Below are 56,768 nucleotides of genomic sequence, written 5' to 3' on the forward strand. Positions count from 1 at the left end.
CATGCGGGCAAGCGCCAGCATGTTGGACATGGCGTCCTGCATCGATTCATCGGGTGAAAAGCGCTCCATATTGATCGAGAGAGCGAATTTCATGGCTTGCCTCCGTGCAAACGTGCGGGACAGCGCATCAGCGCAGGCGGATGACGAACGGGTCCTGCATGGCACCCGAGTAGTCGATGACGACGTTCTTCAGGCGCGAGAACTCGCGCATGACCTCGAAGCCGCCGCGGCGGCCATAGCCGCTCTTCTTCGTGCCTCCGTTCGCAGACATGAAGGCGGCCGAGCGGTAGGTGTTGATCCAGACGGTGCCAGCCTCGACATTGCGGGCGAAGCGCATGGCTCGGTCGATATCGCGGGTCCAGATACCGGAAGCGAGCCCGTATTCGCTGTCGTTGGCGAGCGCGATCATTTCCTCCTCGCTCGAAAAGGGCACGACACCGACGACGGGGCCGAAGATCTCGTTGCGCATGAAACTCATGTCGTTGCGCGCTTCGGTCAGCACCGTCGGCTCGTAGTACCAGCCGCGCGCCAGCGCCTCGTTCTGCGGCTTGCGGCCGCCGACGGCGATCCTGGCGCCCTCGCGCACGCCGGAGCCGACGAAATGCTCGACCTTGTCGAGTTGCGCCGCGAGCGCGAGCGGCCCGATATCGGTGTCCTCGGCCATGGGATGGCCGACCTTGACGCGCCTGGTGCGCTCGACCAGCGCCTCGACGAAGCGGTCATAGACCGGCGCCTCGACGAAGCAGCGGGAACCGGCGACGCAGGTCTGGCCGGCCGCAGCGAAGATGCCGGAGACGACGCCGTTGACCGCGCGCTCGATGTCGACATCCGAGAACACGACATGAGGCGACTTGCCGCCGAGTTCCATTTGGCAGGGCACGAGATTGCCCGCTGCGTTTCCGGCGATCTTGCGGCCGGTGTCGGTCGAGCCGGTGAAGACGTATTTCGCGATGCCGGGATGGCGGGTCAGCGCATCACCGGTGGTCATGCCGTCGCCGGTGACGACATTGACGACGCCAGGCGGAATGCCGGCCTCGATCACCAGTTCCGCCAGCGCCAGCGCCGAGGCCGTGGCATGCTCGGAGGGCTTGACCACGATCGTGTTGCCGATGGCGAGGCAGGGCGCCAGCGTGCCCGTCAGCATCATCAGCGGCGAATTCCAGGGGATGATCATCGCGACGACGCCGATCGGCTCGCGCAGGTTGAAGTTCAGCGTGTCGAGCTTGTTGACCGGGATCGTGTCGCCCTGGAGCTTGTCGGCCATCCCCGCGAAGTAGCCGTAGGAGTCCGGGATCGCCCGCATCTGGGCGCGCATCTCCTTGATCAGCTTGCCGTTGTCGCGGCATTCGAGCTGGGCCAATTCCTCGGCATGGGCCAGAACGAGCTCACCGAGCCGGCGTACCAGCTTGCCGCGATCGGTCTGCGTCATGCGCCGCCAGGCCGGGTTGATCAGCGCGGCGCGGGCCGAGCGGACGGCGGCGTCGACATCGCCGGCATCGCCCAGGGCGAACTCGTACCATGGCTCGGCCGTGGTCGGATCATAGCTCGGCGCGTAGACGCCACCTTGCGGCGCGACGAAGGAGCCGTCGATGAAATGCCCGATGCGCGAGCCCTGAAGGGTTTCGACCGTCGTCTTCATGATGCGCCGCCGCGCTCCCAGAGTTGCGGAATGCCGGCCCAGGGCCGGGTGTCCTCGACCATCGCGAAGCGTCCGCCGTCATGGGAATCGATGTAGATGCCAAAGCGGCGGCCGTTGCTCTCGCTGACATAGCGGCGAAGAACGCTGCGGGTTTCCCGTGTCAGGATCTGCTCGTAGGGCAACTCGTCGAAGCCGAAGAAGCGCACGCCCTCGGGCAGGCAAATGTCGCCGGCATCACCTGCGAGTCGCGCCCGGTAGACAAGATGACCTGGATCGCCATCGGCGACGTCGAACACCGAATAGAGGAAGGTGTCCTCCGGCAGCAGCGGCAGGCTCTCGCCATTGGCGAGCGGCAGCCTTCCGTCGAGAATGCGGCGTGTCGCTCGCGGCAGGGCCCAGCCGCCATCGCCCTCGCGGCAGAGCAGGAGCCTGCCGTCGGACTCGACGAGGTAGTTGACGATCATGCTGCTCGACGCGAGCCAGCCCGGCGGCAGCGGGTCCTTCACCGCCGCATAGCGGCCGCGGCAGAAGGCCAGCGGCGCGGAGGGGCTGGTGCCGAATGCCTGCACCTGGCCGATCAGCACGATGTGGTCGCCGGCATCGACGCGCTGGTGCAGGCTGCAGTCGAACCAGGTCAGGCAATCGCCGAGTACGGGCGCGCCGGTATGGACGCTGTCATAAGCGACGTTGGCGAATTTATCCGGAGATTTGGAGGCGAAGAGGTTCGAGAGATCCTTCTGCTCCTCCTGCAGCAGGTTGACCGCGAAGCAATCCGCCGTTTCGAAGGCGGGAAAGCTCGACGCCCCCTTGCCGACGCAAACCAGCAACAAGGGCGGATCCAGCGAGACGGAGGTGAAGGAATTCGCGGTCATGCCGCGCGGACGACCCTCGGTGTCGTGCGTCGTGACGATCGTGACGCCAGTCAGGAAGGTCCCAAAAGCCCGCCGCAAGGCGACGGGGTCGATCGTGGTGGAATGTTGGGGCGCCGTCGCCAGCATGGCGATCCTCTTCGGTGCTCGTCACCAATGAGGATGAGGCTAGGCAGCCGCCCGCAGCCTTTCTTCCTCCGAAACGGAGGACACGCAGGCAAAAGGATTCGCCGCTTCAGGGGTAAGCGGCGGTTCGGCCTTCAATGACGTCGTGCATCTTCAACGCCAGTTCGAGGGTAAAGCGCCTTTCCGGCGTGTCCGGATTGATCTGGAACAGTTCCTCGATCCGGGCGAGCCGATAGCGCAGCGTCGTGACGTGCAGCCCCATCGCATCGGCGCAGGGTTGGCTGCGGCAGCCGGCGCGCAGATAGGCCGTCAGCGTTTCCAGATAGGGCGTGCCATGCTCGCGATCATGCGATGCTACCCGGCCGATGCTGCCCTCGACGAAGGCCCGCACCTCGGCCGAATCGGCGGCGCCAATCAGCATCGGCAAAGGGCCGAAATCGAGCGCCGAAAGCACGCCGCTGCGCCGGAAGCTGCGCGCGATCCGCAGCATTCGCCAGGCCCGCTCCCATTCTCCGGAATAGGCGTCGAGCCCGTCACAGACGCCGCCGATGACGGCGATGGGCTCGCCACGCGGGCCATGGCGCAGCGTTTCGACCAGGCGCTGCGCGAAACGGTCGAGCCGCTCTCGCTCCTCGCCCGCCTGCGCTGGGAGCAGGCAGACCAAGCCGGTTCCGATCGTGATGACATGGCAGCTCAGGCCATGTTGCCGCGCGAGCCGCTGGACGCTTTGATGGGCTTCCAGCGGCTCGCGCTCGCCGCCTGCGGCACCGGGAAGATCCACGACCAGCATCCGCAGCGCGCGCGACAGTGGCAGGCCGAGATGGCGCGCGCGGCGCGCGATGTCCTCCGGATCGCGCCAGCGCCGTTCGACGATCTCGAAGAATAACTCGGTCAGCGTGCGTGTCTCGAAGCGGAACTGGATCACGCTGCGCATCATCTGGACGCTCAGCGCGAATTTGGCGCTGTCCAGCATGAGCCGCCGCAGATCGTCGCCCGGCTCGGCGTCGAACAGGACGAGGGCACCGACGATATCCGCATCGACGCTCAAGGGCTCGATCAAGGCAGGCAAGACCAGCTTTCCGCCGCTGGCTTCGATGGAGATGCTGCCAATTTTTGCCTCGCCGTCGGCCACCGCGGCCTTGACCGTGGCGATGACGGGATCGGCCTGCCCCGTCGCCAACAAGGTGCGCCACGCAGCTTCGTCATAGGAGACGGGGGCTGGCGAACCTGCGGCGACGAGTCCGTTTTCGGCGAAATCCACCACAAGCACCGCGCATCGCAGCAACTCGTCGAGCCGAGCCGCCAGGGCATCCGCCGATCCGCCCGACAGGACTTCCTGCAGCAAGGCTCCCTGGGCATGCAGCGCGCGACGCTGCTCCTCTGCTGCGCGCCGCTCTGCCCATAAACGATGCTCGCGCTCGACTGCGATCGCGCCGAGATGGGCGATCATGCCCATGAAGGCGAGGTCGTCGGAGGGCAGTGGCTTGATGTCGCGCGAGATGAGGCTCAGCACCATCGAGCGCCCTTCGGCATCGACGCTGGTCAGCGGCATCACCAGAACCGAACGGTAGTCGCGCTCGAAGGCCTCGCGCCGGTAGCCCGGGAATTCCTCCGAGGCCCGTGCGTCGGGGATGTAGACCGGCTCTCCCGTCCGCAACGCCAAGAGCGCCGGGCTCGTCGCCAGTTCCCAGCGATCCTCGAGCTGGCGTCGCAGCAGCGTCGGGTCATGACGCACGGAGACATGGGCGTAGCCATGCCCTACGTCGATCGACATGATCGAGCCCATGCTCCAGCCGCCATGGTCACAGGCCGCCTTGACCAGGTCGAACAGGATGCCGGGGAGATCGACGCCGGAGTTGATCCGGCTCGCCACCTCCCTGAGCGAATGCATTTGCGAAACAGGCGTAAGCACTTCGTCCCCTTCCTATCTTGCGTAGCCTCGCAGCATTCCAACGACCAAGCTTCCTCGCAATCATAGGAAGACATCCGGCTGACGAACACTAGCCTCGGCCGTCATCGCCACTGAGCTGTCGGGAGAGGGCCATGGATATCGGGGTGCGCAAGATCGCGACCTTCGTCGAGGAGACGATAATCGAGGGGGGCAAGGCGGCGCCGCGTCCGATCACCATGACGGTTGTCGCGGCAGTGGTGAAGAACCCTTGGGCCGGCCAGGGCTTCGTCGAGAACCTTCGTCCCGAGATCATGCGCATCGCGCGCCCGCTCGGCCTGGAGATGACGCGCCGGCTGATCGCCGTGCTGCCGGGGGAGCGGGTCGAAGCCTATGGCAAGGCCGCGATCGTCGGCGTAAATGGCGAGATCGAGCACGCTTCGGCGCTCATCCATACGCTGCGCTTCGGCAACACCTTCCGCGAGGCGGTCTCGGGAACCGCCTTCCTGAGCTTCACCAACACGCGCACCGCGCCGGGCGCGCTGATTTCGCTGCCGATGATCCACAAGAGCGAGACCGGCAAGCGTTCGCATTTCATCACGGCAACCTTCCAGATCGCCGATGCGCCCGGCCCCGACGAGATCGTCGTCGCGATCGGCGCCTCCGATGGCGGCCGCGCCCATCCGCGCATCGCCGACCGCTTCGAGGATATGAAGGAGATGGAGGCGGAGCTAACAGCACCTGAGCTCGTCAGCATCTGATCGAATCCGATGGTGGCAGACGCCATCGGCCTCATCTGTGCGAATGCGGTCCATGCCGGCGCCGATGCACAGCGCGGTGGGCCATCAAGATAATCCTGGCACACAGGGGCGTGGCGCCTTCGCAATGGTCCCGACCTGAGGCATCGGTGCGCTCGTGGGCGCCTGGTTTGATCGGCATCTATATGAGGCGACTGGCGTCGAGCTATCTTGAGGCTACATAAACTTGCATGTTTCCGATGGGAGGCGGCATCCCTCGCCAGCACATCGCGCTGCGCGCTTCCATCTTGCGCCGTATGTAAACATTGGCACGATGCCCGGAAGCAGACATTCGTTCAGGCACACCCTGGTGTCGGTGTCGGATTTAGACGGATATTTCTCACTCGCAGGCGAGCGACGAAGGCGTCCGCCTCAACACTCAATCCCGCGGCAGGCTGCGGGCGCTGAAGTCACAGGATTGCTGAGCGATTGCCGCAATGCGCGCGGCGAGCGGCGAGATGTCGCCCTTGCGGTGCACCGCATGGTAACGGAGCGGTGGAATCGGCGGCTCGGTCCGGATGACGCGCAGCCGGCCGTTGGCGATCTCTGGGCCGAAATAGCTGGCCGTCAGGAAGGTGACGCCCAATCCGGCGGCGGCAAGGGCTGCCAGCACGTTCAGGCTGTTGCATTGAACGATGTGGTTGATCGCGAGTCCATTGGCCACCGCCCAGTCGAGCACCAGCTTCTGCAGGCCGGAGCCCTGGGTCTGCGTCAGGATCGGATAACGCGCCATCTCGCCGAGCGGGATCAGGTGCTCCGCCGGGCCGAAGCCCGGCGCCGACACCCATTCGAGTTGGACCGTATCGAGCGGCAATGCCGTGAATTCCGGCGTTTGCGGGGGATCCAGCGCGATGACGAGGTCGAGCTCGGTGGCCGCCAGCTTGCCGAACAGGTCGACGCTGGCCGCGACTTCGGGAACGGGCACGACATTGGGGTAGTCGTGCTTCATCGCGACGATCAGCTTTGGCAACCAGGTCAGGGCGACGAGCTCGGTCGTGCCGAAGCGGAACGGCCCCGAGAAGGTCGCGGCCCCGCCGGCCGCCTCACGGAAGCGCGGTTCCAGCGCGAGCATCTCTGTGGCGATCGGCAGGCTCGCCTCGCCGGCCCGGGTCAGGCGCAAGGCATGGCTCGTGCGGTCGAAGAGGGGTCCGCCGATCACGGCCTCGAGTTCGATGATCCGCTTCGACACCGTCGATTGCGCCAGATTGAGATGCCGCGACGCCTCGGTGAAGCCGCCAAGTCTGGCGGTCCAGTAGAAGGCCTCGATCTGCCTCAGACTCGCCGGCATCGCTTTCCCCCATCGCTCGGCGCCACTTCATGATGAAGAAAAGCGATAGCTTGTGAGAAATATATTCGCTTTCTGTCATTCTCGCCATGTCACATGATTCCCGAAACCAAGCTCTTGGGGACGGAATCTTCCATGTCGTTGATCGGCCACCGTACCAATCCGAACAGCCCTGCGGTGCCGGAGGCGATCCTCGACGGCTTCCGGACCGCTCCCGTCTCGATCATCTCCGACGTGATGAACCGCCTGCATGGGACCAGGGCGCTGCGGCCCTATCATCGCTCCGGCCGGCTTCTCGGCACGGCCGTGACGGTGAAGACGAGGCCGGGCGACAACCAGACCCTGCACCGCGCCTATGAGCTGCTGCGCCCGGGCGATATCCTCGTCGTCGATGGTGGTGGCGACCTGACCCAGGCGCTCGTCGGCGAGATCATGATGAGCCGGGCGCGGGCGATGGGTGTCGCCGGCTTCGTCATCGACGGGGCGATCCGCGACGTCGATGCGTTCCAGCAGGCAGATTTTCCCTGTTACGCCCGCGGCGTGACCCATCGCGGCCCCTATAAGAGCGGGCCGGGCGAGATCAACGTCCCGGTCTCGATCGACGGCATGGTGGTGATGCCGGGTGACGTCGTGGTCGGCGATGCGGACGGCATCGTCGCCTTCGACCGGGCCGACGCGACCGAACTCCTCGATCTCGTCCGCCAGCAGGAAGAGCGCGAGGCGAACGCGCTCGCCGCGATCGCGGAAGGGCGCGTCGACAGCTTCTACATGAAGACCGGAAAGGCTGCGTCGTGACGGTATCGGCCATCCCGCTTTCCGCGCGCGTCAGCCGGATCAAGCCCTCGCCCAGCATGGTGGCGCGACTGCGCGCTCAGGAGCTGAAGGCACAAGGGCGCGACATCATCGACCTCACCACCGGAGAGCCCGATTTCGACACGCCTGCCCATATCCGGGAGGCGACGACCACCGCCATGGCGGCCGGCGAGACCCGCTATGCGCCGGTCAACGGCACGCTCCGCCTGCGCAAGGCGATCATCGCCAAGTTCGCGCGGGAGAACGGCGTGACCTACGCCGCCGACGAGATCGTGGTCGGCAGCGGCGCCAAGCAGGTGATCTTCAACGCCCTGGCGGCGACCATCGGCGAGGGCGACGAGGTCATCGTGCCCGCGCCCTATTGGGTATCCTATCCCGACATGGTGCTCGCCTGCGACGGCACGCCCGTCATCGTCGCCTGTGGCGAGAATGCCGGCTTCAAGCTCACCGCCGAGACGCTCGAAGCCGCGATCACGCCGCGCACGCGCTGGCTGCTCCTGAACACGCCGTCGAACCCGACCGGCGCCTTCTACTCCGCCGACGAGATGACGGCGCTGACCGAGGTGCTGAAGCGCCATCCTCACGTCGCGCTGATGACGGACGACATCTACGAGCATATCCGCTTCGACGGCGGCGAGCCGGTCTGCCCGGTCGCGATTGCGCCCGAACTGCGCGAGCGCACTTTGCTCGTCAACGGCGTCTCCAAGACCTATGCCATGACCGGCTTCCGCATCGGCTACGGCGCCGGACCGAAGGCGCTGGTCAACGCGATCAACATCATCCAGTCGCAGACGACCTCAGGCGCCGCCTCGATGTGCATGGCGGCGGCTGCCGCTGCGCTCGAAGGCGATCAGAGCTTTGTCGGCGAGGCGCGCTCGGCCTATCGACAGCGGCGCGACCGCGCGGTCGAGTTGCTCGACGCGATCGACGGGATGAGCTGCCGCAAGCCCGACGGCGCCTTCTACGTCTATCCGAGCTGCACTGGGTTGATCGGCCGGCGCCGGCCGGACGGGCGGGTGCTGCAGAGCGACCTCGATGTCGCGCTTTACTTGCTCGAAGACGCCGGCGTCGCCGTCCTCGACGGCTCGGCCTATGGGCTCTCGCCCTATCTGCGCCTGTCGATCGCGACTTCGCTCGGCGCGATCGAGGAGGCTTGCGCCCGCATCAAGACGGCCTGCGACGCATTGCAACGATCATAACAACAGGGGATGACGATGAAGCTCTTCTCGGTTCTCGGCCTTGCGGCCGCCCTCGCTACCGGCCTCTCCGGAGCCGCCCAGGCCGACCAGCTCGCCGACATCAAGGCGCGCGGCAAGCTGATCTGCGGCACGCTCGGCACCTCCGAGCCGTTCTCCTTCCAGCACCCGCAGACCCGCGAGATCGTCGGCTACGATGTCGACATCTGCAAGAAGGTCGCGGATGCGGTCGGCGTTCCGCTCGAGCTGAAGAGCATCGCCGTCGAGGCGCGTATTCCCGAATTGCTGCAGGGCCGGGTCGACATCCTCGCCGCCAATCTCGGCTATACGCCCGAACGCGCCCAGCAGATCGACTTCTCCCATTCCTATTTCGTCAGCCAGCAGAAGCTGCTGACCACCAAGGAAACCGGCATCACCACGCTGGAGGGGCTGGCCGGCAAGAAGATCACGGCGATCAAGGGCTCGTCTTCCGAACAGGGCGTGCGCCGGCTGATCCCGACTGCCGAGACCGTGACCTTCCAGGACACCTCCTCCGCCTTCCTGGCGCTGGCGCAGGACAAGGTCGATGCCTTCTGCGGCTCGGAGCTCATCCTGGTGAAGCTCGCCAAGCAGTCGAAGGTGCCGATGGTCGTGATCGAGAAGTCGCTTTTCGTCGAACCCTGGGGGCTCGGCCTGCGCAAGGGCGAAACGGCCTTCAAGACGCTGGTCAACGAAACCCTCGCCAAGGCCGCAGACTCCGGCGAGATCGACAAGATCTTCTCGAAGTGGTTCGGCCCGGGCACGGCCTTCGACATCAAGCGCGACTACAAGATCGAAGAGATCAGGGGCTGATCTGACGCAGGGCATCGGAGGGGAGCCGATCGATGGGCTATGTCTTCGATATCGGCAGCGTGCTGACCGGGAAATATCTCGACTGGTTCCTGATCGGCATCGCCACCACGCTGGCGCTGACGGCGGTCGCCTGGTGCCTCGCCATGGCGATGGGGATCGTCCTGACGCTTGTCCGGATGATTCCGTTCCCGCCGCTCGGCTGGTTCGTGGCTCTGTATGTCGAGTACCACCGCAACGTGCCGCTGCTGGTCCAGATCTTCGTCTGGTATTTCGGCGTGCCCTCGCTGCTGCCGCGCCCTGCCCGGCAGTGGATCAACGCCCATCACGGCGAGTTCCTGCTGGCGGCGATCGCGCTCGGCCTCGCTGCGGCGGCCTATGTCGCCGAGGATATCCGCAGCGGTATTCGCTCGATCCCGAAGGCACAGTACGAGTCGGCCCGCTCGATCGGCTTCGGCTATCTCGGCGCCATGGGCTATGTCGTGCTGCCGCAGGCGCTGCGCATCGCCGTGCCGCCGCTGATCAACCAGACCCTGCTGCTGTTCAAGAACACCAGCCTCGCCATGGCGATCGGCGTCGGCGAGCTGACCTACCGGACGCGCGAGGTCGAGAGCTACACCTTCAAGACCTTCGAGGCCTTCGCGGTCGCGACCGCGATCTATCTCGCCATCTCCTTCGGCATCATGGCGCTGGGCAGCTGGTCCGGCCATCGCCTCAGGCTCGAGACGCGCTGATGCTCGAGATCCTGCAGAACAACTGGCTGCTCTTCCTTGTTGGGCAGTATCCGCACGGGCCGATCGGCGGCCTCGTCATGACGCTGTTCATGGCCGCACTCTCGCTGGCGCTGTGCTTTCCCTTCGCGATCGGCCTGGCGCTGGCGCGTCTCAGCCCCTATCGCTGGCTGCGCCTGCCGGCGACCGCGATCGTGCACACGGTGCGCGGCCTGCCGCTGATCATGTTCATCTTCTGGACCTATTTCTTCTCGCCGCTGATCATCGGCCGGGCGGTCGGCGGGGTCGAGACGCTGGTGATCGCGCTCGTCGTCTACGAAGCCGCCTATCTCTCCGAGATCATCCGCGCCGGCATCGAGGGGCTGCCCAAGGGCCAGACCGAGGCCGCGACCTCGCTCGGCCTGCGCTACTGGCCGACGACGATCAAGGTCGTGCTGCCGCAGGCATTGCACAACATGCTGCCGAGCATGGTCAGCCAGTTCGTCTCGACCATCAAGGAAACCTCGCTGGGCTATGTCATCAGCGCCCATGAGCTCACCTTCGCGGCGGCGCAGGTCAACAACGTCCTGCTGACCCAGCCCTTCGAGGTCTACGGCATCCTGGCGCTGACCTATTTCGCGCTCTGCTTCGCGCTGACCTCGCTGGCGCGCCTGATCGAGCGGCGCATCTCGGCCGGCCGTGGTGGCGCGCCCGGCATCGTCGTCGCGGCGTGAGGAAGCCATGATCCGCTTTGAAAACGTCGACAAATGGTTCGGGACGCTTCAGGTGCTCGCCGGAATCTCCGGCGAGGTCCGGCGCGGCGAGGTCAAGGTCCTGGTCGGCCCGTCCGGCTCGGGCAAGTCGACCCTGATCCGCACCGTGACCCGTCTGGAGACCATCCAAGGCGGGCGCGTGCTTGTGGACGACGCCGACATCGCCGCCCGGAGCGTCGACATCAACCGATTGCGCCAGCGCGTCGGCTTCGTCTTCCAGGCCTATAACCTGTTCCCGCATCTCAGCGCGCTCGGCAACATCACGCTCGGCCTGACCAAATTGCGCGGCCTGTCGAAGGCGGCGGCATGCGAGCGCGCCATGGAGGAACTTGCCCGAGTCGGGCTGACCGAGAAGGCAAACGAGATGCCCGGCCTGCTCTCGGGCGGGCAAAGGCAGCGCGTCGCCATCGCCCGCTCGCTGGCGATGGACCCGGAAGTCATGCTGTTCGACGAGCCGACCTCCGCGCTCGATCCCGAAATGGTCGGCGAGGTACTGGCCGCAATGAAGCGGCTCGCAGCCGCGGGTATGACCATGATCTGCGTCACCCACGAGATCGGCTTCGCCCGCGAGGTCGCGGACGAGATTTGGTTCATGGAAACCGGCAGGGTGATCGAGCGTGGTAAACCGGCGGAACTCGCGGGTCGCGCAGCGCAGTCACGACTGGGAGCATTCCTCCAGAAAGTCGGCGCGACCTGAGTGTCTGGCGAAGATAGGGACCTCGATGGCAGCCATCAGGGAGCGTAACCCACGGCAACAGAACGATTTCCCGGGAACCGAGCACCACAACCAGACATTGGGGCACTGCCCGGAAGCGGACACCGACGAGGGAGCGAGCGGTGATTGCGATGACGCACCTCAAACTGCAACCTGCCCCGCCGATGCGTGCCGGGACAAGCCCACCGATTGACAGTCGCCTAACGTAATCGCGCCTTATGGACGGAATGGCGAGAGCTGTTCGCCATCAGGATCGCAATCCCTATGACTTTTTGACGGGAAACCAGGCGGTTGCATGGCTATCGGAGCATCCGGTGATTCCTAAATTGGTGGGTTCGACCACGCTGCGCTACTTCTCCGAGGTGGCCGAGCGTGGCTCCTTTCGCGCTGCGGCGGAATCCCTGCGCATCGCGGCGTCGGCGATCAACCGGCAGGTCAGCAATCTCGAGACCGATCTCGGCGTCAAATTGTTCGAAAGGGCGCGCGGTCGAGCCGGGCTGCAACTGACGGAAGCGGGACGCATCCTGCAGTCCCGCCTGCGTTCGGCGATCAACGAACTGCGCATGGCAAACGATGAAATTATTGCGCTGCAGGGTCTCGGGCGCGGGCACGTGACGGTCGGATTCAACGATGTGATCGTAAACACCATATTGCCGGAGGCAATCAAAGATTTTCATCAGGCCCATCCAAATATAACCTTCGACGTCAAGGTCGACAGCACGCGGGAGCTCGTTTCGCGGCTGAAGGATGGCGATATAGATTTCGCAGTTGCTTATAATTTCTCCCCGGAAGCAGAGCTTTCATACATGGAGAGTATCCCTCTCAAGATGTATATGATCGCCTCGCCTGATCATCCTCTCGCGGCGCGTCCGTCCGTCACGCTTTCAGACCTCGGCGGACACAATCTCATCTTGCCCGATGGCTCGGGGTTTATACGGCAGATATTCAATATCGCATTCGGCGGCTCCAAGGCACGGGTCAACCAGATCGTGCAGACGAACTCCTTCGAGCTGATCCATTCGCTTGTGGAATGCGGGGTCGGGGTCAGCGTCGTGACCGGGCGAGAGCAAAAGGAGGATCGGGGGCGACTGAGCCATGTCGAAATCGACGACGCTCTTCTTTCGCGGAATGTGCTCGCCTGCTGCAAATTGCCCGACCGCGACCTGTCGCCGGCCGCCGCGGCGTTCGCTGCAGCCGTGTGCGATGCCTTGAGAGCGTTCGAGCAACGCGAATCCCGCTCGGGCCAAGACGGGGAAGGCGGGGAAGGCGAAAGACCCTGACCGTCGGGTGATTCCGCGGCGCATCAGGAAAGGTCGAGCCACTGAGGCCTAAATGGCGAGGCATGCGCAGGCGCGCACCCCGCCGTCGATGAGAAGCAATTCATGCGCATAAAGCATGGCAATCAGGCACAAGGCGCATGCAAAGCGCCTCGCGGCTAACGTTTGCCGCTTTTCATGAGCCGTAACCTATGCTGCGGCGCAATGCGCTAATTTCGTGTCTTCAAAGAGGCAAAATTGGCGCTTTACGCAGACGCGCAGTCATGAGTAGCAACAGATGTCCAAATGGTCATCTGCATGGCGGTCGACTTGGCATATGAGCGAAATAACTTCAGAATTTGAATTAATTTGCTCGAAATCCGATATGGCTTGGACCGCTTTACAGCGGCAATACGCTGATCGGCTGGCAGCCCCGGAGATTGATTTCCTCTTCGCACGGCTTGTCCTTGGCCTGACCGCCCCATTCTACGCCGAGCGGGAGCCGGCTCTCCATTTCACGGCCTGCAATGCCCTCGTCGGGCGGAAGCTGCCGCCCGAGCGCGCTCACGCGGCCTTGCGCACCGTGCCGAAAGCCGGCGAGCCATGGATCGAACGAGCCTTCGATCTGGCGGAAGAGCACGGAACAAAAATTGCCGCGACGCTGAAGGAACAGCGCGACCAAACCGATCAGATCAACGCCAAAGCCGATGCGGCACATCGAGAGCTTTCGAGCGGGGCCAAGGAGCACGTGGGCTGATGACCGACTGCACGAATAGACGCGCGCCAGCTGGATTGCGCGGCGGCTTCGCCGGCAACTGGATTTCAGGCGGCGACGGCCGCGCTCTGCGACGCCGGCTGATGGCGGTGCTGCGCATGGCCCATCGCGTACTCGGCCTCAGCCGCAAGGGGCTGGGGCTTGGGACATTGGGGATTGGCGGAGGGTTACGTTCGGCCGGTGCGATCAGCGGCCTGGCCGCGCTCGCCGTGCTGACCTTCTCGGCGCCGGCGCAGGCGCAAAATGCACAATGGGGCGGTTCGGCGACAGGCGGCAACGCCGTCGCCATCGGCAACGCTGCCACGGCGAATGGCAATAACAGCGTGGCATTGGGCACCTCCAACAACGCAACAGGCGACGCTACGATCGCCATCGGCTATTCGATGGCTGTCAGTGGCCTCAACGCCATAGGCATGGGTGTCTTCGCGCGCGCGAACGGCGTCAATGCCCTCGCCATAGGCGGGAGGGCCCAGGCGCTCGCGGACGGAGCGTCGGCCTTCGGTGTCAATTCCACCGCCAACGGGGCGAACGGGACTGCCATCGGCTCCACGGCCATTGCCGGCGCTGCCGCTACGGCTGTTGGCGTATCGAGCGAGGCGACCTCCGCCAATGCTGTCGCGATCGGCAGCCTCAGCGAAGCCTCCAATAGCGCCGCCACCGCCGTCGGCAACGGCGCCCGGGCTACGGGGAACAGTTCGCTCGCACTGGGTGCGCAGGCTCTCGCGATCGGGAGCAGCACGGTTGCGGTCGGGCAGGGCGCCGGCGCCGGTTCGACCACCGGCAATTCCAGCTCGGTCGCGATGGGCGTCGCGGCCGGCACGCTGGTGAGCGGCGCACAGAACACCGCTATCGGCAGCGGCATTCCCAGCGTCATGAGAGGCGCCGGCTCGGGCGTTACCGGCGCACGCAACCTCGCTATGGGAACTGGCGACGGCACCGCCACTTACGACGGTACGCTTTCAGCTTCGGCAGGCAACCTCGTCACGGGCAACGACAATATTGCGATCGGCACCAACGCCGGCATCGGCGTCGCCGCCAATGCAACGACATCGATCGGCTTCCATGCCATGGCAACCGCCGCCAATACTGTTGCGGTTGGTCCCCAGGCCAATGCCAGCGGGACCAACTCGGCAGCACTTGGCAACGTCGCCGTCGCTTCGGGCAACTTCGCGCTGGCCCTGGGCAATTCGGCTGTGTCGAGTGGAATAGGCGCCGTCGCGGCGGGATCGGGAGCCCAAGCCACAGCCGTCTCAACCACGGCGCTCGGCAACAACGCCGCCGCCACAGCCACGAACGCAGCCGCGCTGGGACTGGGCGCAACCGCTAGCGGAATCAACAGTACCGCTCTCGGCGTTTCGGCAAGCGCGTCCGGGTTGAACTCCGTCTATCTCGGCTCGCGCACCGTTGGAGCAGGCGCCAGCGCACAGAGCGCCATCGGCATCGGCACGGACGTGACGGCATCCGCGAACGACGCCCTTGCGATTGGACGTGCAAGCGGGGCGACCGCGGCCAACGCCGTTGCAGTCGGTCTCCAGTCCTCTGCGAGCTCTGCCGATGCCGTCGCCATTGGCACCAGAGCGAATGCGAGCGGAGGCAAGGCCGTCGCCATCGGCGCCGGTAACGTCGCATATGGCGACGGCGCGGTCGCCATTGGCGATCCCAGCTACGCCAGCGGCACCGGTGCCTTCACCGGTGGCGCGAACAACATCGCCAACAGTGACGGCACGGCGACCGCCACGGCGGCCAACCAAGCCGCCGGCGCGGTCGCGATCGGCAACAACAACAAAGCGATCGGGCAAGGCTCAGTGGCGCTGGGCAATGGCTCCACCGCCGGTGCGGCCGGTTTCATCGGCAACATCGCGCTGGGCAACGGCGCGACGGCGGCAGCCAGCTCCGGCGATGTCGCCTTGGGTTCCGGCGCAGTCACGGCCGTTGCGGTCCCGACGGCGAACGTCGTGATCAACGGCACGACCTATGGCTTCGCCGGCACCACTCCGCTGTCGACCGTGAGCGTGGGCGCGGTGGGGGCCGAGCGCACCATCACGAATGTCGCGGCGGGCCGGATCAATGGCGGCTCGACCGACGCGATCAACGGCTCGCAGCTCTTCGCCACCAACCAGGCGGTCGATGGTCTCGCCGGCACCGTCAACAACATCACCACCGGCGGCGGCATCAAGTATTTCCACGCCAATTCGGCCCTGCCGGATTCGGTGGCTGCCGGGACGGATTCCGTCGCCATCGGCCCGAATGCGAGGTCCGTCAACACCGGCGACGTCGCCATCGGCCTCAACTCGGTGTCGGGCACGACGACGGCGGTGGCGGGCGCGACGATCGGCGGCACCGCCTACAGCTTCGCAGGTGCGAACCCGGCGGGCGGCGCCTTTTCGGTCGGCTCGGCCGGCGCCGAGCGCCAGATCCAGAACGTCGCGGCCGGGCAGCTCACCTCTGCCTCGACCGACGCGGTCAACGGCTCGCAGCTCTTCGCGACCAATCAGCAGGTGACGACGAACACGACCAACATCGCCACGCTCGGCTCGACGATCAACAACATCGCCGGCAATGTCTCGACCGTCTACACGGACGCCAACGGCGAGGGCATCCGGTACGTTCGCACCAACGACAGGACGCTTGCGGTCGCCGACTCCTCCGCTCAGGGGATAGGCTCCACCGCAGTCGGCTACCAGGCGACCGCCTTCGCCGACGGGTCGCTCGCGCTCGGCCGCAACAGCCAGGCCACCATCCTCGGCGGCATCGCGCTCGGCGCCGATTCCCTCTCGGATCGCGCCATCGCGCCGACGTCGGGATCCGTGATCGCCGGCACCGGCATCGTTCTCTACAACACCACGGACAAGACGCTGCTCGGCGCGCTTTCGGTGGGCACCGCCTCCTCCTATCGCCAGATCATCAATGTCGCCGACGGCACTGAGGATCAGGACGCGGTCACGCTACGTCAGCTGAAGAACTCGCTGGCCTCCTTCGCGGTGACGGGAACGATGTATTTCCACGCCAATTCGACCGCGACCGACTCGGCGGCCGTCGGCCTCGATTCGGTCGCGGTCGGTCCGCGTACCACCGTCAACGGCGACAACGGCATCGGCATGGGCAATGGCGCCATCGTGCAGATGACGGCACCGGGCGGCATCGCCATCGGCCAGAACGCGACGGTCAATCTTGCCGACGGCGTTGCCCTCGGCACGAACTCGACAGCAAACGGCATCCAATCTCTCGCCCTCGGCGCCGGCGCAATCAGCAACAACGCCAACAGCGTCGCGCTGGGCGCGGGCTCCGCGACGGATGCGGCCGTCGGCACCGCCAGCACCACCATCCGGGGCACGACCTATAATTTCGCGGGCGCGGCACCGGTCGGCACCGTGAGCATCGGTTCCGTGGGCGCGGAGAGAACGCTGACCAACGTCGCGGCCGGCCGGATCTCGGCGACCAGCACCGACGCGATCAACGGCTCGCAGCTCTACGCCAGCAACCTGGCGATCGAGAGCCTCCAGAGCGGCATCGGCAACATCACCAACAGCGCCGTCTTTTATGACACCAATATCGACGGCAGTAAGAAAAACAGCATCACGCTGCAGGGCGGCGATCCCAACGCACCGGTCGTCATCTCCAAAGTTGCCGAGGGCGTGGCAGGGACCGACGCGGTCAATGTCAACCAGTTGAACAAGGGCGTTGCCGAGGCCAAATCCTATACGGACAGCCAGCTCGCCAATGTGACCGAGGCCGGCAAAGCCTACACCGATCAGAAGTTCGGGCAGCTCAACCAGGGCATTCGTGCGGCTCGCCAGGAGGCGAGGCAGGCCGCAGCGGTCGGGCTTGCCGCGGCGTCGCTGCGCTTCGACGATCGTCCCGGCAAGCTCAGCGTGGCAGCGGGCGGCGGCGCCTGGCGCGGTGAGGGCGCACTCGCCTTCGGCGCCGGCTACACCAGCGAGAACGGCCGCGTCCGCGCCAACCTGACCGGCGCGACCAGCGGGGGTGAATGGGGCGTGGGCGCCGGCGTCAGCCTCACTCTGAACTGAGCGGCGGCATGGTCGGCAAGCGAGCCCTCTCCCTCTGGCTCATGGCCATGGCTTGCCTGTTCCTGTCCGGCCAATACTCGGCTGGACAGGCGCCGGCCGGCGCCAACTACAGGGTCAAGCCTTCCGACGTGGCGGTGCCGCCGGATGTGAAGCTGGGAGCCTACCGGCGCATCATCCAACCCTTCGAGAACTGGACGCTGATCTGTGACGAAAACCTGCAGACCCGTCGGAAGGTTTGCAACGTCACGCAGACCATCGAGGATTCGGCCGGCCATCTGGCCTTTAGCTGGTCGCTTGCGGCCACGCAGGACGGCAAGCCCTACATGATTCTGCGCACTGCGCCGGATGCGACGAATCCCGGCCCGATATCGCTGAAATTCCAGGGCCAGGCCAATCCGCTCAAGGTGCAGCTCGATGGCTGCAATGCGACGGTCTGCGTCGGGATGCTGCCGGTCGGGCCGGTCGTGCGAGAGCAAATCTCGAAGGGTACGCTGCCGCAGATTTCCTACGAGACGCCCCGCGGAACAACCACGATCTCGGCGGCTACCCTCAGAGGACTCTCGAAGGCAGTCGAGGCGATCAGATGAACAGGCAGTCCCGATGAACCAGCAATCCATCCACGACCGGATCATGTCGCGCCAGCAGGACCGGTCAGGCCAGGTCGACGACCGCCTCGCGCCCAAACCCAAATGGACCCGGATCGCGATCTATTCGGCGATCGGCGTCGTCATCCTGGGTGGGCTCGCCTACGGCTCGATGAATTACAGCGCAATCCGAAACCTCGTCTCGCAATCGGCGATCGCGGAAACGAACAAGGCCGATCAGGCTCGCCCCGAAACGCCCTTCCTGCAACATGCAAGGCAGGCGGGCTTGAAGAGTTGCTCCACGGTGTTTCCGGTTCTCGGAGAGCTGCTGACGAGCGGCGCGAAATACGACGTCCAGTCGACCTGGAGCAACGAAGCTGCGGATCGTCACGCCGTGCAAGCCCTGGTCGGCATGAGCTACACCACCCAAAACTATAACGGACCGGCCGCCGGCATTATCTTCGCCGCGCCGACGCAGTCGGCTTGCGAAGGCACCATGGTTCGGGTGGCGCCCTTCTCCGCCTCATGCGCCGAGCTTCCCTCCGTTCTCCCGCAAGGCAGCCGGCTCGCCAGCAACCTTGGGCAAGTCGCCGTCTACGCTCTCGCCAATAATGGCGGAAACGCGATGCTCCTCCCGACGGCGAGTGGCTGCGTCGTCGTTTCCGTAGCCTCGGCCGCCCGAAAATAAGGAGCCAAGATGAAACTCGGTTCTGCCATTGCAGCAATCGGCGTGCTTCTCGCCTGCTCGGGTCAGCTCGGCGCAGCCGATTTTCAGACCAGACCGGTCAAGGGGCCGCCCGCATCAAAGGAAAGCGGCATCTGGGCGGCGATCGCCTATTCGAGTGCCGACCAGAAGCACGGCTTCTTCTGGGGCGCCGACAAGCGGCAGGAGGCGGCGGACCTGGCTCTCGCGCATTGCCGGCGGGCTGGAGGCGACGAATGCGTCGTCGTGAGCGTCTTTCGCAATCATCGCCATTGGGACGACGATGATCACACCGGCTTCCCCTACCATCACTGCGGCGCGCTCGCCGTGGCCGAGGGCAAGGGCGAGCGCATCACGCCGTGGAGCGCAAAGGCCGCGCCGACGCGCCAGCAGGCCGAGGATCGAGCTGTGCAGGCTTGCGAGCGGATAGGCACGCGGTGTGTCGTGCGCGAATGGGTGTGCACCTGACGCGATGCTCGAAGAAACGGGTTGGGTCGCCTGCGATAAAACCATTTCGACCCTGCCACGCTCGACGCAGTCGGTCGCATGGACGGACAGGGCTACGCGACGACTTGCGACGCTGCGCGGCGAACTCGGCACGATCCTCGCTTAGACCGGGCGGCAAACCCTTGGCGGGGTTACAAAAACGAACACTCCCGAAGCGGGCTCGCGGGAGTGTCTGCATCGGTGGTTGCGAGGGCCTGAAACCACCGATAGTGGGCGACTCGTTTCTTATCCGAGATGCGCCAACAACCGACATTGGCTCCTTGACGGAAAGCAGACCTTCGGAGGCGGGAACGCTGGCGGCGCGGATGAAGGGGCGCCTCCAGGGGTAATCTCCTGTGACAGCCCATTGGCGCAGCGCTTATCGGCAGAGGATACGAGCCAAGCAACAAGCCCCTAATTGACGATCCAAAACGTTTCGGATTAGCGTTTGGAGATGTCGCTCTCAAAGCTCGCAACCTCGTTGGGCCTCTCCGTCACAACCGTCTCGCGGGCGCTCGGCGGCTATAGCGACGTCGCCGAGACGACGCGCAGGCGGGTGATCGAAGAGGCCGAGCGGATCGGCTATCGTCCGAATGCGGTGGCGCGGCGGTTGCGCGGCGGCCGCAGCGATGCGGTCGGCATCGTCCTGCCCACCGGCCCCGGCCAGCTGGGCGAGCCCTTCTTCCTGAGGCTGATCGCCGCGATCGGTCCGCAGCTGGCGCAGGCCGGGCTCGATCTCATCGTGTCCAGCGCCCGCGGCGGGCCGGAGGAGCTGGTGCTCTACAGGCAATTCGTCGAGAACCGGCGAGTCGATGCGATGATCGTGGCGCGCACGCGGCTCGACGACGAGCGTGTAAACTATCTCAAGGCGTCGGGCCTGCCCTTCGTCACCCATGGCCGCACGCGTGCGGGCGGGCATGCCAGCGTCGATATCGACGGCGCCAAGGCCTTCGAGGAGGCGACGCAGCGCCTCCTAACCTTCGGGCATCGCCGGATTGGCTTCATCGGAGCGCCGCTCGAATACGGCTTCGGCTTCTTCCGTGAGGCCGGCTGGCGCGAAGCCCTGGCGCGCGCCGGCGCGGCGCCCGGCCCCTCCCGCTTCGCCGAGCCGAGCGAGGAAAACGGCCACCGGCTGGCACATGATCTGCTGGCAGCCGCCGAGCGGCCGACCGCCCTGCTCTGCGCCACCGACCGCCTCGCGATCGGCGCCTTGCATGCGCTCGGCGACCTCGGCCTGCGCGCTGGCCATGACATCTCGATCATCGGCTACGACAACTCGCCGATCGCGGACTACGTGGCGACGCCGCTGACCAGCTTCGACCCCGATATCGAAGGCGCCGCCGCGCGCATGCTCGACATGCTGCTGGCCCAGCTCGCCGGCCGCGACGGCGCGGCAATGACCGAGCTGCGCAGCGCCACCCTCGTTCCCCGCCGGTCCGATGGACCGGTTCCCACCGATAGCGGCCGCCTCAAGAGCCGCAGCATCTCCAGGGAGGAGACATCCGATGACGCAAGGCCCTACGACCTGGCTTAGGCGGACCGCTGCCATCGCCGCCCTGACCTTCGCCTGTCTTGCCAAACCCGCGGCCGCAGAGGTCGTCTTCCTCTCGACGCAGCTGAGGCCGATCGAGGCCGCCCAGAAGATGCGCTCCGAGATCCTCAAGGACTTTCCCGGCGGCGCCGATTTCGTCACCGAACAGCCACCGCAACTCGGCGTCCATATCCGGGCCGAGCAGCAGGCCGGCAAGCCGGTTTCCAGCCTGATCGGTGCGCTCCACGGCGAGCTGCAGCCGCTGGCGGCAGATTCGCTCGTGCCGCTCGACGACGTGCTCGCCAAGCTGAAGGATCGTGGGCTCAACCCCGGCATGGTCGAGGCCGGCAAGCTCGGCACCGGCAAGCAGATGTTCATCCCGTGGATGCAGGCGACCTACATCATGGTCGCCAACAAGCAGGCTTTGCCTTTCCTGCCCGAAGGCGCGGACATCAATGCGCTGACCTATGACCAGCTCGCTCAGTGGGGCGCGAATATCCAAGCGAAGACCGGCAAGCGCATGCTGGGCTTCCCGGCCGGGCCGACCGGGCTGATGCACCGCTTCTTCGAGGGCTATCTCTACCCGTCCTATACCGGCGGGGTGGTGACGACCTTCAAGTCGCCGGAGGCGGTGGCGATGTGGACGAAATTCCGAGAGCTGTGGAAGACCGTCAATCCGAACTCGACCAATTACGGCTTCATGCAGGAGCCGCTTCTGTCCGGCGACGTCTGGGTCGCCTTCGACCATGTCGCAAGGCTGATCGACGCGCTCTCGCGCAAGCCCGACGACTTCGTCGCCTTCCCGGCCCCGTCCGGGCCGAAGGGGCTGGGCTATATGCCTGTCGTCGCCGGCCTCGCCATCGCCAAGGGCGCACCGCAAGCCGAGCAGGCCAAGCAATTGATCGAATACCTCACTCGTCCCGACATCCAGGTGAAGACCGCGAAGGCAGTGGCCTTCTTTCCCGTCGCCAAGGTCGATCTGCCGACCGATGTCGATCCTGGCCTGAAGCTCGAGATCGATGCGGTGCAGAAGATGACGAGCGCACCGAACGCCGTGGTCAGCCTGCTGCCGGTCGGGCTCGACCAGCGCGGCGGCGAGTTCGACAAGGTCTATCTCGACACCTTCCAGCGCATCGTCCTGCGCGGCGAAGATCCGAAGGCTGCGCTCGAACGGCAGGGTGAGGCGCTGAAGCGCATCATCACCGAGACGAAGGCCGCCTGCTGGCTGCCCGACAAGCCGAGCGACGGCCCCTGCCCGATCCAGTGAGCCGGTCGGCGACGATGCGCGAGCCCAAGCTCCTGCCCTATCTGCTGATCGCGCCCTCGGCGCTCTTCCTCACGGGGCTGTTCCTGATCCCGCTGGTACAGACCGCCGTGCTGGCCTTCCAGGACGGCGGAGCGTGGAGCTTCGGCAATATCTCGCGCATGGCCAGCGACCTCAATTTCGAGGATGCGCTGGGAAACACCTTCAAGGTTGTGCTGCTCGCCGTGCCGCTCCAATTGGCGCTCGCGCTCGGCATGACGATGATGCTGCGCAAGATCCGGCGCGGGCGCGACCTCCTCGTCTGGGTCTGGTCGATCCCTCTCGGTATCTCCGATCTTGCGGCCGGCCTCGTCTGGCTCGCCATCCTGAACGACCAGGGCTGGTTCAATTCGGTGCTCTTCAAGCTCGGGCTGATCGCTCAGCCGCAAGCCTGGCTGACCTATGAGACGCCCGCCGCGCTGCTGGCTGCGATCGTCGTCGCCGAGATCTGGCGGGCGACGGCGATCGTCTTCGTCATCCTGCTCGCCGGCGTGCAGCTCCTGCCCAAGGAATACGAGGAAGCGGCCGAGGTCTTCGGCGCGACGCCCTGGCAGCGCTTCGTCCGCATCACCCTGCCGCTGCTCAAGCCCTCCATCCAGACGGCGCTGATCCTGCGCACCGTGCTCGCCTTCGAGATGTTCGCGATGGCGCTGGCTCTTGGAGGTCGCAACTTCCCCGTCCTCGTCAGCGAGGCCTTCAACGCCCAATATTTCAGCCAGGATTACGGCGTGGCGGCAGCCTATGCCGTGCTGGTCATGGCGATCTCGATTGCGGCGACGCTGCTCTACCTCGTTGCCCTGCGCACGCCCACGGAGCAGCGGGCATGACCGGCGCCACTCGCTCCGACCGCGCCATGCTCTGGGCCGGCGTCGCCGTGCTCTGCGTCTGGACGCTCCTGCCGATCTATCTGCTCGCGCTAGGCGCGTTGGGCGGCCGCGAGATCGTCTCGCAATGGCCCAAGCCGTTCACGCCCTTCGGCGCCTCCTTCGAGGCGCTCAGGAGCTTCCTTGCCATCGAGGGCGTCTGGCGGGCGACCTGGGTCAGCATCAAGGCGGCCGCCATGACCATGGTGATGGCGCTCGCGCTCGGCGTGCCCGCCGGCTACGCGCTGGCGCGATTCCGCTTCCGGGGCGCGGGTGCCTATCGCGTGCTGATTCTGATGACGCGCGCCTTCCCGGTCGCGATCCTGGCGCTGCCGCTCACCGTCTCCTTCATCAGGCTCGGCGTCTATGACACGCCCTTCGGCGTCGCGCTGGTCCATGCCGTGCTGGCGACGCCGTTCGCCACGCTGGTCTGCGCCAGCCTGTTCATGGGCATCCCCAAGGAGCTCGAGGAGGCTGCCTGGGTGTTCGGCTGCTCGCGGTTCACCGGCTTCGTCCGCGTGGTGCTGCCGCTGGCTCTGCCGGGGATCGCGGCCGCCTCGATCTTCGCCTTCGTGCTGTCCTGGAACGAGGTCTTCGCGGCCTCGGTGCTGACGGTGAGGCAGCGCACGCTCACCGCCTATCTCCTGTCGGTGCTGTCTGAATCGCCGCTGCATCTGCAATTCGCCGGAGGGCTCGTGCTGATCGTGCCCTCCGTTCTCTTCATCTTCCTCGTCCGGCGTCGCCTCTTCGCGATGTGGGGCATCAGCAACCGGTAGGCGCCATGGCGACCATCACCATCGAACGAGTCGCCAAGCGGTTCGGCGAGGTCACGGCTCTCGCGGAACTCGACCTCTCGGTCGCCGATGGGGAATGCCTCGCGCTGCTCGGCCCCTCGGGCTGCGGCAAGACGACCTTGCTGCGGATCATCGCCGGGCTCGAAAGCCAGACGAGCGGGCGCGTCCTGATCGGCGGGCGGGACGTCTCCGCTCTGCCGCCGCGCAAGCGCGGCCTCGCCATGGTCTTCCAGAATTACGCCGTCTTCCCGCATCTGACCGTCTACGAGAACGTCGCCTTCGGGCTGCGCATGGCCAAGGCCGACAAGACCCGCATCGCGCGCCAGGTTGAGAAGACTGCGGCGCTGCTTCATATCGAGCCGCTGCTGCAGCGTCATCCGGCGCAGCTCTCCGGCGGCCAGCGCCAGCGGGTCGCGGTGGCGCGCGCACTGGCTGTCGAGCCGGCGGTGCTGCTCATGGACGAGCCGCTCTCCAATCTCGACGCGCTGCTCAGGCTCGAGATGCGGGCCGAACTCAAGGCCGTCCTGAGCGGAGCGGGCACCACCACCATCTACGTCACCCATGACCAGACCGAGGCGATGGGGCTGGCGGACCGCATCGCGGTGGTGCATGGCGGGCGCATCGAACAGATCGGCACGCCATCCGCCATCTACGACCACCCTGCCACGCGCTTCGTCGGCGGCTTCGTCGGCAGCCCGCCGATGAACTTTCTGGAACTGCCGGTGCGAGACGGCCATGCCGATCTCGGCGGGCTCGCCCTGCCAGTGCCGCAGGGTGCCGGTGACAGGGTCCTGCTCGGACTGCGCGCGGAGGATGTCGCGCTCGCCGCAGCCGATGAGGATGCTTTCCCGTTCATCCTCAAGGTCGCGGAACTGCTCGGCCCTCAGATCCTCCTGACGGGGATGGCGGCCGGCGGCCAGCCGATGCGCGTCGTGCTGTCGGCCGCCGGCCCGCTGCCGCCCCTGGTCCCCGGCAGCGAAATCGCGCTCAAGCCCGATCGCACCCGGCTGAGCTGGATGAACGCAGCTGGGCATGCATTGGAGATCCGCTCATGAGCCGCATCGAGGCCGCCCGCGCCATCCTCGCCGCCAATGATCGCGGCGGCTATACGGTCCCGACGAACCGTCTCTATCCCTTCCAGTGGAACTGGGATTCCGCCTTCGTCGCGATGGGATGGGCGACCTTCGACTTTGACCGGGCCTGGCGCGAGATCGAAAGACTGCTGGAGGGGCAATGGGAGGACGGGCTGGTGCCGCAAATCGTCTTCCACGCCCCGTCCGACGATTATTTCCCCGGTCCCGCCGTCTGGGGCATCGCCCGCACCCCGCCGACATCCGGTATCCCGCAGCCGCCCGTCTTGGCGACCGCGGCCCGCTTCGTGCTGGAGCGGCACGGAGAAGACGGCATTGCGAGGGCGCGCGCCATCTATCCAAAGCTCGTCGCGAACCATCTCTGGTGGAAGCGCGCGCGCGATCCGGACGACACCGGGCTGGTCGCCACCCTGCATCCCTGGGAAACCGGCATGGACAACAGCCCGGCCTGGGACGCCGCGCTCGAACGCGTCCCGACCGAGACGCAAACCGAGATCCGGCGCCGCGACACCGGCCATGTCGATGCCGCCTTCCGCCCGCGGGGCGTCGAGTATCAGCGCTTCATCCATCTGGTCGATCTGTTCCGCGGGACCGGGTGGGACGCCGTACGCATGCTCCAGCTCTCCCCTTTCAAGGTCGCGGATGTCGGCACCAATGCGATCCTGCTGCGGGCGGAACGGGACCTCCTGGCTCTGGCCGAGCGTTTCGGCACAGCAGAGGAACGCGACACGATCGCCTCGCGGATCGCGCGCAAGGAAACCGTGATCGCGGGGCTATGGGACGAGCCGCTCGGGCACTACCTCACGCGCGATCTGATCGGCGGGGGCCTGATTCCGGTCCGGACCTCAGCAGGGTTCCTGCCGCTCTTCGCCGGGCTGCACGACCACGCTGCCGCCCTTGCCGAAAGGATAGACGCCTGGCGGTGGCGGGGCATCGGCCTCATTCCCTCGACGGATCCCGATGCGGCAAGCTTCGAGCCGCAGCGCTATTGGCGCGGGCCGGTCTGGGCCGTGGTCAACTGGATGATCGCGCGCGGCCTGCGCGAGGCCGGCCTCGACGCGACGGCCGATTCCGTAGCCTCCGAGACCCGCAGGCTGATCGGGGACGCCGGCTTCAGCGAGTATTTCAATCCGATCGACAGCGCCGGGATCGGCGGCGGGACCTTCTCCTGGACAGCGGCGATCGACCTGCTGCTCGGCGAGGAGGCGCAGAGATGAGCGTCCTCACGCTCGGCGGCATCGACTGCGATCTGCATCCGGCGGTGCCGGGCATCGCCGCGCTCATCCCCTATCTCGACCCGCAATGGGCCGATGCGGTGGCACAACGCGGCGTCCATGATCTCGAACCGACGAGCTATCCGCTGCACGCGCCCCTGACCTCGCGACCGGACTGGCGCGTCGCAGGCGCCAAAGCCGGGTCGAGCCGCGAACGGCTCTGCACGCAGGCGCTCGACGGATTCGGCAGCCAGGCCGGCATCCTGAACTGCCTCTACGCTGTCACCACACTGTTCAGCGAAGACATGGCCGCGGCTTTCGCCCGCGCCCTCAACGACTGGCTGGCAGCCGAATGGCTGGACAAGGACCAACGCCTGCGCGCCTCGATCGTCGTCCCGATCCAGAGCCCGCCGCTAGCGGCGGGCGAGATCGAGCGGCGCGCCGCCGACCGCCGCTTCGTGCAGGTGCTCCTGCCTTGTCTCGCCGACCAGCCGCTCGGCCGACGCAGCCTGTGGCCGATCTACGAGGCGGCGGCGCGCCATGGCTTGCCCGTCGGCATCCATGCCGGCTCGACCTATCGCCATCCGGTGACTCCGGTGGGATGGCCCTCCTATTTCACGGAGGATTACGTCAACCAGGCACAGGGCTTCCAGACCCAATTGACGAGCCTCGTCTGTGAGGGCGTGTTCAGCAAGTTCCCCTCGCTCAAGGTCGTGCTGATCGAGTCCGGCTTCACCTGGCTGCCGGCCTATCTCTGGCGCCTGCACAAATACTGGCGCGGCCTGCGCATGGAGATCCCCTGGGTCGACCGGCCGCCGCCGGAGATCATCCGCGAGCAGGTTCGCTTCACCTTGCAGCCGGTCGACGCGCCGGTGGAGGGCGACGCCCTCCTGCGCATCCTCGACCAGGCCGGATCGGACGAGCTTCTCCTGTTCTCGACCGATTATCCGCACTGGCAGTTCGACGGCCAGGACGCGCTGCCGCCGCTCTTGCCCGATAGCCTCAAGACCAAGATCCTGATCGACAATCCGCTCGCGACCTATCCCCGTCTCAAGGAGGATTTCGCATGAACATGGAGCTGCCCGCCCGGCCGAAACCGGAAAGCACCATCGTCAGGCCGATCATCGCCGATTGCGACATCCATCCTTGTCTGGCCAAACCCGCCGACATCCTGCCCTATCTGCCCAAGCGCTGGCAGGAGCACGCCATGACCTATGGCATGCTGCCGCGCCACGGCTACCAGAGCGGCCCGGCCTATCCCAAGGGCCAGCCGGACGCCGCGCGTCTCGATTCCTGGCCTCCGGACGGCCGCCCCGGCTCCGATCTCTCCTTCATGCAGGCGCAGCATCTCGACGCCAACAAGGTCGAGCTCGGCATCATGACGGTGATCGCGCCGGCCGCCGGCGCGGCCCAGAACCTCGACTATTCCGCTGCGCTCGCCCGTGCCCTGAACGAATGGCAGGTGGCCGAGTGGACGAGCAAGGATTCGAGGCTGAAGGCTTCGATCGTCGTGCCCTATGAGGACGGCGCTGCTGCGGCAGCCGAGATCGATCACTGGGCCGGGCACGAGGCCTTCGTGCAGGTGCTGCTGCTCAGCCGCACCGCCGAGCCGCTCGGCCAGCGCCGCTACTGGCCGATCTACGAGGCCGCCCAGCGCGCGAAACTGCCGATCGGCGTGCATGCCTTCGGCTATGGCGGCTATCCCGTCACCGCCGGAGGGTGGCCGTCCTACTACATCGAGGAGATGGTCGGGCATGCGCAGTGCTGCCAGGCGCTGCTGACCTCGATGGTGATCGAGGGCGTGTTCGAGCGCTATCCCGGCACGCGGATGGTGCTGATCGAGGCCGGTCTCGCCTGGCTGCCCTCGCTTGGCTGGCGGCTCGACAAGCATTGGTCCCGCCTGCGCAGCGAGACCCCGCATCTCAAGCGGCCTCCGAGCGACTACATCCGCGACCATGTCTGGCTGACGACGCAGCCGATGGAGGAACCGGAGAAGCGCAAGCATTTTCACGACATCGTCGAATGGATCGGCATCGATCGTCTGCTCTTCGCCACCGACTATCCGCATTGGGATTTCGACGACCCGCTCTGGGCCGTGCCGGTCAAGCTCGACGATGCTGCCCGGCAAGCGCTCTTCCTCGACAATGCCAAGGCGCTCTACGGACGGGGCTGAAATGGCCAAATACGTCATCGGCCCTGCCGCGGACCTGCCGCCCGGCCAGCGTCTCGTCACCGAGGTTGCTGGCCGCAAGGTCGTGATCTTCAATCTGGGCGGCGAGTTCTTCGGCCTTTTCAATCGCTGCCCGCATCAAGGGGGAGACCTTTGCATGGGCCGCACCACCGGGCTGGTCGAGGCGGGGGTGGAGCCGGGGCAGTACAGCTACAGCAGGCGCGGCGAGATCCTGCGCTGCCCCTGGCATGGCTGGGAGTTCGATATCCGCACGGGCAAATCGCGCGCTGAGCCTGACAGGATCCGTGCCAAACGCTACGAGGTCGAGGTCCGGCCCGGCAAGGATCTTTTCGATGGCCCTTATCAGGCCGAGACCGTGCCAGTCTTCATCGAAAAAGACTATCTCATCGTCGAAGCATGACTCATTCGCAGAGCTGAAGCTGCAGCAAGCGTCCTGGCAAAGACCATCATGCTCTAAAAGTGCGCCTCAAGCTGACTCATCCCTCCATGAAGCGCCAAAAGCCGACCTTGGGTCTCGCGCCGATAGCCGACATTCGAACGTTGCGATGCTTACCCCCATCGTAGCGCGGCCGTATGGACCGGCGCGTCCCAGAGTTGGATCAGGCTGTCGTCCAGCGCCGTCACGGTCAGCGAACAACCCGCCATGTCCAGAGAGGTGACGTAAGACCCAACCAGCCCACGTGTGATGGCGAGACCGCGCCCCGCCAAGACGCGCCTTGCAGCATTGGCCATCAGATAGAGCTCCATGGCGGGCGTCCCGCCGAAGCCATTGACGAGCAGCAGGCAGGGCGCGCCGCCCTTCAGCGAGAGATCGTCGAGGATCGCGCCCATCATTTCGTCGGCGATAGCGTCCGCCGTTGCCAGCTTCATGCGCCGCCGGCCCGGCTCGCCATGGATGCCGACGCCCATCTCCATCTCATCCTCGGCGAGCGTGAAGGTCGGCTTGCCGGCTGCAGGCACGGTGCAGGATGTGAGGGCCACGCCCATCGACCGGGTGCGCCGGTTGACCTCCTCGCCGAGGGACTTCAGCGCGTCGAGGTCGCGGCCCTGCTCGGCGGCGGCGCCGACCATCTTCTCGACAATCAGCGTGCCTGCGACGCCACGCCGACCGGTGGACCAGGTCGAGGCCGGGACCGCGACATCGTCGTCGGTGACGACGGTCGCGACCGGGGTCTGGGCCATCTCGGCCGCCATCTCGAAATTCATCACGTCGCCTTCATAGTTCTTGACGATGAAGAGCGAGCCCGCCGCCGTACCGACGGCGTCCACCGCCGCCAGCATCTGGTCCGGCGTCGGCGAGGTGAAGACCTGCCCCGGACAGGCGGCATCGAGCATGCCGGTCCCGACGAAGCCGGCATGCAGGGGTTCGTGGCCAGAGCCTCCACCCGAAATCAGCGCAACCTTGCCAGGCTTCAGCACCTTGCGCCGAACAAACTTCTCCTCTTCGCCGAGCATGAGGATATCGCCATGGATGGCGGCGAGTCCCTGGAGGCTCTCCGACAGAATGCCGTCGACCGCGTTGATCAGCTTCTTCATCGGCTCCCCCCCTGCCCGTCGGCGTCTTCGTCGTCGGCGGCCGGGATCAGCGACACCAGGCCGCGCGCGACGCCCAGCACGATATGGTCGGCCCGGGCATTCAAGTCGGCGCTGCCGAAATCCGGCAGCTCGACGACCAGCCGGCGCATCGGCCGCCCGGCATCGACCACCTCCAGGCGCCCCGGATGCGCAGCGCGATAGGCGTTCAGGAAGGCCTGCCGCTCCGGGGGCGCGAAATGGCAGACATGGAAGATCGTCTCCAGATGCTGCACCGGCACCGGCGTGGCATAGGCGGGGCTGATGATCTGCGAAATGAAGCTGCGGTTCTTGCCAATGGCTTCCGCCAGCCGCTGCCGGGTGCCGGAGGGTCGGTTCTCGATGACCGCGCGCAGGATCGCCTTGTACGCGGCCAATGGCGAAGAGTCGGCCGGGAGGGTTTCGGGGCCGGTCATACGTCCGTCCTTGGCTCCGAGAGATCGACCTCACGGATCGCTTCCTTCGCCATCGCCAACAGCCCGGGAGAGACCGATACGGCCCGGACGCCGGCTCGGAGCAATGCGGCGATGGCACGCGGATCGCCCCCCGCATCGCCGCAGAGACTGACCTCTCGACCAAGCTCGGCACCATGGCGCGCGACATGGGCTATCATGGCGAGCACGCCGGGATGCAGGACATCGGCATAGGCCGCGACCTCCGACCCATCGCGCGCGGCGGCGGTCGCGTATTGTGTCAGATCGTTGGAGCCGATCGAGAAAAAGGCGGCGTCGAAGCTCGCGACCGCCATGGCGGCGGCCGGAACCTCGACCATGATGCCGAGCGCAGGCGCTGCATGCGGCAATCCTTCCGCCGCGAGTTCCGCCAGAACGCTGTCCAGCAGCACTCGCGCTTGTTCCAGTTCCAGCGCTGCGGTGACCATGGGCAGCATGACCTTGAGCGGGCCCAGGCTCGCCGCCCGGGCCAACGCCCGCAACTGGACGCGAAAGACCTCGGGATGGCGCAGGGACAACCTGATGCCACGCAGGCCAAGAAAGGGATTGGTCTCGCCATCGATCGTGTAGCCGGCGATGGGCTTGTCTCCGCCGGCATCCAGCGTGCGGATCGTCACCGGCCGGCCGCCAGCCCAGTGCAGCAACGCGGCATAGGCCTCGAACTGGCGCGCTTCATCCTGCAAGGCCTGCTCGACCAGGAACTCCGTGCGGGTCAGGCCGATGCCGTCGCAAGCCTCTGCCGGGAAGCCGACGAGATCGGCCATCCCCGCGACATTGACCATCACGGCGATCGGGGTCCCGTCGCGGGTCAGCGCAGGCTCACGCTTGCGGGTTTCCGCCTTGCTCCGCAGGTGGCCGAGCTCGTCTGCCCGCCGTCGCGCCTCGTCGATGCTCGCGCGCGACGGGCCCGTCAGAACGAGACCTGCCATGCCATCGACGACGACCGTGCCGGAGACCGCCTCCCAGTCGGAGCCGATGCCGACCACCATCGGCACGCCACGCCCGCGCGCCAGCATGGCGACATGGCTGGTCGGGCTGCCGGCCCCGAGCACGATGCCGCCGCCTTGCGACCAATCGATGCCGAGGAAGGCGGAGGGCGGCAGATCCTGCGCCAGGATGACCGCGCCGGGCGGCGCATTCGTCAGTTCGGGCAAGCCGAAAAGCTGGCGCAGAACCCGGTCCCGGATGTCAGACAGATCTGCGGCGCGGGCGCGGAAATAGGCGTCGTCAGACGCCTCATACCCCGCGATCTCCTCCGCCAGCGCCTGTCGCCAGGCCGCGTCAGCCGGCACGCCGCGCTCGATTGCCGCATAGGCGCCCTCGGTCAAGGCGTCGTCTTCGAGCAGTGCCACCTGAAAGCCCACGATATCGACAGCCTCGCCGTGAAGACTGGCCGCCAAGGCCGTGACGGCCCGAAGGGAAGCGGCAACGGCGTCCGCCAGAGCCTGTCGCTCACTTGAGACTGGGCCCTTCTCGCGCCGCATCTCGCCGACGGCGCGAAAGGCCACCGCCGGGCCGAAGGCGAGCCCGGTCGATGCGGCGAGGCCGGAAAGGCGGCGTTCCATCACGCCTCACTCCTCATCGAACTTGCGTGCGACGATATCGACGAGCGCAGCGAGCGCAGCCGGAGCATCTTCGCCGCTGGCCTTGAAATGCAGCATTTCGCCCTGGGCCGCCTTGACGCGCATGATCTTCACCGGGCTCTTGGCATCCGTCCACGGGCCGGCCGCGCTGGTGGCGACCTCGATACGGGAGCCGAAGCGCTTGGCGATCTGGGTAAGCTTCACCGAAGGCCTGGCATGAAGCCCGATCTTGTTGGTGAGCAGGGCGCTGGCCGTCACCTCCTGCATCCTTGCATCCCTCTCACTACCTTTGGCCGACATGTCATTCATGCCGACATGAGTTCCTCGGCCGTCGCCTGCACGACGGCCAGCGGCGAGCCGCCGGACGCTTCGGTCGCGGCCATCACGGCGCCTTCCACAATCGGTGCATTACAGATGACGATGCGCTCGCGCCGTTCCTCCGGCATCATTTCCACCGCCATCTCGCTATTGGTCTCGGCCCCGCCGAGATCGACCAGGATGGCGACGCCCGCTTCCGACCATGCCTCGTCGATCGCCGCCATGATGGCAGCGACATCGGTGCCCAGGCCGCCTGCGGCATTGCCCCCGGCCGCGGCCAGCAGGACATTGTCGCCGACCATCTGGCGAACCATGTCGGCGGCGCCTTCGGCGACCTTGGCCGAGTGCGACACGATGACGATGCCGACATTCTTGCTGGCTGTCATGCTTTCAGGCTCCGATGGCGTTGCAGATTGCGGTGGCGAGCAGGGCCGACGAGCGGGCCCCGGGATCCATATGGCCGATCGAACGTTCGCCGAGAAACGAGGCGCGTCCGCGAATGGCCTTGAGCGGCACCGTCGCCTCGGCCGCAACCCTGGCGACTTCGGGAAGGCGCGTCGTGAGATCGGCGCCGCCATGGGCGAGTGCGGCCTGGAGCGGCGCCAACACGTCGAGCATGGTCTTCTGGCCGAGATCGGACTTGCCTCGCGCCTTCACGGCCTCGATCGCTGCGGCCAGCGCCCGCGCCACATCCGCAATCGTCGGCTCCGGCGGCAGCTCCTTACCGAGCGTCATGAATAGCGTGCCGTAGAGCGGCCCTGAGGCGCCGCCGACTTTCATCACCAATGTCGTGCCGATGGCCTTCAGGGCGTCGGGCAAGGGCTTTGCCGTGATCGGATCCATGTCCGCCAGCACCGCCTCGAAACCACGCTTCATGTTCAGGCCGTGATCGCCGTCGCCAATGGCCTGGTCAAGCGCCGTCAATTCATCGGCATGGGCCACGATTGCCCCGGCCATGGCCTCGATCAGCTTCTTCTTCAACGCGTCGTCCATGGTTCACCTCACCCGCTGGCCGTCGGCGTCGAAGAACAGCGGCTTGAGCAGGCTCACGCTCACCTCGTCGCTGACATCCAGGCCTTCATCCGGATCGACCAGGCTGACGATCTGCTGCTGGTTCACGGCGATATGCAGGTGGTTCTGATCGCCGAGCCGTTCGATCCAGTTGACCTTGCCCGTCACCGCACCGTTCCTGGCCTTGGCGATGGCGAGATGTTCGGTGCGCACGCCAATCGTGGTCGTGTTGGCCGGCGCCTCCAGATCGGGGAAGAGCGCGCGCGGCAACAGGTTGATGCCGGGGCTGCCGAGGCGGGTGGCGACATAGATGTCGGTCGGGTCCTCATAGATGCTGCGCGGCGTTCCGATCTGCACGAGGCGGCCGTGGTTGATCACGCCGATGCGCGAGGCCAGCGTCATGGCTTCGGTTTGATCATGCGTGACGTAGAGGATGGTCGCACCGAGATCCTGCTGGATATGCTTCAGCTCGATGCGCAATTCCGCGCGCAGCTTGGCATCGAGCGAGGAGAGCGGCTCATCCATCAGATAGATCGACGGGCTGCGCACCAGGGCACGGCCGATCGCGACGCGCTGCATCTGGCCACCGGAGAGCTGCGTCGCGCGGTTCTGCAGCTTGTCCTCGATCTTGAGGAGCTTCGCGACATGGCCGACCGCGCGCCGGATCTCGTCCTCGGGCGTGCGCCGTGTCGGCGACCGCAAGGGGAAGGCGAGATTGTCGAAGACGCTCAGATGCGGATAGAGCGAGTATTGCTGGAATACAAAGGCGACGTCGCGCGCCGCCGGCGGCAGCGCCGTGACATCGACGCCGCCGATGAAGATGCGGCCGTCATCCGGGGTCTCCAGCCCGGCAATGAGGCGCAAGGCCGTCGTCTTGCCCGCGCCCGTCGGCCCCAGCAGCACGACGAACTCGCCATCGGCGATGGTGAGCGACAGATCGCTCGCGGCCTGCACCGAACCGAACCGCTTCGAGACCTGCGTCAGCGTGACCTCAGCCATGGGAGCGCCTCGTCGTGCTGGCCTCATGCAAGGCGGAGCGGATCGCCTTTCCCGTCACCGCATCGAACAGCGATAGCCGCTCCGGCCTGAACGACAGGCTGACGCGGTCGCCGGCGGCCACCGGCAGATGGGCAGGCAAGCGCGCCTTGAGCTTGCCGCGCGGGGTGGCGACCGTCACGATCTGGTTCGTGCCGAGATATTCGGTGCCAAAAATCTCGCCCGGAAGGGCGCTGCCCTGCCGGCCGGGATCGCCGATGACGATCTGCTCGGGCCGCACCCCAAGCGCCAGCGGTCCGGGCGCGTGGCTCTCGCGCAGTTCCGGCAAGGTCACGCAGGCGGCATCGATGCTGACCGAGGTCGAGCCCGCAATGGTCGCGCCGTCGAAACGGATGAAATTCATCGCGGGCGAGCCGATGAAATCCCCGACGAACATCGAATTCGGGCGGTCATAGATCTCCTGCGGCGAGCCGAGTTGCTCGATCACGCCATCATTCATCACCGCGATCTTGTCGGCCATCGACATCGCTTCGAGCTGGTCATGGGTGACATAGACCGTCGTCGCCTTCAGCCGATCGTGCAGGGCGCGCAGTTCGCCGCACATCAGATGGCGGAACTCGGCGTCAAGCGCGCCCAGCGGCTCGTCCATCATGAAGGCCTTCGGTTCGCGCACGATGGCGCGTCCGAGTGCGACCCGCTGTCGGTCGCCGCCGGAAAGACCGGAGACCGATTTGTCGAGCAGATGCTCGATGCGCAGCACGCGCGCCGCTTCCTCGACGCGCCGTCTCGTCTCGTCCCTGGACACCCCCATCGAGACCAAGGGAAAGCTGATGTTCTTGCGCACGTTCATATGCGGGTAGAGCGCAAAGAGCTGGAACACCATGGCGATGTCGCGTTCGCGCGCCCGCTTGAAGGTGACATCCTCACCATCGAGCCGGATGCTGCCGGAGGATGGCAGCTCCAGCCCCGCAACCATCCGCAACGTCGTCGTCTTGCCGCAGCCGGAGGGACCCAGCAGGCAGAAGAAATCGCCGTTCTCGACCGTGAAACTGGTATCGCGCACCGCCATGAAGGCGCCGAACCGTTTCACCAGATTATCGACCCGGATCTCGGCCATGGCTCACTCCGGGAATTTGGTGACGAAGGTGAACATGACGACGCCGATCAGGGTCGTGACGAAGGAATGGCCGTAGAGCGTCAGCGAGAAGGGCTGCAGCAGCATCAGCACGCCGGCCGAGATCAGCAGCGTCGCCAGTGTCTCCATCGGTCCGCGTCGCAGCGCCCTCGGCCAGCGCGATGCGGCCGCGCCTTGCGGCTCACGGGTATGGCTCGGATGCCGGTTCATTTGCGCACCGCCCCGAAGGTGATGCCGCGCAGGAGGTGCTTGCGCAGCAGCACGGTGAAAACCAGGATCGGGATCAGGAACAGCGTCGTTCCCGCCGCGACCGCCGGCCAATCCTGCCCGCCCTCGCCGATGATGATCGGGATGAAGGGTGGCGCGGTCTGCGCCGTGCCCGAGGTGAGCAGCACGGCGAAGGCATATTCGTTCCAGGCGAAGATCAGGCAGAAGATCGCGGTCGCGACGATGCCGGTCGTGGCCTGCGGCAGCACGACCTTGCGGAAGGCCTGCAGCCGCGTGTAGCCGTCGATCATCGCCGCCTCCTCGTATTCGCGGGGAATCTCGTCGATGAAGCCCTTGAGCAGCCAGACGGCCAGCGAGACGTTGACCGAGGTGTAGAGCAGGATCATGCCGAGCCGCGTGTCGGAGAGGCCGAGCTCGCGATACATCAGGAAGATCGGGATCGCGACGGCGATCGGCGGCATCATCCGTGTCGAGAGGATGAAGAACAGCAAGTCGTCCTTCAGCGGCACCTTGAAGCGCGAGAAGGCATAGGCCGCGCAGGTGCCCAGCCCCACCGAGAGCAGCGTCGAGCCGAAGGCGATGATCAGCGAATTGACGAAGCGCGGCACATAATTCGACGGGCCGACGACCACCATGCTGCGCGAGCGTGCGATCTCTTCGCAGGCGGAATTCGCAGGCGGGAGCGAGGCGAGATAATCCGCCGTCTGGCGCGAGCGCGTGTTGAACAGGTTGCAGTAGCCTTCGATCGAAGGCTCGAAATGCACGAACGGCACGACCTTGGGCGGGTAGGAGATCGAGTCCGGCGGCGTCTTGATGCTGGTCAGGCCGATCCAGAGCAGCGGCACGATGGCCACCAGCGCGTAGAGAACGACGATGGTGCCGGCCAGCAGCTTGACGCGTCCGCTCGGCGCGACGACGGAATGAGCCGTGGAAAGAGCGCCGCTCATCGTGCCTTCACCTTGTTCAGCGCCTTCACATAGATGTTCGCCAGCCCGAACACGGCAACGAACAGGATGATCGCGAAGGCGGAGGAATAGCCGGTGCGCCAGGCCTCGAAGGCGGCGCGCTTCAGCGTGATCGAGGCGAGTTCGGTGGTCGAGCCCGGGCCGCCCGAGGTCAGGAGGTTGACCATGTCGAACATCTTGAAGTTCTCGATGCCGCGGAAGAGCACGGCCAGCATGATGAAGGGCAGGCACATCGGCAGCGTGATCGAGATGAATTGCCGCCAGTTGCTGGCTCGGTCGACCTCGGCTGCCTCGTAGATGTAGTCCGGGATCGAGCGCAGGCCGGCCAGGCAGATCAGCATCACATAGGGCGTCCACATCCAGGTATCGACGATGATGATCGCCCAAGGGCTCAGCTTCACATCGCCGAGCATCTGGAAGGAGGACGGCGCAATACCGGAGAAGAACGAGACCACGTAATTGAACAGACCGATCTGCGGCTGGTACAGGAAGGTCCAGAAATTGCCGACCACCGCCGGCGACAGCATCATCGGGATCAGGATCAGCGTGGTCCAGAAGCCATGGCCGCGGAATTTGCGGTCGATCAGGTAGGCCAGCGCAAAGCCGCTGACGGTCTGCAGCAGGATCGTCCAGAACACGAAATGCGCCGTCGCCTGCATGCGCTGCCAGATTTCCGGATCCGACAGGATCGTCTGGTAGTGATCGAGCCCGACATTGCGCAGCGGCGCATTGGGGCGATTGGCGCGGTAATTGGTGAAGGAGAGCTGGATCGTCCAGATCAGCGGGAACAGGTTGATCGCAAGCAGGAGGATCATCGTCGGCGCGATGAAGATCCAGGCGATGGCTTTGTCGCTGAGACCCCGGACCCGCTGGGCGATCGGGGAATAGGCTGCGCGCATCGCTGCCGCGCTCCTGATGCCGGTGACGTCGCTCGCATTCATGACTCAGCACCGTTCAAAGGCAAGGTCGATGACTGGCTGCGCCACCTGCGATGAGGCGCAGCCCCGGTTCGGCTGGGCGAAGGCCCGCTTGCGTCAGAACTTGCCGTCTTCCTTGAAGACCTTGGTCCAATCCTGGATCAGCAGGTCGAGCGCCTCTTTGGCGGTGCCCTTATCCGCCACGACATAGTCGTGAACGCGCGCCTGTTCCGCCTGCAGCAACTGCGCGTAGGACGGCTCGGCCCAGAAATCGACGACCTGACCCATGGCGACGAGGAAATCAGCCGCGAAGGGCGCGGATTTGGCGAAACCGGGATCGTTTAGCACGCCCTTGTGGCAGGTATAGCCGCCGAGCTCCCACCACTTCTTCTGCACGTCGAGCGAGGCGAACCATTTGACGTAGGCCAGCGCCTCGGCCCGGTTCGGCGAATAGGCGACGACCGAGAGGCCCTGACCGCCGAGCTGCGAGCCCTTCTCCTTCTCAGGCGGATTGACGAAGAAGCCGATCCTGTCGCCGCCGACATTGGGATCCTTGTACAGGCCGGGAAAGAAGGCGAACCAGTTCATCTGCAGGGCCGCCTGTCCGGATTTGAAAGCGTCCAAGCCCTCTTGCATATAGGCGTTGGAGTAGCCCGGCGGGGTGCAGCATTTGTACAGGGACTTGTAGAACTCCAGGCCCTTCACGGCATCGTCGGAGTTGACGAAACTGGCCATGGCGTAGGGCTTCTTCGGGTCCTCATATTTGAAGCCGAAAGGATAGAGCGCGTTGGCGACGCCCATCGTGATGCCTTCCGAGCCACGCTCGGTGAAGATCGCCGCGCCATAGACCTTCTTGCCGTCGATGTCGCGGCCCTGGAAGAACTCGGCGATCTGCTTCAGCTCGGTCTGCGACTTCGGCGCGGCGAGCTCGCGGTTGTATTTGGCCTTGAATTCGGCCTGCAGCTCGGGTCTGGAGAACCAATCCTTGCGGTAGGTCCAGCCGAGCGCATCCCCCATGGCCGGCAGCGCCCAGTAGTTCGGCGTATTCTTCGGCCATTCGGCATAGCCGGTGACGGTCGCCGGCATAAAGTCGTCGATCTTGATCCCTTCCTTGGCGAAGAAATCGTTTAGTTTCACGTAATGATTGTTCTCGGCGGAGCCGCCGATCCACTGCGAGTCACCGATGATCAGGTCGCAGAGCTTGCCCTTGGAATTGAGCTCGTTGAGCATGCGGTCGGCGAAATTCGGCCAAGGCACGAACTCGAACTTCATTGCGATATTGGTCTTGGCGGTGAAGTCTTTGGAGAGCTCGACCAGCGCATTGGCCGGATCCCAGGCCGCCCAGCAGAGCGTCAGCGACTTGCCCTGGGCCTGAGCCTCCGTGGCAGCCAGCGCGGCGCTCCCGGCAATGGTCGCGGCAAGCATCCAGGTCCTGATTATTTTCATGATCTTCCCTCCCTTGGCGTGCCGTCACCAGCCGTCATTGGGGTGACGGGTGAACCTGCGTGACCGCGAAGGGCACAGCCGGAAGAAGGGGCACGGCCGACGCGGGGCGTTTCCTCACGCCGCCTCGGAACTAACCGTCCAAGTTCAGCGATTTGTTTAGTAGGCCGCCAATCACTAAACATGTCAAGCGATGAAGATGGCCGACAACATGCTGCAATGCGGTGATTTTTGCCGCGATGCACAAGTTTAGTGAATTCCTGAGTACCGTCGGGTTTGGGGCAGCGTGGCCCGTCATGTGCTTCATCAAGCGGAAGCAGGCTTGCCTGACAGGTCCGCGAAGCGGTCGATCGAGCATGGGGAACTCAAGCGCGACGGGCCAGACGGCGCTTAAGACGTTGTCGCCAGTGGACCCGCCGACCTTCTGCCGAGGGCGGCGAGCCTCTACGCGTATAGCCCCTTCCCCAGGATTGAGTTCGAACCCTTTGGGCGCGCCATTTCGGTCATACCGATACAGAACTGCGAATACTCGGCCGCCCAAGGAAGGATGCGCGGGAAGGGAGCGCTCCATAGCGCCGCTCTGCAACTATTTCCCAACGGGGCCGCATCGCGCCAGAAGCGGATGCTGGAGGCCTGCCTGGGAGCGGATGTTCGATTCGAACGTGCTTTTCGTCGTTCATCGAGAGCCCCTCCAGACGCAGGAAAAGCCGAGATGTCAGGCGGAGGAACTCGCATTGGCTGGGGCCTCGGCACGGCGCCAATTGCACCCGCCGTGATAACCGAGCCGAGCATGCTTTAACGCAACAAATGTGGAGGCGCCGGGGTCGGCGCGCTCCACATCTTCAGCTGTCAGCGAATACTATCGAGTACTCACTTAGCCTCCGCTGATTGGGCAACGCAGGCCGCTTTTAGACAATAGAGGGTCGGGTCTCGAAACTCGATCGGATCATTGTCTACCATCAGACGTGCCATGCGCCTCGCACTTAGTCAATACAGAATCGAATTGACTCATGAATCATTCTCAATCGGATTGGTGGACAAATTCCATTATCTGAAAAACTGGCTTTGGCCCGTCTCCGCCTCAACTCGATCTGGATGATAGCTACCCCCAAGCCGCTCCCCGCAAACGAGATACGGATCCGGGAGGTTGCGGCACGGCAAGCTGCGGGTCGATGAAGATCGAGCAGCGATAACAATGCTGATCAAGCCGGTGCCGGAGAGGAATGCCGCCAGAAAAAAAGCCCCGGGTTTCCCCGGGGCTTCCGACTAGGATCGCGAGAGGCGATCAGAAGTCGCGCTGGATGCGCAGGCGGCCAGCAACCGAGTCTTCCGACTTGATGCCGAGGACCGCGCTGCGAGCAGCGGCGTTGCTCACGCTGCCGACCGGCGAACGGATATCGAGGTGCGAGTAGAGCACTTCGACACCGATATCCAGGCCGGAGACCGGCGACCAGATCAGGTTACCAGCGAGGATGAGCTCCTTCGGATCAGCCGAGCGAGCGGTGAGACCACCGAAAGCAACCGCCGCCGCGTCGAGGTACTTGAACTTCACCTCGGAGTACGAACCGAAGATCTCGGTGCGCAGGGTGGGGGTCCAGAAGTGGCGGAACGCCGCGACGACCGACCAGCCGGTCGAGTTGTCGACATTGCCGGTGACCGGGTTCAGCGCGGCATCAGCCAGCACCAGACCGCCGATGCGGCCGAGACCCAGGCTGCCCGGGCTCCAGCCGAGATAGCCGAGAGCGCCGTCAGCATAAGCAGCCTGCAGCCAGAAGGCGTCGCCAGCGGCGAGCATCGGCAGGTTGATCTTCACGCCGCCCTGGATGGCCCAGACCATCTCGTCGCCGTCGACAGCGCCGAGAGCCGCAGCCGTGGCGTACTTACGCTGGCCGATAGCGCCGGACAGCTGAGCCGAACCCCAGCCCTGATCGACGCGCAGCGACGCGATCAGATCCGGGTAGTCCTGACCCTGGACGACGGCCGCAGCAGCGCCGCCGCCGACCAGCGGGTTGAACACCGCGCCCGGCAGCTCGCGGCCGGACGTGCCCGAGGTGCGGTCTTCCGCCGAGATCGTGGCCGAGAAGCCCGAACCGAAGGTGGCGGTGTAGGCCAGCAGGTTGACGCGCGTATCCGACGTGCGAACCGAGTTGAAGCCGAGGTCGTTGGCGTAGAAGTCGAAGAACGACTGAGCGCGACCAGCGGTGATCGGGCCGAACTGGACGAAGGCCAGGTCGAGCAGCGAGCCGGTGGAGGTCGACGAAGCGCCGCGGACGAAGCCCGGGACAGTCGCGCCGACGTTGAACGGGGTGATGCCGCCGGCACCGTAGATGCCGGTGTTGTTGGTCAGCTCGTAGCGGATGAAGGTGCGCAGCGTGCCGTAGGCGGTCGCGGTGCGGACGTCGATGTTCAGACGGCCACGGGCGCGGGTGCCGTAGGCATCCTGGTAGTCGCTGTAGCGGCTGCCGACAGCGTACTCGGCGCGAACGCGGCCCGAGATGCGCAGGCAGGAGTCGGTGCCCGGGATATAGAAGAAGCCGGCACCGTAGGCGGTGCAGACGCGAACGTATTCGACCGGAGCGGCCTTCCGCGAAGGAAGATCGGCGGCCTGAGCCCCGGCGACCGCGGCGATGCCGGCGGCGGAACCGAGGAGGAGGCTCTTGACGAGCTTCATTTGATAAACCTCCAAAAAGTTAAGTCGGAGCGACACCATGTTGCCGCATTGAACCGCCTGTCGCTGACGTAGGCGCACTTTCTGGATACAATGTTGACATAAATCCGATCAATCTGAATATCAGATCCAGACTCTCTTACGCGACAGATGTTGCATTTTTGGCACTGGCCCTGCGCCGGGCGAATCCGCAATCCTGTATCTCATCGCGCCATTGAATCGATTGGAAAAGTCTCGACATACGCGGCGACCGTGCGGATGACTTGTCCGCCGAGCCAAGGGCGCGATGCTGCGCCAATCGCATGAGTGCGCTCATGCGATCGAAACCGCGCCAGCATGAAATATGATCTGCTTCAGGGAACAATAATCCCGATCGTCGTTCCCATCATTGAGATTCCTGCGAAATAAGAAATAGATCGAGCGAGTAAGATCGCGCGAGTCAGGCCTCAGAGAAGACGTTTGCGGTGGATCGTTACCGCGACGCGGGCAAGTCCTGATAGCATTGCGTCCAGAGGACGGGGCTTTTGGACGGGAACCGAGCCCGCAATCCTTTTAAAGCAATCCGGATGCAGCCCAGAATAACCTTGTCCCCTGTGAACAAGGGGCTTTTCTGGCCTGCCAATCATGATAACGTGATCGTGAAAGGGGCAGACTGCACGCGGCTTCCTGGGCAACCAGGCGAGCTGATGCGGTCTATTACGGCAATCAGGACCTGATGAATCGACAGAACGAGAGCTTTCTCTCACCAGCGCTCTCTCGGATGCCCGCGGAAGCACTTCGTGTTGTGCCACTGAGCGGTGTCGAGGCTCAAATTTATGCGCGGCTCTGGCGTTGCGTTGCCGAACGAAAGCTTCGTCCGGGCACAAAACTGAACGAGAGCATTATAGGAGATGTTTTCGGCGTCAGCCGCACGGTTGTTCGCAAGGTTCTTAACATCCTAGAACAGGAGGGGGTGGTTCACCTTCCACAAAACCGCGGCGCATTCATTGCCGTCCTGGACCTGTCGGACGCACGCTCGACGCAGGAAGTGTTCGCGATGACGGTTACGCATCTGGTGACCCAATTGGTGCATTCAGACGTTGTTATTTCCGATGAGCATCGTGCTTTGCTGGATGAGCATATCAAGGTGCAGTCTGAGTTCGATTCGTCAGGCAATCACGATCGAGCTCTTCAGCTAAGAGCAGAGTTTTGGATTCTGCTGGCTGGAGTCTACGGCAATGTGCTGTTAACGCACCTGTTAGCCCGCCTTGCCGTCAGATATGTTCTCGCACAATCGTTTTTTGACAGAAGCGGCCTCCTATCGGCCGATGCTCGGTTTCAATCCTTGCTCATCAAACGAATCGCGGAAAAGGAATCGGAAAAAGCCCTTTCTATGATCGGAGAATTTCTTGGCCTGCTACGCAAGTCCTTGATTACGGATCGTGAAAGCGAGGACGTCGACCTGAGATCGCTGCTATCCGCCAATGGCGGCGGCGCTCGCTCCATTTGCATCAATTAGGCTGGGATTTTGCACGAAAATTTCTACTTGAAGGGCCGTCCCTGCAGATGGCCTGCCTCTCTGGAGTGTCCTGTTTTCCATCCAATACATGGTCGGCTTTGCGTCAGAAGCGGTCATTGAGCCACGGTCGGAAAGCGGACGCTCAAACCGATTCGTTCGAAAGAATTTTGCGGTCCAGATCAAGAATTGCGGCGGATGGGCTTTCTCATGCCGTTTCGCGCCCGAGCGTCTCGGTCGAAGACAATTCAATTACGTAATGCTGTTGTGACCGCGGCGAAAAACGCGTCGCCCCGGCCATTCTTCGCGCGCGCGGGAGTGCCGTTTTCCAAAGCTGCGGATGGCCGCCGCAATGTCACGCAGCCCTGGGAATACACCGATGTCGACGACCACAGCGGCTTGCTCCGCATGGAATACGACGTCGCTGACGGCCTCACCGTCTTCGGCAGCGCGGGCGCCTCGCACAGTAATGTTGAGCGATACTTAGCTTCTGCGACGACGATAACCAGCGTCCTGGGGACGACCAGCACCTCGCCGCAATTCTACCATCTACAATCCCGTGCGCGTGCCGGAAATCACACCTCTGCGCATAGGGCGGCAAGTGCCGCTTTCAGCGAGGTCGTGCAGATGCCTGAGGAGAGGCCGAACTCGGTGTCGTTGGCCACGGCCAGCGCCTCTTCGTAATCCTTGACGCGAACGATGTTGGCGACCGGGCCGAAGACCTCCTCGCGCGAGATGCGCATGGCGTTGGTGGTCTCGGTGAACAGCGCCGGCTGAAGGTAGAAGCCGGGGGTGTCGCGCTTCAAGAGCTCGCCGCCGAAGGCGAGCTTGCCGCCCTCGTCCTTGGCGATCTGGATGTATTTCAGGTTCTGGTCGAGCTGGCTCTGGTCGACCACCGGGCCGATATGGGTGCCGGCCTTCAGCGCGTCGTCGACATTGAGACCTTTCAGCCGCTCGATGCAGGCCTCGACGAACCTGTCGTGGATGCCGGCCTGGACGATCAGGCGCGAAGACGCGGTGCAGCGCTGGCCGGTGGAGAAGAAGGCGCCGTTCACGGCGACCTTCAGATCGGCGTCGTCGAGCACGACGAGCGGGTTCTTATGGAGTCCAGACAAGCGGCACATCTTGCTACGCGACCTAGCCGTCGGGCGACCCCGGGTTCGAAAAGCCTTGACGCCGGCTTGATTGATGCGTGGAGCCGACTGGCGCCCCCTTCGGCGGAGTGGACGCGAAGAACGTACACTCTCAATGCTCGTGGCGAGCAAAATCCGGCACTATTCGGAAAAGCGCACGGAAATCCGGCCTAGCTGCGAAATACGAGCGTCCAACAGCCCAGCGGCGCGGATCGGCAGGACGCCGCAAAGGCTCCCCGTGGTCACGAGCTGTCCCGCCTTCAATCCTCCGAGATTGTCGCTTTGCGCGTTTGCATAAGCCAGCAATGGCAATAACGGATCTCCCGCGGGATGGGACGCAGGGGCCTCGTAGAGAGGCTGTCCGTTCAGCATCACGTCGCATGCGAGGCCATTGATCTCGCTGAGGGCGGAGAGCGGGACGCTTTCGCCAACGACATACCCCCTATTTCCGAGATTATCCGCGAGAAAGGATAGGAATGGCACGCTGGCCGCGCTGTCGAGCCGTCCGCCGATGACCTCGATTCCAAGCACGACGTTTTCGATCGCGTCGAGAATATCGCAGCGCTGATAAGCCCCGGTCTCACGCCTTGGAAGATCTTGACGGAGGTGAACCGCGAGCTCGACCTCTATGGTGCAGTCGGGGAACAGGGAAATTTCCGCCGCGTCGGGATATAGATACAAGAGCGGGGCGGCGACCGGCAGTTGCTGCGGCCCTATCGCCACTTTCCAGCCGCCGATGGGTCGAGCAAGCCGCTCCTGCACCGAGGCCTGTACCTGCATGGCACTCACTGGACTGTGCGGCACCGGCATCGAGGAGGAAGCAACCCTCTTTCCAGTCAGATGGGCGCGGACCAGCTCATCTGCGAAAGATTGGTTTTCGGAAGGGCGCGAATGCTCAAGAGCCATTCTGACCTCTTTGCCTATGGCCTATCCAGGCCGATGGCGACACGGAGAATTGACGGCTCGCGCGGTGCTCCGATCGATGAGCGATCGCACTGGCACTGCAGCAGGAGGGATGCTCACCGCGAGATGCGATCAGGCTGCGTCAGCGACGACGGCCTGCCTCTGTTCGCCCAGTCCCTCGATGCCGAGCGTGATGACTTGCCCGGGGCGCAGGTAGGCGGGAGGCTTCATTCCCTGCGCGACGCCAGCCGGCGTTCCCGTGATGATCACGTCGCCGGGGTGAAGCGTCATGAGCCCGCTGAGATAGCTCACGATTTGAGCGACGCTGAAGATCATGTTCGCGGTCGTGCCGTCCTGGCGCCGGACGCCATCGACATCGAGCCAAAGCCGCAGCGCCTGAGGGTTCGGGACCTCATCAGCGGTGACGAACCAAGGCCCGATCGGCCCGAAGGTGTCGCAGCTCTTGCCCTTGGTCCACTGACCAGTGCCCTCGCTCTGCAGCGCCCGTTCAGACACGTCATTGGCGAGGAAGTAGCCCGCGACATGTTCGAGGGCACGCGCCTCCGACACATATTTTGCCTTCGTTCCGATCACGACCCCCAACTCGACCTCCCAGTCGAGCTTGGTGGACCCGCGGGGCTGGACGATGTTGTCGTTGGGGCCGACGATCGCGCTCGTCGCCTTCATGAACACGACCGGCTCGACGGGCGCCTGGTTGCCCGTCTCTCGCGCGTGATCGATGTAATTGAGCCCGATGCAGATGAACTTGCCCACGCCGCTGAGGCAGGGCCGATCCGATCGACCTGCTCAATGACAGGCAGCGTTTTGGGGTCGCGCGCTGCAATCCGTCGAAGTCCATCGGGGGTCACGGACGCGCCGTTGACGTCCTGAACGACCCCGCTGAGATCCCGGATCGTGCCGTCGCTTTCGAGAAGAGCAGGCCGCTCCCCGCCCGCCGGTCCGTAGCGAAACAACTTCATATGTGACTCTCCATGAACCGCGGGTGGGCAGGGATGCCCGTCCCACCCGCCTGGCCTTGTGGTGCGATCACTGCGCCTTGGTCAGCGCCTCGTCGTAGCGCTTGACGACTTCCGCATAGGCGTTTTCGGGCGTCTCATCCTTCAGCACCATCCTCTGGAAAGCTTCGCCAAGGATGGTGTGGAAGGTCGACAGAATGGGCGAATAAGAGACCGCCTGGCCGCGCTGACTGACCAGTTCGGCCCAGCGCTTCTGATTCGCAGCGGCTTCGCTCTGCAGATAGGGCGCGGTATAGGTCGACTTCCTGGAAACCACCTCGCCGCCCTCGGCCGCGATCGCCTGCGCCTCCGGGGAGATGACGAACTTCATGAAGGTCCAGGCGGCATCCTGCTTCTTGGAATTCTTGTTCAGGGCGATCGAATAGCTGTAGACGGTCTGCTTGTCCGACGGCGTGTAGGACGGGGCCGGGGCCCAGGCCAGATCGTCTCCTGCTCCTTGCGTCTGGACCGTCTTGAAGCGGTACAAGCCGAAATTCGTCATCGCGATCGTGCCGGATCGCAGGCCGTCATGGACCTCGTTGATCCCCATCTGCGCGCTGCGCAGCGACGTCACCTTACATTTGGTGAACAGGTCCTTGATGGTCGCTCCGGCGCGGATGAAGTTCTCTTTCGAGAACGCGATCTTGCCGTCCGGCGCGAAGTAACGCCCGTCCGAGCCGACGAGCATCGTGCTGAGGAAGAACTCCGCGAGGCTTTGGGCACCACCAATGCCGCCGGTCGCGCCGAGCGGGACGGCGAAACCGTTGATGTTCGGCTGCTTGAACTTTGGTCCGGCCGCGCAGACCTCCTCCCACGTCTTCGGCGGCGTCACGCCCGCTTCCTGGAGGGCGCCCTTGCGGTAGACCAGGATCGGGATGCGGAAGTCCTGGGGTAGGCCGTAGAGCTTGCCGTCGATCTGGGCCGTCGAGAGCGGCAACAACCAGTCGTCATCCGGAATCCCATCCTTTTTGACGAGGTCGTTCAGCGCCAGGAGATTGCCCGTGGCCGCGTATTCGGGAAGACCGAAGCTCACGACACGGATGACGTCGGGCGTTTCGCTGCGGGATTTGACCGCCCTTGTTACCGTCTGGCCCGTGGGATCGACCAGAAGACGAATTTTGATGTCCGGGTGCTTGCTCTCGAAAGCCTGGATCATCTTCGTCTGGGCTGCAGACCGAGGATCATTGGCATTATTGGGGTCGAGGAACGTCGAGTAGACGATTTCCGTCGCTTGGGCGGCGGCCCGCTCCGTGAAGGAAGTGGATACGCCGGCGCAGACGGTCAATGCGACGGCTGCCTTGATCAATGTGCGTCGTGACGTAGCGCTCATGAGTGTTTCCCCTCTCTCGTTGGTAATTCTGGCGCGCGGGTAAGATTTCTTGCCGATCAGCCTTTCACAGCCCCTGCCGTAAGGCCGGAGATGAACCACTTCTGAACCAGACCGAACATGAGAATGACCGGCATGGATGCGATGACGACGAAGGCCATCATGTAAGACCACGAGATGCCGACCGCGTCGAAGACCTGGTTGACCAGCGCAACCTGAAGAGTCCGCTTGGCGACCTCGGGCGCAAAGACGGCAACCGTGATGTAGTCGTTCCAGGTCGTGACGATGCCGATGGTTGCGACTGCGGCGATGCCCGGCCGGATCAGCGGAAGGATGAGGTGCCAGATGATCTGAAAGCGGTTTGCGCCATCCATGAAGGCGGAGTCTTCGATCTCCACGGGAACGGCTTCGACGAAGTTCGCAATGAACCACACCGTCTGGGGAATGATCCTCGCCGACAGGATGATCGTCACGACGATCCCGCTGTTGAGCAGCCCGATCGAGTCGAGCAGGTAGAACGTCGGGACCAAGAGCGCGACGCCCGGCACCATCGAGGTTGCCAGAATCGTCAGCATCAAAGTGCGCTTGCCTTTGAACGAGAAGCGCGCGGCTGCGTAGCCCGCGGGGATCCCGACCAGCAGGGCGAGAGCCACGGCGCCAACGGAGTAGGCGACGGAATTCCAGAAATCCCGAAGGAACGACTGGTCGCGAAACACTTTGAGGTAGTTTTCCAATGTCGCAGTGCTGGGCCAGAGCGTCGGCGGCACGGCCACGGCTTCGACTTCGGTCTTGAATGAAGTCGCCAGGGCCCACGCCACAGGCCCGAGCACAATGACCGCAAAGATGAAGGACAGGAGGATTGCGGGGATTCGCCCATTCGGGCGACCGGAGGATATGGCGGCGCTCATATGACAGATCCTATCCAGTGACGCGGCCAGTAAGCCGGGTGTAGACCACACCGAGCGCAACGTTGATCAACAGGACAACGATGGAGACGACAGCCGTGGGCCCAATATTGACGGCCTGAACAGTTCCGCGGAACGCCTCGAAGCTCAATGTCGTCGTTGAACCCAATGGGCCGCCGCCAGTCATGACGATAATCAGCGTCATGAGGGTCAGGTACATGATCGACAGGGTCAGTGCAGTGCTGCCCAATGTCGGAAGGATGTGCGTCAGGGTGACATAGCGAAACTTGACGAGCGCCCCGCCGCCGTCAATTTCCACGGCTTCGTAAAGCTCCTTGGGAATTGACTGCATGGCAGCGGTGGCCATGACCATCACATAGGGAAAGGACCACCACGCGGTGACGATGATGATCAGGGGCAATGCGAGGCCCGGATCACCCAACATGAGACCAGGCTCGATCCCCACGGCCTGCATCAGATAGGGTATAGGTCCAAATGACGGGTTCAGCAGCCAAAGCCATATGCTGCCCACGACCGACATCGACAGCGTCCAGGGGAACAGAATGAACACCCGCAGGACCGAACCGGTCGCGCCGGCGTTGTTCAGCACGAGGGCCGCGGCCATCCCGAGAACAACCGCGCCAGCGAGCGATCCGACGACGTAGGTCAGCGAGACAAACACCGTGTTCCAGAACGCCGACGAGCCGAAGACCTCGTAAAAATTCGCCAGGCCTACGAACCCTGTGAGCTCGTAGTACCGCGTTTTCTGGAAGCTCAACCAACCAACGAAGAACGTCGGATAGAGCGTGACCAGAAACAGGACGACGATCGCTGGTGCGAACCAGAGATAGGGGATCCACGAAAAGCGAGCTCGGCTCTGCGTGTCCGACGTGTCGCCAAGAAGACCAGCCCCGGAAGTGGCGGTCGCGGCCTGTGTGTGGCTTGCTGACATTTCAGTTCCGTATGAGTTCTCTCGACCACGGCTGCACTCGCGATGCAGCCAGGGAGCAAAGTCTTCGGTACTTAGGAAAGGCGGCGGCCATCCTGTTCGCTGAACACGTGAACCCGCGAAACATCCGGCCTGACCCGAATGATTTCGCCCGGCTGCGGCAGATCTGAATCCCGAAAAATGCAAACGATGCTCTGGGACCCGTGACGCGCAATGACCTGCGTCTCAGCCCCCGTCGGTTCGACGACGGCCACAGTGAGAGCCAGTCCGTCGTCGCTCCTGACGAGATGCTCGGGCCGGACGCCGTAGACAGCGCCGGACGACAGATGCTCCAAGCCGGCCGGCAGGGTCAGAACCGACCCATCTTCCAGAAGGAACCGACCTCGCTCGCAGCGGCCCTTCAGGAAGTTCATCGCGGGCGATCCGATGAAGCCAGCCACAAACATGTTGGCGGGGTTGTTGTAGAGCTCAAGCGGAGCGCCGACCTGCTCGACAATTCCATCATGCATGACGACGATTTTGTCGGCCATGGTCATGGCTTCGACCTGATCGTGGGTTACGTAAACGGTCGTGGTCTTGAGGCGCTGATGCAGCTCCTTGATCTCGGTGCGCATCTGCACGCGGAGCTTGGCATCGAGGTTCGACAGCGGTTCGTCGAAGAGGAAGACCTGCGGATTTCTAACGATGGCGCGCCCCATTGCGACGCGCTGCCGCTGGCCACCCGAAAGTTCGCGCGGATAGCGATCAAGCAGCTTGGTCAGGCTGAGGATTTCCGCGGCGCGCTTGACGCCCGCTTCACGCACGTCCTTCGGAGCCTTTTTGAGCTTCAGCGAGAAGCCCATATTCTCCGCGACGGTCATGTGGGGATACAGCGCGTAGTTCTGGAACACCATCGCGATGTCGCGCTCCTTCGGCGGAACGCTGTTTACCGTTCTGCCGCCGATCCGAATCTCCCCGCCTGAGATATCCTCGAGGCCGGCGATCATGCGCAGCAAGGTCGACTTTCCGCATCCGGACGGCCCGACCAACGTCACGAACTCACCGTCGCGAATGTCGACCGTTACACCGTGGATGACAGCCGCGGTGCCGTAAGCCTTCCGGACTGCGTTGAGCTCAACATTAGCCACTCGTTTCCTCCCTCGGCCTCTGAGCGGCCATTTTTTTAGTTGGCCAGGATCTGGCTGTTAATGGAACGATATTCCATTAGCATGCTGAATGTCAATTCGAACCTCTCGCGCCGCGCATTTCTGCGGCACGAAGCAGAAAATATATAATATTATCAATATTTTGTGGCGATTACGCCGTGGTCACCTGCCTGACGGAGGAGGCAATTCGGTACGGCCAGAGAGCAGAAAGCTCCTGCGCAGCGGCCTTTACCTGCTCCCCCACTCGTGGAACGACGAGGGGGGAAAAGCGATGGATCGGGCCGGCAACACTTACGGTGCCCACGACCTGCTCGCCGACGCGAATTGCAGCCGCCACGGCGGCAACGCCGGGCTCGGCCTCTTCGATCGCAGTGGCCCAGCCTCGCTCCTGCGTCTCGTCCAGGGCAGCCGAGAAAGTCTGCTTCGTCGTGATGACCCGAGGGCCTCCCTTGTCCGACGTTCCCAGTCCACTGGCGACGGCTCGGGCGAGGGCTTCGTCACGATCGAGCGTCGCCAGCCAAGCTTTACCATTGGCCGTCATATGAAGGGGAACTTTTGCGACAAGTTCAGGCTGGTATATCAATCCTGTTCTGGCGCCTTGCGAATGAGCAATCCAGGTTAGTCCGTCAGGATCGACGATAGCGATCCTGCCAAGACCTTCCGTTGTGCTTGCCAATCGATCGAGAATGGGCTGGCAGATGTCCGGAATACGCGTCCCGACCAGAAGGCGCTGGCCAACCACGGCCAAGCGCAACGATAGGCGGTAGAAGCCGCTATCGGCGTCCTGCTCGGCCCATCCGAGGTCGCACAGGGTGGTGACAAGCCGATGCGCCGCACTTTTCGGCACATCCAAGCGGCGGCTGATCTCTCCGAGCGGCATCGCGCCGGCATTCTCGCTCAGCAGAGTGATGAGGTCGAAGCAGCGTTCGACGAGGGATTTGACAAGCCGCATGGCACCACTGTAGCAAGAGGTTGTTGGAACGACATTCCATTAGCATGATCCGCTGGTTTTCGCAAACTTCGCGGCCCGATAACCCGCCAAGGAAGCCTGGGAGCCACCATGAGGTCAATTCAGCAGGACCTGTCGGGAAAGATCGCCGTGGTCACCGGCGCCGGCCGCGGATTGGGAAAAGCCATCGCCGACGTTCTCGCCGGCCGTGGCGCCCATGTGGTCGTCAACGATCTCACGCTCGAACTGGCCGAAGAGGCAGCCGCCTCCGCACGGGCTCGAGGCGAGAGTGCCAGTGCGATCGCTTTTGACGTAGCCGACCCGAACCAGGTCGAGATTGCCTTCCGAAGGATCCGGGGGGATCACGGCCGGGTCGACATCCTGATCAATAACGCCGGCATCGGCGATTTTGTGAGCTTTCCAGAAATCACCCCCGAAAAATGGGACCGGATGCTCAACATCCATCTGAAAGGCTCGTTCAATTGCTGCCAGGCCGTGCTCGCCGGCATGAAGGAGCAGAAGTACGGGAAGATCGTCAACATCAGTTCCGTGGCCGGAAAGCGCGGCGATTTTATCGGCAATGCGCATTACACCGCTGCCAAGGCTGGGATTATCGGCCTGACGAAGTCCCTCGCGCTCTACGCCGCCCCGTTTGGCATCAACGTCAATGCCATCGCGCCGGGATTGGTTGCCACGGAGCTCAGCGATGAGATGAGCAGCGAGATGAAGGCGACGACCATCTCGCGCATTCCCGCCGGCCGCCTTGGTCGCCCAGAGGAGATCGCGCGGGCCACGGCTTTCCTCGCGTCTGACGACGCGAGCTACGTCTTCGGAGAGACCTTAAGCGTCAATGGCGGCTCCTACATGGATTGATTGCCTCGACACCCGGGTTGTCACGGAGCTTCCGATGAAGATCGCCATATTTGACGTCAGCCACTGGCATTTCCCACTGTATCTGTCGCCGCTGGGAGACCCTGGCATCGAGGTCGTGGGGATCTCGGATAGTGAAGCGTTTGCCGGCACTCGTTTCGCGCAACAACTGAACTGCAAGCTCTTCGACTCCAATGAAGAGCTTCTCGAAGAGGAATTCGACTTTGCCCTGGTGTTCAGCCGTCATTCCAGGATGGCGGGACTGGCCGAGCGGCTCATCGAGCGTGGTATTCCGTTTCTGATCGAGAAGCCCTGCGGGCTCGATCTGCAGGAAGTTCGCCGAATCCGGCAATTGGCGGAGCAGCGCGGCGTCTATGTCAGCGTTCCCTTCATCAATCGTGTGAGCGACTGGGCCGCGCGGCTGTCGCCCGCCGAAGGCTTTACGCCGGAGGGCTTTCAGCACCTCTCGTTCCGGTTCGTCGTTGGGCCGGTCGAGCGCTATGAGCGCAACGGGTGCGGCTGGATGCTGGACAAGCAGCAGGCTGGCGGTGGGTCACTGCTGAATGTCGGCATCCATTTCATCGACCTGATCGCGACTCTGACGGGCGCCCCGATCACTCACGTTTCAGCCCAGGCACGCACATATCGACCCGACGTCACGGTCGACGAGCAGGCTGTGCTCACCTGTCAAAATGCGGCAGGCCAGATCGGAGTGATCGAGACGGGCTACCTGTATCCGTCGACGGCAGAGGATCAGCGCGACTTCGCGTTCTCCATCTCGCACAGCACCTCCTACATACGGGGATATGCCGACCAACTTTATCTGAAGGCACGCGATCAGGCGGCGGGACAGTCCATAACGGTCGAGTACAACACCGACGCTTATTACCCGGTGTTCCTGAGGCGCAGCTGGGCGGATCTGGTCGAGGGGCGCCCGCCTTTCGCAGGTCTGCGCGAAGCCGAACACGCGATGGCTGTCCTTGAGGCAGCATACCGTTCCGCAGCCAATGGCGGCGCCCCCCAAACAGTCGAGCATGCCCCATAGGGCCCCTCCCCCCGAGCGGCTCGAACCCGCCGCGATGCCGAGCGCGTTCGTCGACCTCTGAGATCGATCGAGCCGAACGGGAAACAGACGAAAGAGGAAACACCCATGTCGTTGTCAGGATCCGGCGTCATCGCGATTTGGAACGATATCACTGACGAGGGACGCGCCAATTTCTACGAATGGCACGACCGCGAGCATATTCCGGAGCGGGTCGGCATACCCGGCTTTCTGCGCGGACGCCGCTATATCGCCTTGTCGGGAACGCCGGAGTATTTCACGCTCTACGAGGTTGAAGACAAGTCCGTGCTCACCGGAGCGGACTATTTGGCGCGATTGAACAGCCCGACCGAGTGGACCACACGTTCGGTCCAGCACTTCAGGAATACCGCTCGCTCGCTGTGCGATGTCGAGGTCTCGCTGGGCGCGGGGTCGGGTGGTTTCATCGGGACGATCCGCTTCGATTGCGAACCAGGCCAGGATCCGAAAATTCTCAAGACGGTCTCCGAAGCGATCCTGCCCGAGGTGGCGAAAACAGCCGCGATCTCCGCAGCGCATATCTGCCGGGCCGATGAGAGCGCGAGCAACGTCAAGACAGCCGAGCAGCGCGGGCGCGCCGCAAACATGGTTCCTCGTTGGGTCCTGATCGTGGAAGGAGCCACGCAGGAGGCGGTCGAGCATGTCCTGTCCACTCATCTGAGCCACGCGGTGCTGGCTGATCTGGGCGCTCAGGAAGCCCTGCAGGGAGTCTACCGCCTGCAATTCGACCTCGTCGGCAACCGATGAGGCCAAATCGCCGCCCTTAGGGCGCCAGGGCCGGCTCCCAACGACACGGCCCGACCAGCAAGAACGGCGCGCCCTGCCACGGTCGACGCGCGGTTTCACACACAGGAAGCCGGGACGATGCACCCAGTGATACGCCTTCACACCGACGATAATGTCGTCATTGCGCGCATGGCGTTGCCGGCTGATACGCCCATTGCGGACGGGGTCGTAACCTCCGTTCGCATTCCTGCTGGACACAAGGCCGCTGCGCGCCCGATCGCTCAAGGCGAGCCGGTTCGCCGCTACAATCAGGTGATCGGCTTTGCGACCACCGCTATCGCCCCTGGAGACCATGTCCATGTTCACAACATGGGAATGGGCGATTTCGCGAAGGACTATGCCTACGGCCGAGACGCAAAGCCCACGCACTATGTCGAAGTCCCCGCCACCTTCGAGGGCATTCGCCGGCCGGACGGCCGCGTCGCGACCCGCAACTACATCGGCATCCTCACCTCGGTGAATTGCAGCGCCCATGTCGCAGGGCTCGTGGCCGATGCGTTCAAGCGGCATCCCCTTCTCGGGATCGAGCCGCTCGCCGACTATCCGCATGTCGATGGCGTCGTTGCGCTCACGCACAAGACCGGCTGCGGCATGGCCGAAGGAGAGCCCCTGCAGCTTCTGCGGCGCACGCTCGCCGGCTATGCGCGCCACCCCAATTTCTCTCACATCGTCGTGCTCGGGCTCGGCTGCGAGGTGAATCAGATCAGCGGGATGCTGAAGGAGCACAATCTGACCGACCGCATCCGCAACATGGATATCCAGGCCATGGGCGGCACCCGCAAGACGGTGGAGGCCGGCATGGATTTCGTGCGGGAGGTTCTCGCCGATGCGAACCATGTGCATCGGGAGACCGTTCCCGCAAGCGAGCTCAAAATCGCCCTGCAATGCGGCGGCTCGGACGGTTACTCCGGCGTCTCGGCCAATCCTGCCCTTGGCGTCGCAAGCGATCTCGTCGTGCGCAATGGCGGGACGGTGATCCTGTCGGAAACGACGGAAACATACGGCGCCGAACATCTCTTCACCCGTCGCGCCGTCAGCCGGGAGGTCGGCGAGAAGCTGGTGAGCCTCATGTCCTGGTGGGAGGACTACACCCGCAAGCACGGGGCGGAGATCAACGCGAACCCGTCTCCTGGCAACAAGGCCGGGGGGCTGACGACGATTCTCGAAAAGTCGCTCGGCGCGATGGCCAAGGCCGGCAGCACCAACCTCGTGGACGTGATCCAATACGCGGAAGCCGCGACCGCGAAGGGGTTCGTGTTCATGGACACGCCGGGCTTCGATCCGGTCGCGGCGACCGGTCAGGTGGCCGGCGGCGCAAATGTGGTGTGCTTCACCACCGGGCGCGGCAGCGTATTTGGCTGCAAGCCGGCGCCGTCGATCAAGATCGCCACCAACACTCCTCTCTACCGGCGCATGGAGGAGGACATGGACGTCAATTGCGGCACGATCCTCGAGGGCGAGGAGACCGTACCGGAATCCGGGCAGCGGATCTTCGACCTCATTCTGCGGGTCGCCTCCGGCGAGCGCACCAAGAGCGAGCTGTTCGATTTCGGATCGGCCGAGTTCGCTCCGTGGCCGCTCGGCGTCACCGTCTGAATGGCGGGCATGACGGATGTCGAAAGAGATCGCCACGACGCGATCTGGACCCTGCACCAACGCCACAAGCCCCGGGATTGGATGGGCTTCGCGGCGACGAGACCCGATTTTAACAGGAGGAACGATCGATGAGAGCCTTGGTGAGCGGCGGAAGCCGCGGGATCGGAGCGGCGGTTTGCCTGCGCATCGCTGAAGCCGCCCTTGCGAGAGGCGAGCGTCCGAAGATCGCAGTCTGTGGTCGAGAGGATTCTGAACCGCAGGAGGAGGTTGCCCGTGCGGTGCGGGAGATGGGGGGCGAGGCCGTCGCTTTGTCGGGAGATCTCAGCGGTGTCGACGCTGCCGCCAAGCTTGTGGAAGCGACGGTGGCAGCTTTCGGCGGGCTCGACGCTCTCGTCTGCAATGCCGGCGTCGCGAGCCCCGGGAAAATCTGTGACCTGTCGGTTGCCGAATGGGACAGGATGTTCGACATCAACCTTCGCGGCGCCTGGCTGCTCGCCAAGAGTTCCTACCCTCATCTGAAAGCAAGCCGCGGCGCAGCCTGCTTCACGTCTTCGATGTCAGGGCAGGTACCGCACGAGGGATCGGGCGCCTACAGCCCGACCAAGGCTGCGCTCAGGATGCTTGCGCAAACGCTCGCCCTGGAGTGGGCGCCAGACGGCATTCGCGTCAACGTCGTTTCCCCCGGCATGACGCACACCCCCATGTCAGCGAAGATGTACGCCGATCCCGAGATCAAGAAGGCGAGGGAGGCGCTGATCCCGCTTTCCCGGATCGGTGATCCGAAAGATATCGCCAATGCGATCGAATTCATGATCAGCCCGCTATCGAGTTACATCACGGGCCAGGATCTGTGTGTCGACGGTGGTT

General features: G+C 64.4%; 52 protein-coding genes and 2 pseudogenes (2 of these 54 cut by a window edge). 28 read left to right on the forward strand and 26 right to left on the reverse strand.

The annotated features are described in order from the left end of the window. The 4 genes from AB6806_RS14475 to AB6806_RS14490 all read right to left on the reverse strand — a co-directional run. Nucleotides 1–93, reverse strand: partial view of an LLM class flavin-dependent oxidoreductase gene (locus tag AB6806_RS14475; RefSeq protein ID WP_142023274.1) — the 5' portion only. 993 nt of this gene lie to the left of the window's left edge; the window shows 93 of its 1,086 coding nt (coding positions 1–93); its start codon is at nt 91–93; the stop codon falls past the left edge of the window. Nucleotides 94–127: 34 nt separating this feature from the next. Next, entirely contained in the window at nt 128–1,639 is a 1,512-nt protein-coding gene (locus AB6806_RS14480) for an aldehyde dehydrogenase (RefSeq protein ID WP_142023273.1), read from the reverse strand. Then, nucleotides 1,636–2,637: a flavin reductase gene (locus AB6806_RS14485; protein WP_142023272.1), complete on the reverse strand. Its 1,002-nt coding sequence runs from the start codon at nt 2,635–2,637 to the stop codon at nt 1,636–1,638. The genes AB6806_RS14480 and AB6806_RS14485 overlap by 4 nt, the downstream gene beginning before the upstream one ends. A gap of 106 nt (nt 2,638–2,743) precedes the next feature. After that, a complete protein-coding gene (locus tag AB6806_RS14490) occupies nt 2,744–4,546 on the reverse strand; it encodes a helix-turn-helix domain-containing protein (protein ID WP_370954804.1) in 1,803 nt (600 codons plus the stop codon). A 131-nt stretch (nt 4,547–4,677) separates the two neighbouring features. Here AB6806_RS14490 and AB6806_RS14495 point away from each other — a divergent pair, with 131 nt between their 5' ends. Next, nucleotides 4,678–5,283, forward strand: a complete 606-nt coding sequence (locus AB6806_RS14495; RefSeq protein ID WP_113251872.1) for an amino acid synthesis family protein — start codon at nt 4,678–4,680, stop codon at nt 5,281–5,283. A gap of 415 nt (nt 5,284–5,698) precedes the next feature. Here AB6806_RS14495 and AB6806_RS14500 read toward each other — a convergent pair whose 3' ends face one another. Further along, entirely contained in the window at nt 5,699–6,607 is a 909-nt protein-coding gene (locus AB6806_RS14500) for a LysR family transcriptional regulator (protein WP_142023271.1), read from the reverse strand. A 132-nt stretch (nt 6,608–6,739) separates the two neighbouring features. On the opposite strand from AB6806_RS14500, the gene AB6806_RS14505 reads away from it, so the two are divergent. The 21 genes from AB6806_RS14505 to AB6806_RS14605 all read left to right on the forward strand — a co-directional run bounded on the left by AB6806_RS14505 (nt 6,740) and on the right by AB6806_RS14605 (nt 28,858). Continuing rightward, nucleotides 6,740–7,399 (forward strand): RraA family protein, encoded by a 660-nt coding sequence (locus AB6806_RS14505; RefSeq protein WP_142023270.1) that lies wholly within the window; start codon nt 6,740–6,742, stop codon nt 7,397–7,399. Further along, nucleotides 7,396–8,616 (forward strand): aspartate transaminase, encoded by a 1,221-nt coding sequence (locus AB6806_RS14510; RefSeq protein WP_142023269.1) that lies wholly within the window; start codon nt 7,396–7,398, stop codon nt 8,614–8,616. Before AB6806_RS14505 ends, AB6806_RS14510 begins: the two co-directional genes overlap by 4 nt. Nucleotides 8,617–8,631: 15 nt before the next feature. Then, nucleotides 8,632–9,444, forward strand: coding sequence for an ABC transporter substrate-binding protein (locus tag AB6806_RS14515; protein WP_142023268.1), 813 nt, complete (start codon nt 8,632–8,634; stop codon nt 9,442–9,444). 32 nt (nt 9,445–9,476) lie between these two features. Then, on the forward strand, nt 9,477–10,175 hold the full coding sequence (locus AB6806_RS14520) for an amino acid ABC transporter permease (protein ID WP_038367067.1): 699 nt from the start codon (nt 9,477–9,479) through the stop codon (nt 10,173–10,175). Then, a complete protein-coding gene (locus AB6806_RS14525) occupies nt 10,175–10,885 on the forward strand; it encodes an amino acid ABC transporter permease (RefSeq protein WP_038367065.1) in 711 nt (236 codons plus the stop codon). The genes AB6806_RS14520 and AB6806_RS14525 overlap by 1 nt, the downstream gene beginning before the upstream one ends. A gap of 7 nt (nt 10,886–10,892) precedes the next feature. Continuing rightward, entirely contained in the window at nt 10,893–11,621 is a 729-nt protein-coding gene (locus AB6806_RS14530; RefSeq protein WP_142023267.1) for an amino acid ABC transporter ATP-binding protein, read from the forward strand. Nucleotides 11,622–11,866: 245 nt separating this feature from the next. Beyond that, nucleotides 11,867–12,919: a LysR family transcriptional regulator gene (locus AB6806_RS14535; protein ID WP_185748065.1), complete on the forward strand. Its 1,053-nt coding sequence runs from the start codon at nt 11,867–11,869 to the stop codon at nt 12,917–12,919. A gap of 313 nt (nt 12,920–13,232) precedes the next feature. Then, on the forward strand, nt 13,233–13,652 hold the full coding sequence (locus tag AB6806_RS14540) for a hypothetical protein (protein WP_142023265.1): 420 nt from the start codon (nt 13,233–13,235) through the stop codon (nt 13,650–13,652). Further along, nucleotides 13,652–17,698, forward strand: a complete 4,047-nt coding sequence (locus tag AB6806_RS14545) for a YadA-like family protein (protein ID WP_370954805.1) — start codon at nt 13,652–13,654, stop codon at nt 17,696–17,698. The genes AB6806_RS14540 and AB6806_RS14545 overlap by 1 nt, the downstream gene beginning before the upstream one ends. An 8-nt stretch (nt 17,699–17,706) precedes the next feature. Next, entirely contained in the window at nt 17,707–18,285 is a 579-nt protein-coding gene (locus AB6806_RS14550; RefSeq protein ID WP_133565753.1) for an invasion associated locus B family protein, read from the forward strand. A 13-nt stretch (nt 18,286–18,298) separates the two neighbouring features. Then, nucleotides 18,299–18,970: a hypothetical protein gene (locus AB6806_RS14555; protein ID WP_370954806.1), complete on the forward strand. Its 672-nt coding sequence runs from the start codon at nt 18,299–18,301 to the stop codon at nt 18,968–18,970. Nucleotides 18,971–18,979: 9 nt separating this feature from the next. After that, nucleotides 18,980–19,453, forward strand: coding sequence for a DUF4189 domain-containing protein (locus tag AB6806_RS14560; RefSeq protein WP_370954807.1), 474 nt, complete (start codon nt 18,980–18,982; stop codon nt 19,451–19,453). A gap of 472 nt (nt 19,454–19,925) precedes the next feature. After that, on the forward strand, nt 19,926–21,005 hold the full coding sequence (locus AB6806_RS14565; protein ID WP_370954808.1) for a LacI family DNA-binding transcriptional regulator: 1,080 nt from the start codon (nt 19,926–19,928) through the stop codon (nt 21,003–21,005). Beyond that, a complete protein-coding gene (locus AB6806_RS14570) occupies nt 20,977–22,269 on the forward strand; it encodes an ABC transporter substrate-binding protein (RefSeq protein ID WP_370954809.1) in 1,293 nt (430 codons plus the stop codon). Before AB6806_RS14565 ends, AB6806_RS14570 begins: the two co-directional genes overlap by 29 nt. 14 nt (nt 22,270–22,283) lie before the next feature. Continuing rightward, a complete protein-coding gene (locus tag AB6806_RS14575; protein WP_370954810.1) occupies nt 22,284–23,132 on the forward strand; it encodes a carbohydrate ABC transporter permease in 849 nt (282 codons plus the stop codon). Beyond that, nucleotides 23,129–23,944: a carbohydrate ABC transporter permease gene (locus AB6806_RS14580; RefSeq protein WP_112762625.1), complete on the forward strand. Its 816-nt coding sequence runs from the start codon at nt 23,129–23,131 to the stop codon at nt 23,942–23,944. The genes AB6806_RS14575 and AB6806_RS14580 overlap by 4 nt, the downstream gene beginning before the upstream one ends. Nucleotides 23,945–23,949: 5 nt before the next feature. Continuing rightward, nucleotides 23,950–25,017 carry an ABC transporter ATP-binding protein gene (locus tag AB6806_RS14585; RefSeq protein WP_370954811.1) on the forward strand — a complete coding sequence of 356 codons (1,068 nt, stop codon included), beginning with the start codon at nt 23,950–23,952 and terminating at the stop codon, nt 25,015–25,017. Then, nucleotides 25,014–26,270 carry an MGH1-like glycoside hydrolase domain-containing protein gene (locus AB6806_RS14590; protein ID WP_370954812.1) on the forward strand — a complete coding sequence of 419 codons (1,257 nt, stop codon included), beginning with the start codon at nt 25,014–25,016 and terminating at the stop codon, nt 26,268–26,270. Before AB6806_RS14585 ends, AB6806_RS14590 begins: the two co-directional genes overlap by 4 nt. Beyond that, nucleotides 26,267–27,337: an amidohydrolase family protein gene (locus AB6806_RS14595; RefSeq protein WP_370954813.1), complete on the forward strand. Its 1,071-nt coding sequence runs from the start codon at nt 26,267–26,269 to the stop codon at nt 27,335–27,337. The genes AB6806_RS14590 and AB6806_RS14595 overlap by 4 nt, the downstream gene beginning before the upstream one ends. Beyond that, on the forward strand, nt 27,334–28,440 hold the full coding sequence (locus AB6806_RS14600) for an amidohydrolase family protein (protein ID WP_370954814.1): 1,107 nt from the start codon (nt 27,334–27,336) through the stop codon (nt 28,438–28,440). Before AB6806_RS14595 ends, AB6806_RS14600 begins: the two co-directional genes overlap by 4 nt. Nucleotide 28,441: 1 nt before the next feature. Continuing rightward, complete coding sequence (locus AB6806_RS14605; protein WP_133565867.1) at nt 28,442–28,858, forward strand: Rieske (2Fe-2S) protein; 417 nt, start codon at nt 28,442–28,444, stop codon at nt 28,856–28,858. A gap of 149 nt (nt 28,859–29,007) precedes the next feature. On the opposite strand, the gene dhaK is transcribed toward AB6806_RS14605, so the two are convergent. The 13 genes from dhaK to AB6806_RS14670 form a co-directional block, all read right to left on the reverse strand. Then, complete coding sequence (gene dhaK, locus AB6806_RS14610; protein WP_370954815.1) at nt 29,008–29,994, reverse strand: dihydroxyacetone kinase subunit DhaK; 987 nt, start codon at nt 29,992–29,994, stop codon at nt 29,008–29,010. Then, nucleotides 29,991–30,446 carry a hypothetical protein gene (locus AB6806_RS14615; protein ID WP_112764873.1) on the reverse strand — a complete coding sequence of 152 codons (456 nt, stop codon included), beginning with the start codon at nt 30,444–30,446 and terminating at the stop codon, nt 29,991–29,993. Before AB6806_RS14615 ends, dhaK begins: the two co-directional genes overlap by 4 nt. Further along, a complete protein-coding gene (locus AB6806_RS14620) occupies nt 30,443–32,047 on the reverse strand; it encodes a phosphoenolpyruvate--protein phosphotransferase (RefSeq protein WP_370954816.1) in 1,605 nt (534 codons plus the stop codon). The genes AB6806_RS14615 and AB6806_RS14620 overlap by 4 nt, the downstream gene beginning before the upstream one ends. A 6-nt stretch (nt 32,048–32,053) precedes the next feature. After that, a complete protein-coding gene (locus tag AB6806_RS14625) occupies nt 32,054–32,332 on the reverse strand; it encodes an HPr family phosphocarrier protein (RefSeq protein WP_112764875.1) in 279 nt (92 codons plus the stop codon). A 38-nt stretch (nt 32,333–32,370) separates the two neighbouring features. After that, nucleotides 32,371–32,769, reverse strand: coding sequence for a dihydroxyacetone kinase phosphoryl donor subunit DhaM (gene dhaM, locus AB6806_RS14630; RefSeq protein WP_112764876.1), 399 nt, complete (start codon nt 32,767–32,769; stop codon nt 32,371–32,373). A gap of 4 nt (nt 32,770–32,773) precedes the next feature. Next, the gene (gene dhaL / locus AB6806_RS14635; protein WP_133565743.1) at nt 32,774–33,376 is read right to left on the reverse strand and encodes a dihydroxyacetone kinase subunit DhaL; all 603 of its coding nucleotides are present in this window, start codon (nt 33,374–33,376) and stop codon (nt 32,774–32,776) included. 3 nt (nt 33,377–33,379) lie between these two features. Then, the gene (locus tag AB6806_RS14640; RefSeq protein ID WP_370954817.1) at nt 33,380–34,393 is read right to left on the reverse strand and encodes an ABC transporter ATP-binding protein; all 1,014 of its coding nucleotides are present in this window, start codon (nt 34,391–34,393) and stop codon (nt 33,380–33,382) included. Then, on the reverse strand, nt 34,386–35,507 hold the full coding sequence (locus AB6806_RS14645; protein WP_370954818.1) for an ABC transporter ATP-binding protein: 1,122 nt from the start codon (nt 35,505–35,507) through the stop codon (nt 34,386–34,388). The genes AB6806_RS14640 and AB6806_RS14645 overlap by 8 nt, the downstream gene beginning before the upstream one ends. Nucleotides 35,508–35,510: 3 nt before the next feature. Beyond that, nucleotides 35,511–35,735: a hypothetical protein gene (locus AB6806_RS14650; RefSeq protein WP_142023252.1), complete on the reverse strand. Its 225-nt coding sequence runs from the start codon at nt 35,733–35,735 to the stop codon at nt 35,511–35,513. Then, complete coding sequence (locus AB6806_RS14655) at nt 35,732–36,700, reverse strand: carbohydrate ABC transporter permease (RefSeq protein ID WP_112764881.1); 969 nt, start codon at nt 36,698–36,700, stop codon at nt 35,732–35,734. The genes AB6806_RS14650 and AB6806_RS14655 overlap by 4 nt, the downstream gene beginning before the upstream one ends. After that, nucleotides 36,697–37,617, reverse strand: coding sequence for a carbohydrate ABC transporter permease (locus AB6806_RS14660; protein ID WP_142023321.1), 921 nt, complete (start codon nt 37,615–37,617; stop codon nt 36,697–36,699). Before AB6806_RS14660 ends, AB6806_RS14655 begins: the two co-directional genes overlap by 4 nt. Before the next feature lie 135 nt (nt 37,618–37,752). Further along, nucleotides 37,753–39,060: an ABC transporter substrate-binding protein gene (locus AB6806_RS14665; protein WP_370954831.1), complete on the reverse strand. Its 1,308-nt coding sequence runs from the start codon at nt 39,058–39,060 to the stop codon at nt 37,753–37,755. 1,303 nt (nt 39,061–40,363) lie between these two features. Beyond that, nucleotides 40,364–41,749, reverse strand: a complete 1,386-nt coding sequence (locus tag AB6806_RS14670) for a porin (protein WP_142023250.1) — start codon at nt 41,747–41,749, stop codon at nt 40,364–40,366. 712 nt (nt 41,750–42,461) lie between these two features. On the opposite strand from AB6806_RS14670, the gene AB6806_RS14675 reads away from it, so the two are divergent. After that, on the forward strand, nt 42,462–43,244 hold the full coding sequence (locus tag AB6806_RS14675) for a GntR family transcriptional regulator (RefSeq protein WP_081925600.1): 783 nt from the start codon (nt 42,462–42,464) through the stop codon (nt 43,242–43,244). A 599-nt stretch (nt 43,245–43,843) separates the two neighbouring features. On the opposite strand, the pseudogene AB6806_RS14680 reads toward AB6806_RS14675, so the two are convergent. The 8 genes and pseudogenes from AB6806_RS14680 to AB6806_RS14715 form a co-directional block, all read right to left on the reverse strand. Then, nucleotides 43,844–44,341: pseudogene (locus tag AB6806_RS14680) on the reverse strand (aldehyde dehydrogenase family protein); the annotation flags it as partial. A gap of 174 nt (nt 44,342–44,515) precedes the next feature. Beyond that, a complete protein-coding gene (locus AB6806_RS14685) occupies nt 44,516–45,280 on the reverse strand; it encodes a fumarylacetoacetate hydrolase family protein (protein WP_370954819.1) in 765 nt (254 codons plus the stop codon). A gap of 129 nt (nt 45,281–45,409) precedes the next feature. Next, nucleotides 45,410–46,257 (reverse strand): annotated as a pseudogene (locus tag AB6806_RS14690) (fumarylacetoacetate hydrolase family protein). A 67-nt stretch (nt 46,258–46,324) separates the two neighbouring features. Beyond that, complete coding sequence (locus AB6806_RS14695) at nt 46,325–47,623, reverse strand: ABC transporter substrate-binding protein (RefSeq protein ID WP_142023247.1); 1,299 nt, start codon at nt 47,621–47,623, stop codon at nt 46,325–46,327. A gap of 56 nt (nt 47,624–47,679) precedes the next feature. Beyond that, on the reverse strand, nt 47,680–48,528 hold the full coding sequence (locus AB6806_RS14700) for a carbohydrate ABC transporter permease (RefSeq protein ID WP_038367040.1): 849 nt from the start codon (nt 48,526–48,528) through the stop codon (nt 47,680–47,682). 10 nt (nt 48,529–48,538) lie between these two features. After that, nucleotides 48,539–49,477 (reverse strand): carbohydrate ABC transporter permease, encoded by a 939-nt coding sequence (locus AB6806_RS14705; protein WP_142023246.1) that lies wholly within the window; start codon nt 49,475–49,477, stop codon nt 48,539–48,541. 71 nt (nt 49,478–49,548) lie between these two features. After that, the gene (locus AB6806_RS14710; protein ID WP_133565734.1) at nt 49,549–50,601 is read right to left on the reverse strand and encodes an ABC transporter ATP-binding protein; all 1,053 of its coding nucleotides are present in this window, start codon (nt 50,599–50,601) and stop codon (nt 49,549–49,551) included. A gap of 169 nt (nt 50,602–50,770) precedes the next feature. Continuing rightward, on the reverse strand, nt 50,771–51,571 hold the full coding sequence (locus AB6806_RS14715) for an IclR family transcriptional regulator (protein WP_370954820.1): 801 nt from the start codon (nt 51,569–51,571) through the stop codon (nt 50,771–50,773). 108 nt (nt 51,572–51,679) lie between these two features. Between AB6806_RS14715 and AB6806_RS14720 the strand changes: the two genes are divergently transcribed. The 5 genes from AB6806_RS14720 to AB6806_RS14740 all read left to right on the forward strand — a co-directional run. After that, nucleotides 51,680–52,441: an SDR family NAD(P)-dependent oxidoreductase gene (locus AB6806_RS14720; protein WP_142023245.1), complete on the forward strand. Its 762-nt coding sequence runs from the start codon at nt 51,680–51,682 to the stop codon at nt 52,439–52,441. Between the two features lie 34 nt (nt 52,442–52,475). Beyond that, nucleotides 52,476–53,483: a Gfo/Idh/MocA family protein gene (locus AB6806_RS14725; protein ID WP_185748063.1), complete on the forward strand. Its 1,008-nt coding sequence runs from the start codon at nt 52,476–52,478 to the stop codon at nt 53,481–53,483. 105 nt (nt 53,484–53,588) lie between these two features. Beyond that, nucleotides 53,589–54,266: a DUF4286 family protein gene (locus tag AB6806_RS14730; RefSeq protein ID WP_142023243.1), complete on the forward strand. Its 678-nt coding sequence runs from the start codon at nt 53,589–53,591 to the stop codon at nt 54,264–54,266. Nucleotides 54,267–54,383: 117 nt separating this feature from the next. Next, nucleotides 54,384–55,901, forward strand: a complete 1,518-nt coding sequence (locus tag AB6806_RS14735) for a UxaA family hydrolase (protein WP_142023242.1) — start codon at nt 54,384–54,386, stop codon at nt 55,899–55,901. Between the two features lie 128 nt (nt 55,902–56,029). Next, nucleotides 56,030–56,768, forward strand: partial view of an SDR family NAD(P)-dependent oxidoreductase gene (locus AB6806_RS14740; protein WP_038367025.1) — the 5' portion only. Its footprint extends 62 nt past the window's final position; the window shows 739 of its 801 coding nt (coding positions 1–739); its start codon is at nt 56,030–56,032; the stop codon falls past the right edge of the window.

Source organism: Allobosea sp. RCC_152_1, from assembly GCF_041360765.1.
GTDB lineage: Bacteria > Pseudomonadota > Alphaproteobacteria > Rhizobiales > Beijerinckiaceae > Allobosea > Allobosea spartocytisi.

Coding starts and splice junctions, on each gene's coding strand:
- AB6806_RS14730 (WP_142023243.1), top strand. CDS start 53,589: ATGTCGTTGTCAGGATCCGGCGTCATCGCGATTTGGAACGATATCACT.
- AB6806_RS14520 (WP_038367067.1), top strand. CDS start 9,477: ATGGGCTATGTCTTCGATATCGGCAGCGTGCTGACCGGGAAATATCTC.
- dhaL (WP_133565743.1), bottom strand. CDS start 33,376: ATGGACGACGCGTTGAAGAAGAAGCTGATCGAGGCCATGGCCGGGGCA.
- AB6806_RS14545 (WP_370954805.1), top strand. CDS start 13,652: ATGACCGACTGCACGAATAGACGCGCGCCAGCTGGATTGCGCGGCGGC.
- AB6806_RS14640 (WP_370954817.1), bottom strand. CDS start 34,393: ATGGCTGAGGTCACGCTGACGCAGGTCTCGAAGCGGTTCGGTTCGGTG.
- AB6806_RS14560 (WP_370954807.1), top strand. CDS start 18,980: ATGAAACTCGGTTCTGCCATTGCAGCAATCGGCGTGCTTCTCGCCTGC.
- AB6806_RS14580 (WP_112762625.1), top strand. CDS start 23,129: ATGACCGGCGCCACTCGCTCCGACCGCGCCATGCTCTGGGCCGGCGTC.
- AB6806_RS14720 (WP_142023245.1), top strand. CDS start 51,680: ATGAGGTCAATTCAGCAGGACCTGTCGGGAAAGATCGCCGTGGTCACC.
- AB6806_RS14705 (WP_142023246.1), bottom strand. CDS start 49,477: ATGTCAGCAAGCCACACACAGGCCGCGACCGCCACTTCCGGGGCTGGT.
- AB6806_RS14525 (WP_038367065.1), top strand. CDS start 10,175: ATGCTCGAGATCCTGCAGAACAACTGGCTGCTCTTCCTTGTTGGGCAG.
- AB6806_RS14615 (WP_112764873.1), bottom strand. CDS start 30,446: ATGACCGGCCCCGAAACCCTCCCGGCCGACTCTTCGCCATTGGCCGCG.
- AB6806_RS14565 (WP_370954808.1), top strand. CDS start 19,926: ATGTCGCTCTCAAAGCTCGCAACCTCGTTGGGCCTCTCCGTCACAACC.
- AB6806_RS14715 (WP_370954820.1), bottom strand. CDS start 51,571: ATGCGGCTTGTCAAATCCCTCGTCGAACGCTGCTTCGACCTCATCACT.
- AB6806_RS14555 (WP_370954806.1), top strand. CDS start 18,299: ATGAACCAGCAATCCATCCACGACCGGATCATGTCGCGCCAGCAGGAC.
- AB6806_RS14695 (WP_142023247.1), bottom strand. CDS start 47,623: ATGAGCGCTACGTCACGACGCACATTGATCAAGGCAGCCGTCGCATTG.
- AB6806_RS14590 (WP_370954812.1), top strand. CDS start 25,014: ATGAGCCGCATCGAGGCCGCCCGCGCCATCCTCGCCGCCAATGATCGC.
- dhaK (WP_370954815.1), bottom strand. CDS start 29,994: ATGAAGAAGCTGATCAACGCGGTCGACGGCATTCTGTCGGAGAGCCTC.
- AB6806_RS14645 (WP_370954818.1), bottom strand. CDS start 35,507: ATGGCCGAGATCCGGGTCGATAATCTGGTGAAACGGTTCGGCGCCTTC.
- AB6806_RS14500 (WP_142023271.1), bottom strand. CDS start 6,607: ATGCCGGCGAGTCTGAGGCAGATCGAGGCCTTCTACTGGACCGCCAGA.
- AB6806_RS14515 (WP_142023268.1), top strand. CDS start 8,632: ATGAAGCTCTTCTCGGTTCTCGGCCTTGCGGCCGCCCTCGCTACCGGC.
- AB6806_RS14600 (WP_370954814.1), top strand. CDS start 27,334: ATGAACATGGAGCTGCCCGCCCGGCCGAAACCGGAAAGCACCATCGTC.
- AB6806_RS14480 (WP_142023273.1), bottom strand. CDS start 1,639: ATGAAGACGACGGTCGAAACCCTTCAGGGCTCGCGCATCGGGCATTTC.
- AB6806_RS14700 (WP_038367040.1), bottom strand. CDS start 48,528: ATGAGCGCCGCCATATCCTCCGGTCGCCCGAATGGGCGAATCCCCGCA.
- AB6806_RS14485 (WP_142023272.1), bottom strand. CDS start 2,637: ATGCTGGCGACGGCGCCCCAACATTCCACCACGATCGACCCCGTCGCC.
- AB6806_RS14655 (WP_112764881.1), bottom strand. CDS start 36,700: ATGAGCGGCGCTCTTTCCACGGCTCATTCCGTCGTCGCGCCGAGCGGA.
- AB6806_RS14650 (WP_142023252.1), bottom strand. CDS start 35,735: ATGAACCGGCATCCGAGCCATACCCGTGAGCCGCAAGGCGCGGCCGCA.
- AB6806_RS14665 (WP_370954831.1), bottom strand. CDS start 39,060: ATGCTTGCCGCGACCATTGCCGGGAGCGCCGCGCTGGCTGCCACGGAG.
- AB6806_RS14540 (WP_142023265.1), top strand. CDS start 13,233: ATGAGCGAAATAACTTCAGAATTTGAATTAATTTGCTCGAAATCCGAT.
- AB6806_RS14675 (WP_081925600.1), top strand. CDS start 42,462: ATGAATCGACAGAACGAGAGCTTTCTCTCACCAGCGCTCTCTCGGATG.
- AB6806_RS14505 (WP_142023270.1), top strand. CDS start 6,740: ATGTCGTTGATCGGCCACCGTACCAATCCGAACAGCCCTGCGGTGCCG.
- AB6806_RS14735 (WP_142023242.1), top strand. CDS start 54,384: ATGCACCCAGTGATACGCCTTCACACCGACGATAATGTCGTCATTGCG.
- dhaM (WP_112764876.1), bottom strand. CDS start 32,769: ATGACAGCCAGCAAGAATGTCGGCATCGTCATCGTGTCGCACTCGGCC.
- AB6806_RS14620 (WP_370954816.1), bottom strand. CDS start 32,047: ATGGAACGCCGCCTTTCCGGCCTCGCCGCATCGACCGGGCTCGCCTTC.
- AB6806_RS14725 (WP_185748063.1), top strand. CDS start 52,476: ATGAAGATCGCCATATTTGACGTCAGCCACTGGCATTTCCCACTGTAT.
- AB6806_RS14570 (WP_370954809.1), top strand. CDS start 20,977: ATGACGCAAGGCCCTACGACCTGGCTTAGGCGGACCGCTGCCATCGCC.
- AB6806_RS14585 (WP_370954811.1), top strand. CDS start 23,950: ATGGCGACCATCACCATCGAACGAGTCGCCAAGCGGTTCGGCGAGGTC.
- AB6806_RS14575 (WP_370954810.1), top strand. CDS start 22,284: ATGCGCGAGCCCAAGCTCCTGCCCTATCTGCTGATCGCGCCCTCGGCG.
- AB6806_RS14670 (WP_142023250.1), bottom strand. CDS start 41,749: ATGAAGCTCGTCAAGAGCCTCCTCCTCGGTTCCGCCGCCGGCATCGCC.
- AB6806_RS14605 (WP_133565867.1), top strand. CDS start 28,442: ATGGCCAAATACGTCATCGGCCCTGCCGCGGACCTGCCGCCCGGCCAG.
- AB6806_RS14530 (WP_142023267.1), top strand. CDS start 10,893: ATGATCCGCTTTGAAAACGTCGACAAATGGTTCGGGACGCTTCAGGTG.
- AB6806_RS14685 (WP_370954819.1), bottom strand. CDS start 45,280: ATGGCTCTTGAGCATTCGCGCCCTTCCGAAAACCAATCTTTCGCAGAT.
- AB6806_RS14535 (WP_185748065.1), top strand. CDS start 11,867: ATGGCGAGAGCTGTTCGCCATCAGGATCGCAATCCCTATGACTTTTTG.
- AB6806_RS14625 (WP_112764875.1), bottom strand. CDS start 32,332: ATGCAGGAGGTGACGGCCAGCGCCCTGCTCACCAACAAGATCGGGCTT.
- AB6806_RS14495 (WP_113251872.1), top strand. CDS start 4,678: ATGGATATCGGGGTGCGCAAGATCGCGACCTTCGTCGAGGAGACGATA.
- AB6806_RS14595 (WP_370954813.1), top strand. CDS start 26,267: ATGAGCGTCCTCACGCTCGGCGGCATCGACTGCGATCTGCATCCGGCG.
- AB6806_RS14660 (WP_142023321.1), bottom strand. CDS start 37,617: ATGCGCGCAGCCTATTCCCCGATCGCCCAGCGGGTCCGGGGTCTCAGC.
- AB6806_RS14550 (WP_133565753.1), top strand. CDS start 17,707: ATGGTCGGCAAGCGAGCCCTCTCCCTCTGGCTCATGGCCATGGCTTGC.